The sequence below is a fragment of the Microbispora amethystogenes genome (assembly GCF_016863015.1).
In the GTDB taxonomy this organism is placed as follows: Bacteria; Actinomycetota; Actinomycetes; order Streptosporangiales; family Streptosporangiaceae; genus Microbispora; species Microbispora amethystogenes.
This window is the reverse complement of the sequence record NZ_BOOB01000047.1, coordinates 1-56,834: the sequence shown is the minus strand read 5'-3', so window position 1 is coordinate 56,834 and position 56,834 is coordinate 1. Positions and strand designations below refer to the sequence as shown.

At 70.4% G+C, this 56,834-nt stretch carries 53 protein-coding genes (1 of these 53 running past the window's edge); 21 read left to right on the top strand and 32 right to left on the bottom strand.

The annotated features are described in order from the left end of the window. The 6 genes from Mam01_RS28745 to Mam01_RS28720 all read right to left on the bottom strand — a co-directional run. Positions 1-1,434: the 5' portion of a beta-galactosidase gene (locus Mam01_RS28745; protein WP_239101700.1), read on the bottom strand. 600 nt of this gene lie to the left of the window's left edge; 1,434 of the gene's 2,034 nt are visible here — the first part of the coding sequence; it begins with the start codon at positions 1,432-1,434; its stop codon lies off the left edge, out of view. 88 nt (positions 1,435-1,522) lie between these two features. Continuing rightward, the gene (locus Mam01_RS28740) at positions 1,523-2,953 is read right to left on the bottom strand and encodes a cellulase family glycosylhydrolase (protein ID WP_204288342.1); all 1,431 of its coding nucleotides are present in this window, start codon (positions 2,951-2,953) and stop codon (positions 1,523-1,525) included. A gap of 146 nt (positions 2,954-3,099) precedes the next feature. Continuing rightward, positions 3,100-3,957, bottom strand: a complete 858-nt coding sequence (locus Mam01_RS28735) for an ABC transporter ATP-binding protein (RefSeq protein WP_204288341.1) — start codon at positions 3,955-3,957, stop codon at positions 3,100-3,102. Further along, entirely contained in the window at positions 3,954-5,717 is a 1,764-nt protein-coding gene (locus tag Mam01_RS28730; protein ID WP_204288340.1) for a dipeptide/oligopeptide/nickel ABC transporter permease/ATP-binding protein, read from the bottom strand. Before Mam01_RS28730 ends, Mam01_RS28735 begins: the two co-directional genes overlap by 4 nt. Further along, complete coding sequence (locus Mam01_RS28725) at positions 5,714-6,709, bottom strand: ABC transporter permease (protein WP_204288339.1); 996 nt, start codon at positions 6,707-6,709, stop codon at positions 5,714-5,716. Before Mam01_RS28725 ends, Mam01_RS28730 begins: the two co-directional genes overlap by 4 nt. A 4-nt stretch (positions 6,710-6,713) precedes the next feature. After that, a complete protein-coding gene (locus Mam01_RS28720) occupies positions 6,714-8,423 on the bottom strand; it encodes an ABC transporter substrate-binding protein (protein ID WP_204288338.1) in 1,710 nt (569 codons plus the stop codon). Positions 8,424-8,602: 179 nt separating this feature from the next. Here Mam01_RS28720 and Mam01_RS28715 point away from each other — a divergent pair, with 179 nt between their 5' ends. The 4 genes from Mam01_RS28715 (at position 8,603) to Mam01_RS28700 (ending at position 15,352) form a co-directional block, all read left to right on the top strand. Beyond that, on the top strand, positions 8,603-9,892 hold the full coding sequence (locus Mam01_RS28715; protein WP_204288337.1) for an ROK family transcriptional regulator: 1,290 nt from the start codon (positions 8,603-8,605) through the stop codon (positions 9,890-9,892). Positions 9,893-9,955: 63 nt separating this feature from the next. Further along, positions 9,956-12,403, top strand: coding sequence for a glycoside hydrolase family 2 protein (locus Mam01_RS28710; RefSeq protein WP_204288336.1), 2,448 nt, complete (start codon positions 9,956-9,958; stop codon positions 12,401-12,403). Continuing rightward, positions 12,400-13,239 (top strand): LacI family DNA-binding transcriptional regulator, encoded by an 840-nt coding sequence (locus Mam01_RS28705; protein WP_204288335.1) that lies wholly within the window; start codon positions 12,400-12,402, stop codon positions 13,237-13,239. The genes Mam01_RS28710 and Mam01_RS28705 overlap by 4 nt, the downstream gene beginning before the upstream one ends. Before the next feature lie 58 nt (positions 13,240-13,297). Then, positions 13,298-15,352, top strand: a complete 2,055-nt coding sequence (locus Mam01_RS28700) for an alpha-galactosidase (RefSeq protein WP_239101699.1) — start codon at positions 13,298-13,300, stop codon at positions 15,350-15,352. Positions 15,353-15,446: 94 nt separating this feature from the next. On the opposite strand, the gene Mam01_RS28695 is transcribed toward Mam01_RS28700, so the two are convergent. The 7 genes from Mam01_RS28695 to Mam01_RS28665 all read right to left on the bottom strand — a co-directional run bounded on the left by Mam01_RS28695 (position 15,447) and on the right by Mam01_RS28665 (position 23,457). Next, positions 15,447-16,598: a glutathione-independent formaldehyde dehydrogenase gene (locus Mam01_RS28695; protein WP_204288333.1), complete on the bottom strand. Its 1,152-nt coding sequence runs from the start codon at positions 16,596-16,598 to the stop codon at positions 15,447-15,449. Between the two features lie 61 nt (positions 16,599-16,659). Next, positions 16,660-19,278 carry an ATP-dependent chaperone ClpB gene (gene clpB, locus Mam01_RS28690; protein WP_204288332.1) on the bottom strand — a complete coding sequence of 873 codons (2,619 nt, stop codon included), beginning with the start codon at positions 19,276-19,278 and terminating at the stop codon, positions 16,660-16,662. Continuing rightward, positions 19,269-19,580, bottom strand: a complete 312-nt coding sequence (locus Mam01_RS28685; protein ID WP_204288331.1) for a chaperone modulator CbpM — start codon at positions 19,578-19,580, stop codon at positions 19,269-19,271. The genes clpB and Mam01_RS28685 overlap by 10 nt, the downstream gene beginning before the upstream one ends. Next, positions 19,577-20,566, bottom strand: a complete 990-nt coding sequence (locus tag Mam01_RS28680) for a DnaJ C-terminal domain-containing protein (RefSeq protein WP_204288330.1) — start codon at positions 20,564-20,566, stop codon at positions 19,577-19,579. Before Mam01_RS28680 ends, Mam01_RS28685 begins: the two co-directional genes overlap by 4 nt. Then, positions 20,566-21,060, bottom strand: coding sequence for a nucleotide exchange factor GrpE (locus tag Mam01_RS28675; RefSeq protein WP_204288329.1), 495 nt, complete (start codon positions 21,058-21,060; stop codon positions 20,566-20,568). Before Mam01_RS28675 ends, Mam01_RS28680 begins: the two co-directional genes overlap by 1 nt. Before the next feature lie 8 nt (positions 21,061-21,068). Further along, a complete protein-coding gene (gene dnaK, locus Mam01_RS28670; RefSeq protein ID WP_204288328.1) occupies positions 21,069-22,967 on the bottom strand; it encodes a molecular chaperone DnaK in 1,899 nt (632 codons plus the stop codon). Positions 22,968-22,989: 22 nt separating this feature from the next. Beyond that, on the bottom strand, positions 22,990-23,457 hold the full coding sequence (locus Mam01_RS28665) for a general stress protein (RefSeq protein WP_204288324.1): 468 nt from the start codon (positions 23,455-23,457) through the stop codon (positions 22,990-22,992). A gap of 1,083 nt (positions 23,458-24,540) precedes the next feature. Between Mam01_RS28665 and Mam01_RS28660 the strand changes: the two genes are divergently transcribed. The 3 genes from Mam01_RS28660 to Mam01_RS28650 all read left to right on the top strand — a co-directional run bounded on the left by Mam01_RS28660 (position 24,541) and on the right by Mam01_RS28650 (position 28,835). Next, positions 24,541-27,489, top strand: coding sequence for an immunoglobulin-like domain-containing protein (locus tag Mam01_RS28660; RefSeq protein ID WP_204288322.1), 2,949 nt, complete (start codon positions 24,541-24,543; stop codon positions 27,487-27,489). Positions 27,490-27,734: 245 nt separating this feature from the next. After that, complete coding sequence (locus Mam01_RS28655; RefSeq protein ID WP_204288320.1) at positions 27,735-28,622, top strand: methyltransferase domain-containing protein; 888 nt, start codon at positions 27,735-27,737, stop codon at positions 28,620-28,622. 69 nt (positions 28,623-28,691) lie between these two features. Beyond that, entirely contained in the window at positions 28,692-28,835 is a 144-nt protein-coding gene (locus Mam01_RS28650) for a hypothetical protein (RefSeq protein WP_204288318.1), read from the top strand. A gap of 35 nt (positions 28,836-28,870) precedes the next feature. On the opposite strand, the gene Mam01_RS28645 is transcribed toward Mam01_RS28650, so the two are convergent. The 3 genes from Mam01_RS28645 to Mam01_RS28635 all read right to left on the bottom strand — a co-directional run bounded on the left by Mam01_RS28645 (position 28,871) and on the right by Mam01_RS28635 (position 30,877). Beyond that, positions 28,871-29,494 carry a copper resistance CopC family protein gene (locus Mam01_RS28645; protein ID WP_204288316.1) on the bottom strand — a complete coding sequence of 208 codons (624 nt, stop codon included), beginning with the start codon at positions 29,492-29,494 and terminating at the stop codon, positions 28,871-28,873. Next, positions 29,491-30,081 (bottom strand): copper resistance CopC family protein, encoded by a 591-nt coding sequence (locus Mam01_RS28640; RefSeq protein ID WP_204288315.1) that lies wholly within the window; start codon positions 30,079-30,081, stop codon positions 29,491-29,493. The genes Mam01_RS28645 and Mam01_RS28640 overlap by 4 nt, the downstream gene beginning before the upstream one ends. Positions 30,082-30,307: 226 nt before the next feature. Beyond that, the gene (locus tag Mam01_RS28635; protein ID WP_204288313.1) at positions 30,308-30,877 is read right to left on the bottom strand and encodes an MFS transporter; all 570 of its coding nucleotides are present in this window, start codon (positions 30,875-30,877) and stop codon (positions 30,308-30,310) included. 256 nt (positions 30,878-31,133) lie between these two features. Between Mam01_RS28635 and Mam01_RS28630 the strand changes: the two genes are divergently transcribed. From Mam01_RS28630 to Mam01_RS28620, 3 genes are all read left to right on the top strand, one after another. Then, a complete protein-coding gene (locus Mam01_RS28630) occupies positions 31,134-31,706 on the top strand; it encodes an MFS transporter (protein WP_204288311.1) in 573 nt (190 codons plus the stop codon). 140 nt (positions 31,707-31,846) lie between these two features. Then, a complete protein-coding gene (locus Mam01_RS28625) occupies positions 31,847-32,401 on the top strand; it encodes a copper chaperone PCu(A)C (protein WP_204288309.1) in 555 nt (184 codons plus the stop codon). Then, on the top strand, positions 32,398-33,654 hold the full coding sequence (locus Mam01_RS28620; protein ID WP_204288307.1) for a Dyp-type peroxidase: 1,257 nt from the start codon (positions 32,398-32,400) through the stop codon (positions 33,652-33,654). The genes Mam01_RS28625 and Mam01_RS28620 overlap by 4 nt, the downstream gene beginning before the upstream one ends. A gap of 85 nt (positions 33,655-33,739) precedes the next feature. On the opposite strand, the gene Mam01_RS28615 is transcribed toward Mam01_RS28620, so the two are convergent. The 7 genes from Mam01_RS28615 to Mam01_RS28585 form a co-directional block, all read right to left on the bottom strand. After that, positions 33,740-34,216, bottom strand: a complete 477-nt coding sequence (locus Mam01_RS28615) for a flavin reductase family protein (RefSeq protein ID WP_204288305.1) — start codon at positions 34,214-34,216, stop codon at positions 33,740-33,742. Further along, positions 34,213-35,436 (bottom strand): styrene monooxygenase/indole monooxygenase family protein, encoded by a 1,224-nt coding sequence (locus Mam01_RS28610; RefSeq protein ID WP_204288303.1) that lies wholly within the window; start codon positions 35,434-35,436, stop codon positions 34,213-34,215. The genes Mam01_RS28615 and Mam01_RS28610 overlap by 4 nt, the downstream gene beginning before the upstream one ends. A gap of 110 nt (positions 35,437-35,546) precedes the next feature. Next, entirely contained in the window at positions 35,547-36,521 is a 975-nt protein-coding gene (locus Mam01_RS28605) for an AraC family transcriptional regulator (RefSeq protein WP_204288301.1), read from the bottom strand. A gap of 147 nt (positions 36,522-36,668) precedes the next feature. Next, the gene (locus Mam01_RS28600) at positions 36,669-37,709 is read right to left on the bottom strand and encodes an ABC transporter ATP-binding protein (protein WP_204288299.1); all 1,041 of its coding nucleotides are present in this window, start codon (positions 37,707-37,709) and stop codon (positions 36,669-36,671) included. After that, on the bottom strand, positions 37,706-38,545 hold the full coding sequence (locus Mam01_RS28595; protein WP_204288297.1) for an ABC transporter permease: 840 nt from the start codon (positions 38,543-38,545) through the stop codon (positions 37,706-37,708). Before Mam01_RS28595 ends, Mam01_RS28600 begins: the two co-directional genes overlap by 4 nt. A gap of 5 nt (positions 38,546-38,550) precedes the next feature. After that, positions 38,551-39,342 (bottom strand): molybdate ABC transporter substrate-binding protein, encoded by a 792-nt coding sequence (modA, locus tag Mam01_RS28590; RefSeq protein ID WP_239101704.1) that lies wholly within the window; start codon positions 39,340-39,342, stop codon positions 38,551-38,553. A gap of 20 nt (positions 39,343-39,362) precedes the next feature. After that, positions 39,363-39,776: a TOBE domain-containing protein gene (locus tag Mam01_RS28585; protein ID WP_204288287.1), complete on the bottom strand. Its 414-nt coding sequence runs from the start codon at positions 39,774-39,776 to the stop codon at positions 39,363-39,365. A 246-nt stretch (positions 39,777-40,022) separates the two neighbouring features. On the opposite strand from Mam01_RS28585, the gene Mam01_RS28580 reads away from it, so the two are divergent. From Mam01_RS28580 to Mam01_RS28570, 3 genes are read left to right on the top strand one after another with little or no spacing between them, the layout of a single operon-like run. Beyond that, on the top strand, positions 40,023-40,844 hold the full coding sequence (locus Mam01_RS28580) for a CPBP family intramembrane glutamic endopeptidase (protein WP_204288285.1): 822 nt from the start codon (positions 40,023-40,025) through the stop codon (positions 40,842-40,844). Further along, complete coding sequence (locus Mam01_RS28575) at positions 40,841-41,992, top strand: sensor histidine kinase (protein ID WP_204288283.1); 1,152 nt, start codon at positions 40,841-40,843, stop codon at positions 41,990-41,992. Before Mam01_RS28580 ends, Mam01_RS28575 begins: the two co-directional genes overlap by 4 nt. Next, entirely contained in the window at positions 41,989-42,648 is a 660-nt protein-coding gene (locus tag Mam01_RS28570) for a response regulator (RefSeq protein WP_204288281.1), read from the top strand. Before Mam01_RS28575 ends, Mam01_RS28570 begins: the two co-directional genes overlap by 4 nt. A gap of 54 nt (positions 42,649-42,702) precedes the next feature. Here Mam01_RS28570 and Mam01_RS28565 read toward each other — a convergent pair whose 3' ends face one another. From Mam01_RS28565 to Mam01_RS28555, 3 genes are all read right to left on the bottom strand, one after another. Continuing rightward, positions 42,703-43,032, bottom strand: a complete 330-nt coding sequence (locus Mam01_RS28565; RefSeq protein WP_204288280.1) for a hypothetical protein — start codon at positions 43,030-43,032, stop codon at positions 42,703-42,705. Next, positions 42,957-43,451: a DUF4118 domain-containing protein gene (locus Mam01_RS28560; protein ID WP_204288278.1), complete on the bottom strand. Its 495-nt coding sequence runs from the start codon at positions 43,449-43,451 to the stop codon at positions 42,957-42,959. The genes Mam01_RS28565 and Mam01_RS28560 overlap by 76 nt, the downstream gene beginning before the upstream one ends. A 258-nt stretch (positions 43,452-43,709) precedes the next feature. After that, a complete protein-coding gene (locus Mam01_RS28555; RefSeq protein ID WP_204288275.1) occupies positions 43,710-44,762 on the bottom strand; it encodes an NAD(P)-dependent alcohol dehydrogenase in 1,053 nt (350 codons plus the stop codon). A 92-nt stretch (positions 44,763-44,854) separates the two neighbouring features. Here Mam01_RS28555 and Mam01_RS28550 point away from each other — a divergent pair, with 92 nt between their 5' ends. The 8 genes from Mam01_RS28550 (at position 44,855) to Mam01_RS28515 (ending at position 49,906) form a co-directional block, all read left to right on the top strand. Continuing rightward, the gene (locus Mam01_RS28550; RefSeq protein WP_204288274.1) at positions 44,855-45,433 is read left to right on the top strand and encodes a TetR/AcrR family transcriptional regulator; all 579 of its coding nucleotides are present in this window, start codon (positions 44,855-44,857) and stop codon (positions 45,431-45,433) included. Next, positions 45,430-45,630 carry a hypothetical protein gene (locus Mam01_RS28545; protein ID WP_204288272.1) on the top strand — a complete coding sequence of 67 codons (201 nt, stop codon included), beginning with the start codon at positions 45,430-45,432 and terminating at the stop codon, positions 45,628-45,630. The genes Mam01_RS28550 and Mam01_RS28545 overlap by 4 nt, the downstream gene beginning before the upstream one ends. Before the next feature lie 83 nt (positions 45,631-45,713). Beyond that, complete coding sequence (locus Mam01_RS28540; RefSeq protein ID WP_150933614.1) at positions 45,714-46,247, top strand: toxin-antitoxin system HicB family antitoxin; 534 nt, start codon at positions 45,714-45,716, stop codon at positions 46,245-46,247. Continuing rightward, positions 46,247-47,188 (top strand): DUF4097 family beta strand repeat-containing protein, encoded by a 942-nt coding sequence (locus Mam01_RS28535; protein WP_204288270.1) that lies wholly within the window; start codon positions 46,247-46,249, stop codon positions 47,186-47,188. The genes Mam01_RS28540 and Mam01_RS28535 overlap by 1 nt, the downstream gene beginning before the upstream one ends. Before the next feature lie 16 nt (positions 47,189-47,204). Beyond that, entirely contained in the window at positions 47,205-48,167 is a 963-nt protein-coding gene (locus Mam01_RS28530; RefSeq protein WP_204288268.1) for an ATP-binding cassette domain-containing protein, read from the top strand. After that, positions 48,167-48,970 (top strand): ABC transporter permease, encoded by an 804-nt coding sequence (locus Mam01_RS28525; protein ID WP_204288392.1) that lies wholly within the window; start codon positions 48,167-48,169, stop codon positions 48,968-48,970. The genes Mam01_RS28530 and Mam01_RS28525 overlap by 1 nt, the downstream gene beginning before the upstream one ends. 8 nt (positions 48,971-48,978) lie before the next feature. Next, on the top strand, positions 48,979-49,497 hold the full coding sequence (locus Mam01_RS28520) for a DUF1707 SHOCT-like domain-containing protein (protein WP_239101698.1): 519 nt from the start codon (positions 48,979-48,981) through the stop codon (positions 49,495-49,497). 55 nt (positions 49,498-49,552) lie between these two features. Further along, positions 49,553-49,906, top strand: a complete 354-nt coding sequence (locus Mam01_RS28515) for a VOC family protein (RefSeq protein WP_204288260.1) — start codon at positions 49,553-49,555, stop codon at positions 49,904-49,906. A gap of 75 nt (positions 49,907-49,981) precedes the next feature. Here Mam01_RS28515 and Mam01_RS28510 read toward each other — a convergent pair whose 3' ends face one another. The 6 genes from Mam01_RS28510 to Mam01_RS28485 all read right to left on the bottom strand — a co-directional run bounded on the left by Mam01_RS28510 (position 49,982) and on the right by Mam01_RS28485 (position 56,708). Continuing rightward, positions 49,982-51,739: a glycosyl hydrolase gene (locus Mam01_RS28510; RefSeq protein WP_204288258.1), complete on the bottom strand. Its 1,758-nt coding sequence runs from the start codon at positions 51,737-51,739 to the stop codon at positions 49,982-49,984. 392 nt (positions 51,740-52,131) lie between these two features. Continuing rightward, positions 52,132-54,513: a glycoside hydrolase family 65 protein gene (locus Mam01_RS28505; protein ID WP_204288256.1), complete on the bottom strand. Its 2,382-nt coding sequence runs from the start codon at positions 54,511-54,513 to the stop codon at positions 52,132-52,134. A gap of 167 nt (positions 54,514-54,680) precedes the next feature. Beyond that, positions 54,681-54,944, bottom strand: coding sequence for a hypothetical protein (locus tag Mam01_RS28500; protein ID WP_204288254.1), 264 nt, complete (start codon positions 54,942-54,944; stop codon positions 54,681-54,683). 82 nt (positions 54,945-55,026) lie between these two features. Beyond that, on the bottom strand, positions 55,027-55,401 hold the full coding sequence (locus Mam01_RS28495) for a CBS domain-containing protein (RefSeq protein ID WP_150933620.1): 375 nt from the start codon (positions 55,399-55,401) through the stop codon (positions 55,027-55,029). Between the two features lie 55 nt (positions 55,402-55,456). Beyond that, a complete protein-coding gene (locus Mam01_RS28490; protein WP_204288252.1) occupies positions 55,457-56,263 on the bottom strand; it encodes an HPF/RaiA family ribosome-associated protein in 807 nt (268 codons plus the stop codon). Positions 56,264-56,288: 25 nt separating this feature from the next. Then, complete coding sequence (locus Mam01_RS28485) at positions 56,289-56,708, bottom strand: CBS domain-containing protein (RefSeq protein WP_204288250.1); 420 nt, start codon at positions 56,706-56,708, stop codon at positions 56,289-56,291. Positions 56,709-56,834: the final 126 nt, after the last annotated feature.

Genomic DNA, 56,834 nt, shown 5'->3' with positions numbered 1-56,834 from the left:
GAACTCGGTGACGGCTGCGACGCCCTCGTCGCCGATCAGGTACGCGTTGGGGATGATCAGGACCTTGTACGGCGCCAGGTCACTTCCGGGAGACACGACGTCGATGGTGTGGTGGTGTTCCCAAAGCGGCCGATGATGGCGCAGCACGCTTTCGCCATAGTCGAAGTCGTCACGGGGCAGCCATCCGGTGTCCTCCAGCCCCCACCGGCCATCCCAGTCGAACAGGATCGCGACGTCGGCGCAGCGCATGGTCGTACCCGCCACCGGGGCGAGGAGACTCAGCTCGTGTCCCAGGCCGGTGATCTCCCGGAAGGTCCGCGAGTCCGGCCCGGAGTGAGGAACCATCGCGGAGTGGAAGCGCTCCACCCCGCCCCGGGCGGCCCGCCATTGGAAGAACATCACCGAGTCGGATCCACGTGCCAGCGCCTGCAGCGAGCCGAGCCGCATCCGCCCGGGTTCCTTGGCCAGGTTGACGTCTCTCCAGTTGACGGCGCTCGCGGCCTGCTCCATGACCATCCACGGCTGACCGTTCTTCAGCGAGCGGAACATGTCGTAGTGGAATGCGGTCGATATGTGCGATCCCGGGTCGCCGGGGTCGGGGTAGACGTCGAGGGCGGCGACGTCCTGTTCCGGCGCCCACCTCCAGTAGTCCGCGTGCGGGTAGAAGGACATCAGGTTGGTCATGATCGGGATGTCGTCGCGGAAGGAGCGGAGGATGTCACGCTCGGCGAGGTAGCACTCGAGCAGAGAGTCGGAGGTGAAGCGCCGGAAGTCGAGGCGGCGAGCGGGGTTCATCCAGACGCCCATGACATTGGCCACCTCGATCTGGTTCCAGTCCGTGTAGACCTGGCCCCAGAAGCGGGTGGTCCAGGCGGCGTTGAGGGTGTCGAGGTCGCCGTACCTGCGCTGGAGCCAGCGGCGGAAGCCCTCGGCGGCGGCCTGGCTGTACGACGTGGGGCCGTATTCGTTGTTGACATGCCACATCGCGAGAGCCGGGTGGAATGAGTAGCGCTCGGCGAGCCGGGTGACGATGTTCGCGGCGTACTCACGGTAGACAGGGGAGGCGTGGTCGAAGTGCTGACGGCTGCCCAGGCCGAGGGGCCGGCCGTCCTCCATGATGGGGAGAACCTCCGGGTGCAGTTGGGTGAGCCAGGCGGGCGGCACGGCGGTGGGGGTGGCCAGGTTGACGCTGACGCCGCCCTCGTGCAGGAGGTCCATGACCTCGTCGAGCCAGCCGAACTCGTACTCCCCGGGCGCTGGTTCGATCGCGACCCAGGCGAAGATCCCCAGCGAGACCAGGTTCACTCCGGCCTCACGCATCAGCCGGACGTCCTCCCGCCAGGTGGCGCGGTCCCACTGCTCAGGGTTGTAGTCGCCTCCGTAGGCCAGGCCGCCCAGGCGGCTCCTGAAGGCGTGCATACGAGGGTTGGTCATGTGACGCTCCTTGGCGAGCCGTTACGAGCCCAGCCACCGCGGTCCGGTGGCTGGGCCCGGCACTGTCACCTGCGGTCAGGACAGGTGATCATGCGTACGGGTTCTGGGTGAGCAGGTGCGCCTTGTAGCCCTCGCCGATGCCGGGCTCGGGCGTGCCGGCGTAGTCCTTGATGAGCACCGCGCCCGTGCTGCAGCCCCACGGGCTCCAGGTCCAGGCGAGGTACGACACGCCGTTCTTGTCCGCCCACTTCGTGAGCTGGTCCATGTAGTCGTAGCCGCAGTTGTCCGCGCCGAACTCACCGGTCACCACGGGGACCTTCGCGGCGAGCGGAGCGACCTGGCTGTCCCAGCAGGACGCCGTGGCGCAGGCGTTGAAGCTGTAGGAGTGCCAGGATGCGGCGATGTTGTTCAGCGGGTCGTTCGGCTTGTACGCCAGCCACTCCCGCATGTCGTTGGCCCACTCCAGGCCGCCCACCATGAGGACGTTGGTCGCGCCGGTCGCCCGGACCGCGTCGACGAGGTCCTGCATGCCGGCCACCTCATAGGGAATGCCGGTGCAGGTGCCGCCGTCACGCAGGCACTGCCAGCCCAAGGTCTTGTTCCAGTCGCTGCCGACCTCCGGGTACGGCTCGTTGAACAGATCGAAGACCACCGCGTTGTCGCCCTTGAAGGTCTTCGCGACGCCGGTCCAGAACTGGGGAGCGTACTGCGCGTCCGGCATCGGCTTCTGGCACGTCGCGGTGGCGTCCTTGCAGTGCCAGTCCGGTCCGTTGCTGTAGGCGCCCGAGGTCCAGTGCAGGTCGAGGATCGGCGTGATGCCGTTGGCGACCAGCAGGTCCGCGTACTTCTTGACCTCCTGCTGGTAGGCGGCGCCGCTGGGCGAGCCGTTGAGGCCGAGCCAGCACTCCTCGTTGAGCGGGATGCGGACGGCGTGGATGTTCCAGCTCTTCATCGCGTCGACCGACGCCTGGTCCACCGGGCCGGAGTCCCACATCCCCTTGCCCTGGACGCAGGCGAACTCGCCGCTGGAGCGGGAGACGCCCAGCAGCCGGTACGGCTTCCCGGCCGCCGTCACGATCTTGTTGCCGGAGACGTGCAGCTGCGGTGCGGGGCCACCGGGATCAGGGCTGGGGCTCGCGCTGGGACTTGCGCTGGGACTTGCGCTGGGACTTGAGCTGGGACTTGCGCTGGGGCTCGCGCTGGGGCTGGGGGACTGGCCGGTGCACGCGACACCATTGACCTTGAACGCGGTGGGAACCGGGTTGCTCCCGCTCCACTTGCCGATGAAGCCGATCGACACCGAGGCGCCGGTGGCCACATTGGCGTTCCAGCTCAGGCTCTTGGCGGTGACGTGGGTGCCGGACTGCGACCAGTCGGCGCTCCAGCCGTTGTTCACACCCTGACCGGCATTGGGGAAGTCGAACTCCAGCGTCCAGCTGGTCAGCGGGTCGCCCAGATTGGTGATCGAGACGTCACCCTGGAAGCCGCCCGACCACTCACCTGCGACCTTGTATTTCACTGAGCAGCCACTGGCGGCGGCTGAGGCCGGTGCATTCACGAGCGCGGCGCCCGCGGCCACGAGGCCGACGGCCGCCGTCACTAACGCGACGCGGTGTTTCATTGGGCTTTCCTCTTTCTCCTTTGCGGATCCGGAGATCTGCCGCCTCACGACTGGATCCGATGGTCGTAGGCGGGAGCCTCGCCGGCGGCCACGACGGCCGCCGCATCGATGTCGAACGAACGGCCGCGCGCCTCCGGGTCCGGCGAGGCGGCGGCCAGGAGCCGGGTGTAGGGGTGCCGCGGGGCGAGGATGACCTCGTCGGCCGGGCCGCGCTCCACGACCCGGCCTCGGTAGAGCACGAGGATGTCGTCGGAGAAGTGCCGTGCGGTGGCCAGGTCGTGGGTGATGTAGAGAACGGCGAGGTTCTCCTCGCGCTGCAGGCGCGCCAGCAGGTTCAGCACGCCCAGCCGGATGGAGACGTCCAGCATCGACACGGGCTCGTCGGCCACGACCACCTTCGCCCCCGGCGCGAGCGCGCGGGCGATGGCGACCCGCTGCCGCTGGCCGCCGGACAGCTCGTGTGGGCGGCGGTGGACGATGTCGCGTGCCGGTAGGTTGACCCGTTCCAGCAGGTCGCCGGCCTTCTTCCGGGCCTCGGCACCGGTACGGGCCCGCCCGTGCAGCAGCAGCGGGCGGATCAGATGGTGCTCGACGGTGTGGAAGGGGTTCAGTGAGGAGAACGGGTCCTGGAACACCATCTGCACGTGGTCGCGGTACGCCCGATCGGGCACCCGGCCGCCGTCGTCATCCTGCACGACGACCTGTCCGGCGGTGGGCCGTTCCAGCCGGGCGATGATCCTGGCGATCGTGGACTTGCCCGAACCCGACTCCCCGACCAGGGCGACCGTACGGCCGGGCGTGAGCGTGAACGAGACGTGGTCCACCGCCCGCAGCCGCCGTCCGCGCAGACCGGTCCGGATGCGGAAGTCCTTGACGAGGTCCTTCACGTCGAGCGTGGTCACCGCGCACCTCCGGTGGCCTCACCGGTGCGGACGAACGCGCCGCGCTCACCCGTGAGGCTGGGAAACGATCCGAGCAGGCGCCGGGTGTAGGGATGGCGGGGCCGGGCGAGGACTTCCTCAGCCGCCGCGCACTCGACGATCTCCCCGCCCAGCATCACGGCGATGCGGTCGCTCACCTCAAGGAGAAGGGGAAGGTCGTGGGTGATGAGCACGATCCCGAATCCCAGCTCGTCGCGCAGGCGCAGGATCTCGCGGAGGATGCCTCGTTGCACCACCACGTCGAGGGCGCTGGTCGGCTCGTCCATGATCATGACCTGCGGGTCGAGCAGCATGGCCATTGCGATCATGACGCGCTGTCGCATGCCTCCGGACAGCTCGTGGGGGTAGGAGCGCAGCCGCGCGGGGTCCACGCCCACCAGCTCCAACGCCCTGGCGCAGCGCGCCCGGCGGTCGTGCCGCGAGAGCCGGGGGCGGTGCGTGGTGAGCACGTCCTCCAGTTGCGCCCGGATCGTCATGACAGGGTTCAGCGAGTTCATCGCTCCCTGGAACACCACCGACATCTGCGACCACCGGAAGGCCCGCAGCTCGCCGGACGGCAGGGCGAGCACGTCCGTGTCCCCGCCGTCCCGGTGATGGAATGTGACCGATCCGGCGGTGACCTCCGCCGGCGGCCGGTGCAGGCGGTTGATCGCGTACGCGAGCGTCGTCTTCCCGCTGCCCGACTCGCCGGCCAGGCCCAGGATCTCGCCCCGCCGCACCTCCAGCGACACGTCCTTGACCGCCTGCACCGTGTTTCCGTAGGTCACCGACAGGTTCCGCACACTCACGACGACGTCCTGCGAGGGCCGCCCGACCGGCGCCGGCTCGCGCCGCGGGTGCCGGATCCGGCGTGGTACGGCGCGCAGCCTGGGGTTGATGATCTCGTCGATGCTGAAGTTGACCAGCGCGAGGCCGCATCCGAACAGCGCGATGATCAGGCCCGGCGGCGCGAACCACCACCACGCGCCGCGTTGGAGCGCGAAGCCGTTCTGGGCGTAGTAGAGCATCGTGCCGAGGGTGGAGGAGTTCGAAGCGCCGAGCCCGAGGAACGACAGACCGGCCTCTGACAGGATCGCCGCGATCACCGAGAACACGAACTGGGAGGCCAGCAGCGGCAGGAGGTTCGGCAGGATCTCGACGGTGATGATCCGCCATGCCGGCTCCCCCGCCACGCGGGCGGCCAGGACGTACTCCCGGTTGCGCAACGTCAGCGTCTGCGCGCGAAGCACCCGGGCCGACCCGGCCCAGCCGGTGATCGCGAGCACCACCGCGATGGTCCACGCCCCTCGCTGCTCGGGCGGCACGAACGCGGAGATGACGATGACCAGTGGGAGACCGGGTATCACCAGCATCACGTTGGAGAACAGGGAGAACGCCTCGTCCACCACGCCGCCGACGTAGCTGCCCACGATGCCGAACAGCGCCGACAGGACCGTGGCCATCACGCCGACGAGCACGCCGATGTACAGCGATCCCCTGGTCGCGTACGCGATCTGGGCCAGCACGTCCTGGCCCATCTGCGTGGTGCCGAGGACGTGGCCTCCGCCGGGCGACGTCAGTCCGATGTCGTTGATCGCGTCCGGATCGCCGAGGAGGAGCGGGCCGGCGACGCCGAACAGGGTGATCGCGGTGATCAGGGCGAGCCCGGTGACCAGTTTGGGCGACAACCGGGGCAGCGCGGCGCGCCGGGGCGCCGGGGAATCCGGACCGAGATCGGTCATGCGTTCGCTCCCGCGCGGGTTCGGGGGTCGATAACGCTGTAGAGCAGGTCGACCACCAGATTGGCGCCGAGCACCGCCACGGTCGTGACCAGGAAGATGCCCTGCATGAGCGCGTAGTCGTTGTTCTGCACGGCCTCAAGCAGCTTGGAGCCGATGCCGGGGTAGGAGAACACCTGTTCGGTGACGATGGAGCCGGCCACCACGAACCCGAGGGAGATGGCGAACCCGGCGATCGACGGCAGTGCCGCGTTGCGTGCGGCGTACCAGATCATCACGCGCCTGTCCGGCAGCCCCTTCGCGGTGGCGGTGAGCACATAGTCCTCGGACAACGTGGACACCATCATGTTGCGTAGGCCCAGCAGCCAGCCGCCCACCGAAGAGATCACGATCGTCAGCGCGGGCAGGATGCCGTGGTGGACGGCCGAGCCGAGGAAGTCGAGGTTCCATCCGGGGGTGAAGTCGACGTCGTAGCCGCCGATGAGCGGGAACCAGCCCAGCGCGGACCCGAAGACGGCGACGAGGACGAGCGCCAGCCAGAAGTAGGGCACCGCCGCCAGCACCGTGGTCGCGGGCACCAGCGAGTCGAGCCAGGTGCCCCGCCGCCATCCCGCCACCATTCCCAGCCCGGCGCCGACCAGGACCGACAGCACCGTCGCGATGCCCACCAGCACGACCGTCCAGGGCAGGGAGGTCGCGATGACCTCCGAGACGGGCACCGGGTAGGCGCTGACCGAGATGCCGAAGTCGCCGTGCAGCATGTTGCCGAGATAGGACAGATACTGCTTGGCCAACGGCTCGCCCGTGTCGGTGCCGAGCAGCAGTTCGTAGGCTCTGCGAGCCTCGGGGTTCACCGAGCCGCCCCGCTGCTGCAGCTTCGCCATCAGGATGCTCACGGGGTCGCCCGGCATCATCCGGGGGATGAAGAAGTTCAGTGTGACCGCCGCCCACAAGGCGGCCAGGTAGAAACCGAACTTGCGGACGTAGTACCGCATCGGCTCACTTGCCCGTGGGCCTGAGCCGCAGATAGATCTCCGAGGCGTCCGGAGCCTGCCAGGCCGCCGGGAAGGCGTACAGGTCCTCCTTGGTCGGCCAGCCGGTGAACTTCCTGGCGTTGTAGATGTTGATCGTCCCCTGGGTGAGCAGCGGGACATAGGGCATCGACTGCTCGATGCGGGTCTGGATCGTGTCGAAGTACGGCTGCCGCGCCGCGGTGTCCGATACGTTGATCTTCTTCAGTGCGGCGATGGCCTTGTCCACGTCGGGATCGGAGAAGCGGCTGACGTTCGCGCCGGGCGTCCCGCCGACCTTGTCGGTGGTGTCGGTGCTGTAGAAGTAGCTGTAGACGTAGAACGGGTCGGCGGCCGGTCCCTGGAACAACGAGTCGAGCATCAGCTCGAAGTCGCCACGCCCCCGCGCGTCGGCCCATTCGTTGTACGACAGCTGTTGCGCGGTCACCTTGATGCCGGCCTTCGCCAGCTGCTGGCTCAGTGTGTAGGCCGCGGTGATGTAGTCGGTCCACCCGGCGACCGTCTTGAGTGTCAGCTTGACGGGCTTGCCGTCCTTGACGTAGATCCCGTCGGCGCCCTTGGCGTAGCCCGCGCTCTCCAGGATCTGCTGCGCCCTCGCCGCGTCCGGTCGCATCGGCGCGACCTTGTTCTGCAGCCGGCCGGAGATGACCGCCTGGTCCCGCTGCAGCAGGGCCATGCTCGGCGAGATCTCGGCGCTGGTGTTCTCGAATGCCAGCGCGTTCAGCTGGGTCCGGTTGACGGCATAGTAGATCGCCTGGCGGACGGCCGGGTCGGTCTGCGGGCCCTTGCACCCCAGGTCGGCGTTGGCGCAGGTGTCCAGCACCATCTGGTTCACCGGAGTGGTGATCAGCTTGTACCCGGGATAGCTCTGCTCCACGTTCGCGATGTCCGGCACCGGTCCGGTCTGCCAGTCGATCTGGCCGGCCTTGAGCGCGGTGGCGCCGGACTGGTTGCCTGACAACGAGGGGAAACGGATCTTCTTCACGGCGGGCTCGCCACCCCAGTGGTTCGGGTTCGCCTTCAACGTGAACGCCTGGGGCTTGAGCTCGTCCACCACGTAGGGCCCGGTGCCGACGGGCTCGCGCAGCTGCTCCTTCGTGGGGTCGGGAATGTCCTTCCACTTGTGCTCGGGCACGATCCAGATCCGGCCGAGCACCTGCGGGCCGTCCACGAAGGCCGGCTCGTCGAATTTGATCACCACGTGGGTGGCGTCGGTGGCGGTCGCCCTGCCCTGGTAGCCCGTGCCGTTCATGGCCTTGTGCTCCGTGATCATTTTCAGCGTGAACACGACGTCGTCGGCGGTGAACGGCCGGCCGTCGGACCACTTGACGCCGCTGCGCAGCGAGATCGACAGCTCCGTGCCGTCGTCGTTCCAGGAGAAGCTCTCGCCGAGCCGGGGCCTGGGTGCGCCCTCGCTGCGCACGGTGTTGTAGAAGAACAACGGCTCGAAGATCGTTCCCCCGCCGCCGAGGGCCCCCGGCAGGTACGGGTTGAAGATGGGCTGGATGTCACCTGACCCGCCGGTGTACACGACCAGAGGCTCGGAGGAGGCCGCCGATCCGTCGGCCCCGGACGTCGCTCCGGCCGCCTGTCCCGGCGAGCCTCCGGACGATGAGCATCCGGCGACCAGTGTCAACGCAGCGAGTCCGGCCGCCGCGCGGGATGTCTTGATGGACATAGCGGGAAAGTCCTCTCGAACGATGCTGAGCATTGTTAATTCGCTGACTTAAGTAAGTCAACGGGTCGTGAAAATTTCAGGGCCGGCCGCTCCGGCGTAGTGTGCGGCTCTATGGGGTCGCGAAGCGGGCTTGTACGCTCACCGCAGGCCGACGGGATTCAGGCCAAGGCGGGGTGGCAGTGAGCACAGGAGCAAGGGCGAAGCCGCACGCGAGCAGCAAGGCCGCCGTCCTGGACGCGATCAGGGCCGCGGGCACGATCAGCCGCGTCGGGCTGGTCGCCGCCACCGGCTTCACCGGGCCCACGATCTCCGCGCTGGTCCGCCGGCTCATCGAGGAGGGCCTGGTGGTGGAGACCGGCCGCGCGGAGTCGACGGGTGGCAAGCGGCGGATCCTGCTCCAGCTCAACCACACCGCCCGCTACGCGGTGGGCGTCCATCTCGACCACGGCGCCATGACGTACGTCCTGACCGATCTCGCCGGAACCGTGGTGGCCCGCATCGTGCGGCGCGGCGCCGGCGCGGAGGAGCCGGACACCGTCGTGTCGCGGACGGCCGAGGAGATCTCCAGGCTGATCGAGAGCATCGGCGTGCGGCGCGGACGCGTGCTCGGCGTCGGCCTGGTCTCTCCCGGCCCGCGCAGCTCCGCTCCCGGGGTGGGCCTCGCGCCGCCGACCATGCGGCACTGGGAGGGGTTCCCGCTGGGCGAAGCGCTGGAGCGTGCGACGGGCCTGCCGGTGGTGCTCGACAACGACGCCACCGCCGCGGCGCTGGGTGAGCACTGGTCGGGCGGCTTCGGCGGCGCCACATCGGCAGCGGTCGTCTATCTCGGTACGGGGATCGGCGCCGGCCTGGTCATCAACGGCATCACCTACCGCGGCCCCAACGGTAACGCGGGCGAATTCGGGCACATCTGCGTCGACATGGACGGCCCTGAGTGCTGGTGCGGAGCCCAGGGCTGCGCGGAGGTGATGGCCGGCACCGCCGCGGTGGTGACGGCCGTGCAGGCGGACGCCGCGCTGGCCGAGGCCGTCGGCCTGGGGGCCCGTGGGAGGCACGGCTCGACCGCCGCCGACTTCGCCGCGATCAGCCGGGCGGCCTCCAGGGGCCAGCCGGGTGCCCTGGCGCTGCTCGAGAGGTCGGCCCGCTACATCGCGGCGGCGGCCCGTAGCCTGGCCAACATCATGGACCTCGAAGTCCTCGTGCTGACCGGGCCGGGCTTCGCGATCGCGGGCTCGGTCTACCTCCCCGTCGTCCAGCAGGAGCTCCAGCGGACGGCCTTCTCGCGCGCCGCGCAGCCTGTGGACGTACGGCTCTCACGCTCGGCCGCCACCGCCTCCGCCGTCGGCGCCGCCGCGCTGGTGCTGGAGTCGGAACTGGTGCCCCTCAGCCAGGCCGCCCGCCTGCCGGAGAGGCTGGACGCCGAGCCCGTCGCGCTTCCCTATTCCCTCGTCGCGTCGGAGGTTGACTAACTTCGATAGTTTAAGTAAGCAAGTAGCGCAGACGGCTACTCGGCACCCGAGGGAAGAGGGCACATGATCCGCGAGATGTTGCACGACCGGTGGCGTCTGCGGGTGGTCGGAGGACCCGTCCCGGAGGCGGTCGCCGACTGCGACATCCCGGCGCGGGTGCCGGGCAGCTCTCACCTGGATCTCATGGCGGCGGGTCTTGTTCCGGACCCGTACCTGGACCGGAACGAAGCGGAACTGGTGTGGACGCACCGCGCCGACTGGAGGTACACGACGACCTTCCAGACGTCGGCCGCGCGACCCGGCGAGCGAGTGGACCTGGTGTTCGACGGCGTCGACACGGTCGCGACGGTGCACCTCAACGGACGGCTTCTCGGTCATACCGCGAACATGCATCGCGGATACCGCTTCGACGTGGGTGCGATCCTGCAGGACGGCGCGAACGAACTCGTGGTGACGATCCGCTCCGCCCTGAACCACGCCGAGGAGGTGGAGGAGAAACTGGGCTCGCGCATGCGCGCCTACCCTCATCCCTACAACGCCGTCCGCAAGATGGCCTGTTCGTTCGGCTGGGACTGGGGCCCCGACCTGCAGACAGCCGGCATCTGGAAGCCGGTGCGGCTGGAGCGTTGGGACAGCGCCCGGCTCTCCCGCGTACGCCCGCTGGTGACCGTGGACGCCGACGACACCGGCCGCGTCGAGGTACACGTGGACCTCGACCGCGTCCGCGACGGCCGCTACAGCATCAGGGCCGATGTGGGAGGCCGTTCCGAACTCGTGCCCGTGTCCGGAGGCGCGGCGACGGTCACCGTGCTGGTGCCGCAGGTGAGCCTGTGGTGGCCGGTCGGCTACGGTGACCAGCCGTTGTACGACCTGACGGTCACGCTGCTGGAGGACGACCAGCCGGTGGACGTCGCCCGGCGACGTGTCGGCTTCCGCACGATCGCCCTTGACACCGAACCCGACTCGACAGGCAGCCCGTTCACCTTCGTCGTCAACGGCAGGCCCGTCTTCGCCAAGGGCGCCAACTGGATTCCCGACGACCACTTCCTCACCCGAGTCGATCGTGAGCGGATCGCCCGGAGAGTCGACCAGGCCGTGGCCGCGAACATGAACATGCTGCGGGTCTGGGGCGGCGGCGTCTATGAGAGCGACGACTTCTACGACGTCTGCGACGAGCGGGGGGTGCTCGTGTGGCAGGACTTCCCCTTCGCCTGCGCCTTCTATGCCGAGGAGGAGCCGCTGTGGAGCGAGGTCGAGGCCGAGGCGCGGGAGAACGTCACCCGCCTGGTCTCCCGCCCCTCGCTGGCACTGTGGAACGGCAACAACGAGAACCTGGAGGCTTTCGCGGAGTGGCCCGGCTGGCGCGACACACTTCAGGGACGCACCTGGGGACTCGGCTACTACACCGAACTGCTGCCGAGGATCGTGGCGGAGCTCGACCCCACCCGGCCCTACACGCCCGGTAGCCCCTACAGCCCCGGCGACTCACGGCCGAACGACGACGACCACGGCACCCGGCACGAATGGGCCGTCTGGAACAAGGTCGACTACACCCACTACCGCGACCACATCCCGCGCTTCTGCGCCGAGTTCGGCTTCCAGGCACCGCCTACCTGGCGCACCCTGACCAGGTGGATCCATGACGAGCCGATGACGCCGAGCTCACCGGGGTTTCTGCTCCATCAGAAGGCCGAGAACGGCGACGTCAAGCTCGACCGGGGGATGGAGCCGCACCTTTCCGTGCCCGCCGCCTTCGAGGACTGGCACTGGGCGGCGCAGCTCAACCAGGCCCGCGCCGTCGCGTTCGGCGTCGAGCACTTCCGCTCCTGGTGGCCGCGTACGGCCGGGGCACTGGTGTGGCAGCTCAACGACTGCTGGCCGGTCACATCCTGGGCGGCGGTGGACGGCGACGGACGGCCCAAGCCCCTCTACTACGCCCTCAAGCACGCCTTCGCACCCCGGTTGCTCACCGTTCAGCCGAGGGACGGCCGGGCGGTTCTGATCGCCGTCAACGACCACGACGAGGCGTGGACGGGGACGGTTGCCGCGGTCCGGCAGACGCTCGCCGGCAACGTGCTGGCCGACGCCGACCTGACCCTCGTCGTGCCGCCCCGGTCGGTGGGTGCCGTCGAACTGCCCGGTGACCTGCTCGATCCCGCCGACGCGAAGCGGGAGGTGGTGGTGATGAGCGTCGGTGACGTCCGCATCTGTCACGTGTTCGCGGAGGATCGGGACCTGGCGTACGAGCCCGCGCCGCTTATCACGGCCGTCAGGAGGCTGCCCGGCGGCTACGAGGTCGAGGTGCGAGCCGTCTCCTTCACCCGTGACATCGCTCTGCTGGCCGACAAGGTCGCCGCCGACGCCCTGGTGGACGACATGCTGGTCTCACTGCCTGCCGGACAGTCGCACACCTTCCTCGTGCGGACCTCCGAGGTGCTGGACGACCCGTCCGCCCTGACCGCTCCCGGCGTGCTGTGCAGTGCCAACACCTTGACGGCGGTCGCGACGTGAGCGCGGGCACCCCTGTCGGCCTGGTGCTCGCCAGGCCACCACGCCTGCTGGGTGCGGAACCGTTCTTCCTGGAGTTCATCGCGGGTATCGAAGAGCTGCTCGCCGAGCACGACCGTTCCGTGCTGTTGCATGTCGTCAACACCCACGAGGCAGAGATCGCCGCGTACCGCCGGTGGGCGGACAACCGCATGGTCGACGCCGTGGTGCTGGTGAATCGTACGGTCGAGGACGTCAGACCCGCGGTCCTTCGCGAGATCGGGCTGCCGGCCGTGGTGGCGGGCGAGCCGGAAGGAGACACCCCGGCCGTCCGCACGGACGACGTCGGCGCGGTGCGGGAAGCGGTCGCCCACCTCAGCAGGCTCGGGCACCGTCGCATCGCCCGGGTCAGCGGTCCCACCGCCTTGATCCACACACGGATCCGCACCGAAGCGCTGTTCGACAGCATGAGGTCGGCCAGCATCGAGCCGGTCGTGCTGGAGGGGGACTACTCGGAGGAGTCGGGGGCGAAACTCACCGCCATGTTGCTGGAGCGGCCCGACCCTCCCACAGCGATCATCTACGACAACGACCTCATGGGGGTCGCGGGCCTGGGCGCCGCCAAGGATCTGGGTTGTGATGTTCCCGGCGACCTCAGTCTGATCGCCTGGGACGACTCCAGCCTGTGTCGCCTGGCATCGCCTCCGCTCACCACCATGAGTCTCGACGTGCACTTCTTCGGACAGTCGGTCGCCGCGTCTCTGCTGGAACTCGTCGAGGGAGGCCCGGTCGCGGAACGCCGGTGCCCGACCGCCACGCTCATCCCCCGAGGGACCACCGCACCGGCGAGCACCGCATGAGGAGCGCGTCACCCCACCCACCCGCCGGCCTACCCGGCACCCCTGGCTTGGAGCTTTGGTGATCGCTTTGTCCGCGGACGGCGTCGGCGTCGTCCTCGACCTCGCCGGCCCGCGCCCGCCGCGGGTGTCGCACTGGGGTGTCTGCCCGGGACCGCTCACCGGGCTTCCGCCGGTGCCCGGCCAGGATGTGGTGCCCAGCCAAGGCGACGGCTGGTTCGGCCGGCCGGTGCTGTCCGGGCGTCACGACAGCGGTTGGCGTCCGTCCCGTTTCACGCTGGCCGAGGCCGTCACCGTGAACGGAAGCCGTGTCGAGGCGCGTGCCGAGGACCCCGACTGTGGCCTGGGCCTGACGACTGAGATCGAGCTGACGCCTCAGGGTGTGCTACGGATGCGGCACACGCTCGTCAACACCGCCGCCTCGCCGTACACGCTGGACCGCCTGGCCTGCCTGATGCCGCTGCCCGCGCAGGCCGGCGAGGTGCTCGACTTCGCCGGCCGCTGGGCCAGGGAGCGGTCCCCGCAGCGGGCGCCGCTGCGCCAGGGCGCCTGGTCACGGGAGAACCGCCGTGGCCGGACCTGGTTCGACGCCGGCCCGCTCGTCGTCGGCACTCCGGGGTTCGGGTTCCGGACCGGCGAAGTGTGGGGGGTGCACATCGCCTGGAGCGGCAACCACGTCCAGTACGTCGAGCGGCTCCCGGAGGGGGACACCGTGCTCGCCGCCGGCGAGCTGCTCGAACCCGGCGAGGTACGGCTCGGCCAGGGGGAGTCGTACAGCACGCCGTGGGTGTACTTCGCGGCCTCCGACGCCGGTCTGGACGGGTTGAGCCGACGGTTCCACGCCATGCTGCGCGCCCGGGCGACCCATCCGGGATCGGCGCGACCGGTGACGATGAACACCTGGGAGGCGGTCTACTTCGACCACCGCGAGGACCGCCTGCTCGCGCTCGCCGACGCCGCGGCGGAGGTGGGTGCCGAGCGGTTCGTCGTCGACGACGGCTGGTTCCGGCACCGCAGGAGCGACGACGCGGGCCTGGGCGACTGGTACGTGGACGAGACCGTCTGGCCCGGCGGCCTGCACAAACTGGTCGGGCGGGTGCGCGAGCACGGCATGCAGTTCGGGCTGTGGTTCGAACCCGAGATGGCCAACCTCGACTCCGATCTGGTTCGTGCCCATCCGGACTGGCTGCTGGCCGACCCGCAGCGGTGGCCGCTACCCCGGCGCAGCCAGCACACTCTGGACCTGGCACATCCCGAGGTGTACGCCTACCTGCTGGAACGGATCAGCAGCATGGTGGCCGAGTACGGCATCGACTACATCAAGTGGGATCACAACCGCGACCTGGCCGAGCCCGTGCACGAAGGCGTGCCCGGTACTCATGCGCAGACCGAGGCCGTCTACCGGCTGCTGGACGACCTGCGCGCCCGGTTCCCCGCCCTGGAAATCGAGTCGTGCTCCTCCGGTGGCGCCCGGGCCGATCTCGGCATTCTGGAGCGCACCGACCGTGTCTGGGGTTCGGACAACATCGACCCCGTCGAACGCCAGCACATCCAGCGGTGGACCAGCCTGCTGCTGCCGTACGAGCTGATCGGCTCACACGTCGGCTCGTCCCCCTCCCACATCACCGGGCGCGTCACCACGCTCGGTTTCCGGGCTGCCACCGCTTTGTTCGGACATGCCGGGATCGAGGCCGACATCACCGCATGGGCCCCCGCCGAGCGGGCCGCGCTGGCCGAATGGATCGCCCTGTACAAGGAACTGCGCCCACTGCTGCACACCGGCGAGGTGGTGCGGGCCGACCACCCCGACCCCGCCGCATGGGTCCACGGCATCGTGGCCCTCGACCGGAGCCGGGCCGTGTACTCCTATGTGCAGCTGGAGACCGGCGTCGCGGAGCGGACAGCGCCGATGCGACTGCCCGGGCTCGACCCCGACGCCGAGTACGTCGTCGAGGTCATCCCCGGTGAGGTGTCCGGACCGCTCGACCGTCATCCCGACTGGGCGTCGAGCCAGGTGCGGCTCACCGGCCGCGCCCTCGCCGCCATCGGCCTGCCCGCCCCACGGTTCGCCGACAGACCAGGCACCGCCTTCCTGTTTCTCTGCCGCCGGGTCTGAGCGGCGGGGACCACAGCCGCACGTCGAAGACGAAGCGCGTCCTCCTCATTGTCAGAGCGGTCCGACCGGGAGGCCCGCGGCCGCCACGGGAGGGTCAGCCGGTGCCGGCGGGATGCAGGACGACCTTGGTCCAGCCGGGATCCCTCCGGTCGAAGTGCTCGTAGCCGCCGGGCGCGTCGTCCAGATCCAGCTCGTGTGAGACGACCCACGACGGCCGGGCCTTCCCCTCGTGGATGAGGGTGCAGAGCTGCCGGTTGTAGTTCTTGACGTTGCACTGGCCGTTGCCCATGGTCTGGCCCTTGAACCAGAACATCCCGTAGTCGAAGGCGATCTCGCCCTGCTTGTAGAGGTCGTCGGGGCTGCCGGGATCCGTGGGGATGAACACGCCCACGACCCCGATCGTCCCGGCGAACCTCACCGACTTGACGAGGTTGTTCAGCGTCATGTTGGGATGCTCATGCCCCTGCGGGTCGTGTGCCTGGTAGCCCACGCACTCGCAGCCCCGGTCGGCGCCCCTGCCGTGCGTGAGCTCCATGATCCGGTCGACCGGCGACGTCTTGGAGTCGTCGATCGGGATCGCCCCGATCTCCTCGGCCTTGGCCAGCCGGTCCGGGTGGCGGTCCACGGCCATCACCATGCCCGCGCTCTTGAACGTCGCGGAGTAGGCGGCCATCAGGCCGACCGGCCCCGCCCCGTAGATCACGACCGAGTCGCCGGCCTGCACACAGGCGAGCTGGGTCGCATGCCAGCCGGTGGGCCAGATGTCGGCCAGCATGACGTAGTCGCTCTGCCTCTCCCGCGCGTCGTCCGGCAGGACCAGGCAGTTGAAGTCACCGAACGGCACGCGCAGCAGCTCGGCCTGGCCGCCGTTGTACGGGCCCATGTCCGCGAAGCCGTAAGCGGCCCCGTCCACCCCGGGCTCCGGGTTGGTGGTGAGGCAGAAGGCGGTCAGGCCTCTCTCGCAGTTGGCGCAGAAGCCGCACGCGACGTTGAACGGCACGCAGACCATGTCGCCGACGCGGACGCGTACCACTCCCGGCCCCACCTCGACCACCTCGCCGAGGTTCTCGTGGCCGAGGACACGGCCCGGCTCCAGGTCGGTCCGGCCTTCGTACATGTGCAGGTCCGACCCGCAGATGTTGGTCGTGGTGACACGGACCAGGACATCGGTGGGCATCTCTGTCCGCGCGTCCGGCACGTTCCTGACGCCGACCTGCCGGGGTCCCTCGTATACGACTGCCTTCATGATGTCCTCGCTTCTGGAAGAACTCGCGCCGCCTCGACTCCACGACCTTCGGCGGCATCGGTCAGCCCTCCGGGTTCTCGTACGTGACCACGATCTCGCCGCCGGACAGTTCCACCCGGATGGTCGCGCCGTCGCGGACGTCGCCGGCGATCAGAGCCCGCGCGACCCGGGTCTCCACCTCGCGGGCGATGTAACGCCGCAGCGGGCGGGCTCCGTAGATCGGGTCGAACCCGCGCTCGGCGATGTGGCGGACCGCCTCCGGGGTGATCTCGAGCGTCATCCTGCGCTCGGCGAGCCGCGCTCTGATGTCGTCGAACATCAGCGTGACGATCTGCTCGATCTCGGCCTCGGTGAGCGGCTTGAACAGCACGATGTCGTCGATGCGGTTGAGGAACTCGGGACGGAAGCGGGCGCGCAGCTCCGCCATGACCATCTCGCGCACCTCCGGGTCGATCTCGCCCGACGGCGCCGCCTTCTCGCTGAGGTAGTGCGAGCCGATGTTGGACGTCATGATGATCACGGTGTTGCGGAAGTCGACCGTGCGCCCCTGGGCGTCGGTGAGCCGCCCGTCGTCCAGCACCTGCAGCAGGGTGTTGAACACGTCCGTGTGCGCCTTCTCGATCTCGTCGAAGAGCACCACGGAGTAGGGCTTGCGCCGCACGGCCTCGGTGAGCTGGCCGCCCTCCTCGTAGCCGACGTACCCGGGCGGGGCGCCGACGAGGCGGCTGACGGTGTGGCGTTCCTGGTATTCGCTCATGTCGACGCGGACGATGTTCTCCTCGGTGTCGAACAACGCCTCGGCCAGCGTCTTGGCCAGCTCGGTCTTGCCGACTCCGGTCGGCCCGAGGAAGATGAACGACCCGATCGGGCGGCGGGGGTCCTTGATGCCCGAGCGCGCCCGGATGATGGCGTCGGCGACCGCCCGCACGGCCTCGTCCTGGCCGATCACCCGCTGCTGGAGGATCTCGTCGAGCCGTAGCAGCTTCTCCCGCTCGCCCTCCTGCAGTCGGCTGATCGGGATGCCGGTCCACCGCGACACGATGTCGGCGATCTCCTCCTCGGTCACCACCTGGCGCAGCAGCCGGTGCCCGCCCTGCTTGCTCTCCAGTTGTTCCTCCGCGGCACGCAGCCTGCGCTCCAGTTCGGGAAGCCTGCCGTGTCGCAGCTCGGCCGCGCGGTTCAGGTCGTACATGCGCTCGGCCTGCTCGGCCTCCCGGCGTACGCTCTCGATCTCCTCGCGCAGCTGCTGCACCTTGCGCAGGGCGTGCCGCTCGGCCTCCCACTGGGCCCGCATGGCGTCGGCCTCGGCCCGCAGGTCGGCCAGCTCCCTGCGCAGCGCCTCCAGGCGCTCCCGGCTCGCCGGGTCGTCCTCCTTGGCGAGTGCCGCCTCCTCGATCTCCAGCCGCGTCACCCGGCGGGTCAGCTCGTCCAGCTCGGAGGGCATCGAGTCGATCTCCGTACGGAGCATGGCGCACGCCTCGTCGACGAGGTCGATCGCCTTGTCGGGGAGGAAGCGATCGGAGATGTAGCGGTGGCTCAGCACGACCGCGGCGACGATCGCGCCGTCCTGGATCTTCACGCCGTGGAAGACCTCGAGCCGCTCGCGCAGCCCGCGCAGAATGGAGATGGAGTCCTCGACCGACGGCTCGTCGACGAAGACGGGCTGGAAGCGGCGCTCCAGCGCGGCGTCCTTCTCGATGTGCTTGCGATACTCCGCCACGGTCGTCGCGCCGATCATGTGCAGCTCGCCGCGGGCCAGCATCGGCTTGAGCATGTTGCCGGCGTCCATCGCCCCCTCGGCGGCGCCCGCGCCGACCACCGTGTGCACCTCGTCGACGAACAGCAGGATGCGCCCCTCGGACGCCGTCACCTCCGTGAGCACGGCCTTCAGGCGCTCCTCGAACTCGCCGCGGTACTTCGCCCCGGCGACCAGCGCGCCCATGTCCAGGCTGAAGATCGTCTTGTCCTTCAGGCCCTCCGGCACGTCGCCGCGCGCGATGCGCTGCGCGAGGCCCTCCACGATCGCCGTCTTGCCCACGCCCGGGTCGCCGATCAGGACCGGGTTGTTCTTGCTCTTGCGGGACAGGATCTGGACGACCCGGCGGATCTCGCCGTCCCGCCCGATGACCGGGTCGAGCTTGTCCGCGCGCGCCGCGGTGACGAGGTCGCGCCCGTACTTCTCCAGCGCCTCGTACGCGACCTCCGGATTGGCGGAGGTCACCCGCTGGTTCCCGCGTGTCTGCGTCAGGACCTGCAGGAAGCGCTCACGGGTCAGCCCGTGTCCCTTGAGCAGCCGGCCCGCCGCGCTGTCGACGCCCTCGTCCAGCAGCGCCATCAGCAGGTGCTCGACCGACACGTACTCGTCCTTCAGCCGGCCGGCCTCCCGCTCGGCGGCGTCGAGCAGCCGCGACAGGCGTTGGGTGACGTAGACCTGGCCGGGGGCGGCGCCGGGACCGGTGGTGCGGGGCCGCCGCTCCAGCTCGTGCTCCAGTTCGAGCCGGAGCTTGTCCGGGTCGGCGCCGGCGGTGGACAGCAGGCGCGGGATAAGCCCGTCGGGCTGCCGGACCAGCGCCAGCAGCAGGTGCTCCCCGTCGACCTCGGTGTGTCCGAAGCGGATCGCCGCGGTCTGGGCGTCGTGCAGGGCCTCCTGCGACTTCTGCGTCAGGCGGTTCAGGTCCACGATCTGTCTCCGGTCCTTCTCGTACGGGTACGCAGAGCCGCTTCCAGCTCCGCGATGCGGTCCAGGAGGTCCGTCACGAGGCCGAGGGAGGCGTAGTTGACGGCGAGCCCCGCGTGCAGGCGCTGAAGGCGGCCCGCGGCGACAACCTGGGCGGGCGGGAAGCACAGGCCGCCCGAGGAGTCCCTCCAGGCGTCGATCAGCCCCAGCGCCACCAGGCGGCGCACCAGTTCGGGGTGCAGTCCCGTAGCCCGGGAGAAGGACTCCAGGTCCAGGTGGGCGAGCCGGATGAGCGGATACGTCATGACGGGCTCCTCGGGTTGAACGCCGAGATCCTGGCCAGTTGCTCGTACAGACGGCGCTCCTCGTCGCCGAGCGTGGGCGGCACCATGATCTGGACCTCGGCCAGCAGGTCTCCGGGCCGGCCGCGCGGGTTCGGCATGCCCTGTCCGCGCAGACGCAGGCGGCGCCCGGACGACGTGCCCGGCGGCACCTTGACCTTCGCCTCCCCGCCGGGCGTGTCGACCGCGACGGTCGCCCCCAGCGCGGCCTCCGACGGCGTCAGCGGGAGGCGGACGTGGATGTCGCGCCCCTCCAGGCGGTAGCGGGGGTGGTCGGCGATCCGCGCGATCAGGTAGAGGTCGCCCGCCCTGGCGCCGTCGCCGCCCGCGCCGCCCTGGCCCGCGAGCCGGATCCGCCGGCCGTCGGTCACGCCGGGGGGAATGTTCACCTGGAGGGTCCGCCCGCCGTCCGGGCCGGGGATCGTGATGGTCCGCCGGCCGCCGCGGTAGGCCTCCTCGACCGTGAGCGGCAGCTCGGCCTCCTGGTCGGCGCCGGGCACCGGGCCCCAGCCGCGGCCGGTCGCGCCGCGCCTGCGCCTGCCGAAGACGCCGCCGAGCAGATCTTCGAGGTCGACGCCCTCGAAGCCCTCGCCGGTGGTGAAGTGGATCTCCTCCCCGCCCGGTCCGCGCGCCCAGCCGGGCCCCGGCCCCGCCCAGCCCGGCCCCGCGCCGGCTCCCGCTCCGGCGCGGGCGCGGGCGTACGTCGCCGGGTCGACGCCTTCGGGTACGCGGCGGAAGTCCGGCCCGAACGCGTCGTACCGCCGCCGCGTCCCGGGGTCCGACAGCACCTCGTACGCCTCTGAGACCTCTTTGAAGCGGTCCTCGGCGTCGGGGGACTTGTTGACGTCGGGATGGTAGGTGCGGGCCAGCTTCCGGTAGGCCCGCTGGATGTCGTCCTGGTCCGCCGTTCTCGGCACGCCCAGGATCTCGTAGAAGTCGCGATCCGCCATCACTCGTCGGCTTTCGTGGAGACGACGACGGAGGCCGGGCGTAGTTGCAGCGCGCCGTCGCCGTAGCCGGGCCGTACGACCTCGACGACGGTGCCGGGGTCGGCGTCCGGGACGGCGACCGTGCTGACCGCCTCGTGCCTGGCGGGGTCGAACCGCGTACCCACGTCGTCCCTGCGCGGGAAGCCGAGGCGTGCGAGCACGCCGACCGCTTGGTCGCGGACGGCCCGGACCCCCTCGATCACCGCGTCGGCGTCGGCGTCCGCGTGCTTGAGCGCGAGTTCGAGGTTGTCGATCACCGGCAGCCACTCCGCCGCGACGCGCGTGCGCTCGTCGATCCGCTGCCGGGCCAAGTCGCGCGCGGCACGCTTGCGGAGGTTGTCGACCTCGGCGACGGCCCGCAGCCACCGGTCCTCCAGCTCGGCGAGCTTCTCCGCAACGGATTCCTCGACGGCCTGCCGGGGCTCCGGAGGTGGTGTCTCATTCCGCTCGGTCATGTCACGGGCTATTCGGAGCTGGTGAACTCGGCGTCGATGACGTCCTCGTCCGAGGGGCCGGCGGCGGCCTGGCCGGGCCCGGTCTGAGCCGGCCCCTGGGTCTGGGCCTGGGCGGCGGACGCCGCCACGCCGAGGCCGTGGTAGACCTGCTGCAGCTCCGCGGTCAGGCCGCGCAGCCGGTCGACGGGCACCTCCTCCTTGATCGCCTGACGCGCTTCCATGATCAGCTGCTCGGCCCGCGCCTTCTCGTGCACCGGGACGGCCTCGCCCAGCTCCGACAGCCGGCGTTCCACCTGGTGGGCGACCGAGTCCAGCTCGTTGCGCGCGTCGATCGTGGCGCGAAGCCGCGCGTCCTCGGTGCGGTGCCGCTCCGCGTCGGCGACCATCCGGTCGATCTCGCTCTTGTCCAGGTTGGAGCTCTCGCTGATCGTGATCCGCTGCTCGGCACCGGTGTCCTTGTCCTTGGCGGAGACGTTCAGGATGCCGTTGGCGTCGATGTCGGTGGTGACCTCGATCTGCGGCACCCCGCGCGGCGCGGGCCGGATGTTCTCCAGCCGGAACCGGCCGAGCACCCGGTTGTCGGCGGCCCGCTCGCGCTCGCCCTGCAGGATGACCACGTCCACGGCCGACTGGTTGTCGTCCGCCGTGCTGAACGTCTCCGTGCGACGGGCCGGGATCGTGGTGTTCCTGTCAATGACCTTCGTCATCACGCCGCCGAGCGTCTCGACGCCGAGCGACAGGGGAGTGACGTCGAGCAGCACGACGTCCTTCAGCTCGCCCTTGATGATGGCGGCCTGGACGGCCGCGCCGACGGACACGACCTCGTCCGGGTTGACCGTCATGTTCGGTTCCTTGCCCGTCAGCCGCCGCACGAGTTGCTGCACGGCCGGCGTGCGGGTGGAGCCGCCGACGAGGATCACCTCGTCGAGGTCGTTCGTCGTGAGTTTCGCGTCGGCCATGGCCTGCTCCACCGGGCCACGGCAGCGTTCGAGCAGGTCGTGGGTGATCTGCTCGAAGGTCGAGCGCATGAGTGTCGTGTTCAGGTGCTTGGGGCCGGTCGCGTCGGCCGTGATGAACGGCAGGCTGACCTGTGTCTGGGTGACCGCCGACAGCTCCACCTTGGCCTTCTCCGCGGCCTCGAACAGCCGCTGGAGGGCCTGCGGATCGCGCCGCAGGTCGATGCCCTGCTGCTGGTGGAACTCGTCGGCCAGGTGGTCGACGATGCGCCGGTCGAAGTCGTCGCCGCCCAGGTGAGTGTCGCCCGAGGTGGCGCGGACCTCGATGACGCCCTCGCCGATGTCGAGGACGCTGACGTCGAACGTGCCCCCGCCCAGGTCGAACACGAGAACGGTCTCGTTGCCCTTCTTGTCCAGTCCGTACGCCAGGGCCGCCGCCGTCGGCTCGTTGATGATCCGCAGGACCTCCAGGCCGGCGATCTTGCCGGCGTCCTTGGTGGCCTGCCGCTGCGCGTCGTTGAAGTAGGCGGGCACCGTGATGACGGCCTCGTTGACCTTCTCCCCCAGGAACTTCCCGGCGTCCGAGGTCAGTTTGCGCAGCACGAAGGCGGAGATCTCCTCCGGCGCGTACAGCTTGTCGCGCACCTTGAACCGCACGGCGCCGTCCGGGCCCGGCACGACGTCGAACGAGACCGCCTTGATCTCGCTCTGCACCTCGTCGAACTTGCGCCCGATGAAGCGCTTGGCCGAATAGATCGTGCCCTTCGGGTTGAGGATCGCCTGGCGTCTGGCCATCTGGCCCACCAGCACCTCGCCCTGATCCGTGAAGGCCACCACCGAGGGAGTCGTGCGCGACCCCTCGGCGTTCGGGACGACCGTCGGATGCGCGTCCTCGGTGGTCGCGATGACCGAGTTCGTCGTGCCGAGGTCGATGCCCACCGCCTTGGCCATGTCCTCATCCCCTTCCTGGCGCTCACCTGAGCGCAGCGGCCTCACGAGCGTCGGTGAGCACTCGCCGGGCCTCGTCGGCGAATCCGGGGTCCACGAGGATGTCGTAGTGGTCGGCGACGACCGCGGGCATCGAGGCGAACGCCCGGTGCTGCACCACGTGACTGATCGCACCCCAGACGAGGCCGAAGATCAGCCCGAGTACGATCGAGGAGCTGATGGCCCATCCGGCCCACGGGCTGAAGATCGCGAATATCAGGCCGATGAGAAGACCGATCCAGCCGCCGGTACCCGCGCCGGTGACGAGCGCCCTGCCGAGGCCCCATCGCCCGAGCACTTTCTCCTCCCACCGCAGATCGCAGCCCACGATGGTGACGTGCGCGATCGGGAAGTCGTGGCGGGCCAGGACGTCCACCGCGTGCTGGGCCGCGTCGTAGCTGTCGTAGGTGGCCAGCACCACCTTGTTGGACCCTGCTGTTCTCGGAACGCTCACGGGACAACCCCCTCGGCTGTTCCAGCTTTTGAAGACAACTCGCTCCGCCCCCGATGCGCATCGGCCGAAGCGGGAGAACCGGAATCCACGCCACCTTCGACACTGGTGGTGTCGGGTTCTACCAGCGAGAACAATTCCTGTGACGCGAGTCCCTCGTCGGCTTGTGGAACACCCGACGGGACTTCGTCGCCCATGCCAGGATCCCGCCTGCCGTTCCCTCGCACCACCCTTCCTGCCCCTCAACTGCCTCGCATGAGCAGTGGCAGGTTCCCCAGCGGAGCGCCAGGTGCGAAGCAACTCCGTGCCCGGCGACCACAGTCGCAGGGGAACCGGCCGGGTTGTGGCCGCGGATATTCCCAAACCTGATGAGCCACTGTTTTCTCTGGTCAGAAGGCTGTTTGGTTGTGGGAAGGGCAGTGCGGCGTGATCGTCGTCTGCCGGCTGCTGCGTCGGGTCGGCGGGATCTCGGACGACCTCGCCGGATCAACATCAAGGACGAGTACGACCAGAGCCTAGCGCCACGCCAGGAACAGCGTGCGGGTCGACGGTCAAGACCCACAACGGATCCGTGTGGGTCGAACCCTCTCCCAGTGGCGGGGCACGCTTCGTCGTTCAGCTCCCCCTCGCCCCCTCCCCGGTGTCGACGGCCTGACTGGATGACCTCGACAAGAACCCATGGGACACGGAAACCCTGGTCGCTTCGGCACCTGCTGAGTGCTGACGAGGACGAGGTCGTTATCGAGGTCGTGCGCGGCTTTCATCGGTCGACTGACAAAGTTTACTCATGTTAGCGCTATCTTTCGCTGGGGCTGGAGGTTAGTGTCTGCATTCAAGACCCGGACACCCGTGACATATAGCCCCCTTCCCCCCAGCTCACCCCACCCCCCGCATCTCACAGCGAGGTGAACCTTTGTCTGTGCTGCCCCCGTCTCGTCGGAACGCTCAACGAGGCCTGACCACGCCGGGCCTCGCCGGCACGCTGACCACCCTTTCCGGCTTCGCCTCTTCCGCGGATGCGGTCGGCCCCGCCACGAACGGGGCCGTGCCCCACGGGTTCACGGCGACCGGATCAAGGAGGAACAATTGAGATCGCGACAGCAAAGGCCACGCCACAGGCTGAGTAGCAAGGGCAGGGGTGTCGCGGGCCTGGCCCTGGGTGCGCTTCTCTCGGTCTCGTTCGCAGCGACGCCCTCGCAGGCTGCCGAGGAGCAGCTCAACGAGGGCCTGGTGCACCACTTCGCCCTCGACGAGACCGGTGGGACGACGCTGGTCAACTCGGGTAGCGCGGGCTCGGCGGCGAACGCCACGCTCGTGAATCCGGGCAAGGCGACCTTGACCGGCGATGGAGTCAGGTTCAACCCCGACTCCTATGAGAACGCCCTCGACGGTGCGTACGTGAGGCTGCCGAGCAACATCACCGCCGGCATGTCGAACCTCACCGTCGACTATGACGTGTGGATCGACCCGGCGAACGTCGGCGAGCACCAGATGTGGGGCTTCGGCGCGAAGTCCGGCTCGTGCGACGCCGACACCGGCGCCCAGGGCTCCATCTTCGCGTCGAACACCCAGCGGTTCCGCGTCGCGGTGGGTTCGGCGAACCTCCAGCAGACCCGGGTCCGCATGCCCGAGGGAGCGTGGACGCACGTCACCTACACCCAGTCGCTGAACGCGAACGGCACGAGCTGGACCGGCACGCTCTACCTCGACGGCGTGCAGCACGCGACGTCGACGAACCTGACCACACCGCCGTCGGTGAACGCCGCGGGGACCAACTGCAACTTCCTCGCTCGCTCGCAGACGTCGGGGCACTACTCGTTCCGCGGAACGATCCGGGACTTCCGGGTCTACGACCGGGCCGTGAGTGTCGACGAGACACTCGCCCTGGCGAAAGAGACCGTCTCCACCGGCGTTCACGCCGATGCCGCCGCCATCGACCTCGGCCTGACCAGTGCGATCGTACGCGACATCGTTCTGCCCAAGGTGGGCTCCGTAGCGGGCTCGACCATCACGTGGACGAGTTCGGACCCGTCGGTCGTCGCGGTCTACACGCCGCCGGCCGTCCCCAGCGCACGCAAGGTCGCGGTGACCGGCAGGATCACCCGGCCCGCGAAGGGGCAGCCCGACGCGACGGCCACGCTCACGGCGACTGTCCGCAAGGGCGCCCAGGAGGTCACCACACGGGAGATCCCCGTTGTGGTGAAGGCCGAGTTCGACGACGCGCAGGCGGTCGACCGTGACACGTTCGACCTGACCCTGCACGCCACCGACGCCGTGCGCGGAAACATCGACCTCCCTGCCACCGGCGGGTTCGGATCCACGATCACCTGGAAATCGACCACCGACGCCGTCACCCCGACGGGTAAGGTGACCCGCCCGGCCTTCGGCCATGCGGATGTCGACGCCGTCCTGACGGCGACCATCACCAAGGGTTCGGCCTCGAAGACGAAGTCGTTCCCGGTGACCATCACCGCCAAGCCCCGTTCCGAGGAGTACGAGCGGTACTTCCTGGGATACTTCAAGGGCGAGAACCTCGCCGACGGCGAGCAGATCATGTTCGCGACGTCCAACGGGAACACCGCTCTGGACTGGACCGGTCTGACCGGAGGCCGGCCGTCGCTCATCTCCCAGCTGGGCGACCAGGGCCTTCGGGACCCGCACATCGTCCGCTCACCCGACGGCGACACGTTCTACATGATCGCCACCGACCTGAACTGGTACGACCAGGGCGGATACGCCATCAACGACACCCAGTACATCGAGGTGTTCGAGTCGCACGACCTGGTGAACTGGACTCCTCAGCGGCACGTGAAGGTCGCGCCCGACAACGCGGGCAACGCCTTCGCGCCCGAGTCGCTGTGGGTCGAGGAGATAGGCGCCTACGCCGTGTTCTGGGCGCAGTCGATGTGGAACGACCCCGTGAACCGCACCGGTCAGGGGAACGCGCAGATGTGGTACACCACGACGCGCGACTTCCAGACGTTCTCCGCTCCCAAGGTCTGGCAGAACCCGGCCCCGCTGTCGCGGATCGACACGACCGCGATCCGGGTCGGTGACCACTACTACCGCGTGACCAAGAACGAGGCCGGCAACCAGGGCTCGGACATCTTCTCGGAGAAGCACACCGACTTCCTGGACAGCAACATCAACAACTGGACGTTGCTGGCTCCGGCTCTGGGACGCACGACGTGGGTCGCCAACCAGGGGTACGAGGGGCCGATCATCTTCAAGGCCAACCCTGGTGACACCTCCTGCCCCGGCCAGTTCTACCTCTGGGGTGACCGGTACACGAACGGCGGTGGATACCAGGCCGCGTGCCACGAGAACATCGAGGCTCCGACCTGGAACGCCAAGGCGATCACGATGACCAACGCGGGCGTCGTCCGTCCACGTCACGGCACCGTGATCCCGCTCACCCTCCGCGAGTGGAACGACATCCGCAAGATCCCGAACAGCGACGTCGCGACCACCACCGAGGTGGCTGTCGAGCCGTACGCGAGCGGAGCCCAGACGACCACGGCCACCGCCACGGTCAAGGCGGCCGACGGGTTCGAGACCGGCGGTCAGGTGCGGTTCAGCGTCGGCTCGTGGTCGAAGCTCGCCCACCTGGAGGACGGCGCGGCCACGGTCACGCTGCCGGCGGGTCTGCCCGCGGGCACCCGGACGGTCAAGGCCGATTACCTCGGCTTCGACTACCTGAAGGCGTCGGAAGGCACGGCGTCGTTCACGGTGCCGGGCGCTCCGGAGCTCGCGCTGACCGTGACCGCCACCGCCCGCTGCGTGGGCACCACGGCGTACGTGGCCGTGACCGCGGTCAACGACGCCGCCGTGCCGGTGAACGTGACGCTGACCACCCCCTACGGTTCGAAGGCCGTGGCCGACGTTGCCCAAGGCAAGCAGGCCTACCAGTCCTTCAACACCAGGGCCGGCCAGATCGCCACGGGCACGGCGACCGTGACGGCGACCGCGACGATCGATGGCCGGCAGGTCACCTCGACCTACAACCCCTCCTACACCGCCATCAAGTGCGCCTGACCCGACCGGCCACGGCGCATTCCGGCTACTGAACCGGGGCCGGCGAGATCAACCTCGCCGGCCCGCCACGAGCGGCCGGGCGGGCCGGCGAGAGCATCCTCGTCGGCCCGCCCAGTCGCCGCCGGGTTCCCCGGGACGTCACGGTGCAGAACCGTCCTGTCGGACGTGCGGGGTCCGTCAGCTGTGTGACATATCCCTCTCCCGTCGTCGTGGCGCCGGCGGTCTGGGGAGATGACCATGTAGTGATGACTTCCTCGCCCCGCCCGCCGCACATCGGTGACCCCCCGGATCCGACCGGCGGGACTCCCGCGCTCGGCGGAGAGCCCGCCCGCGGGTACCTGCTGGACAACGCGCGCACCGAGGCGGGCGAGCGATTCGTCTGGCTGGCCGAGCTGTTCGACGGTGTGACGCGGGGGCACTTCGATCGGCTGGGGGTCGGGGCCGGCTCGCGCTGCTGGGAGGTAGGGGCCGGCGGCCGCAGTGTCCCGGAGGCGCTCGCGGCGGCCGTCGGTCCGACCGGATACGTGCTGGCCACGGACATCGACCCGTCGTGGCTGGAGGCAGGCGGCGGGTACGAGGTGCGTCGGCACGACGTCGCCGCTGATCCGCCCCCGGAGCCGGGGACGTTCGATCTGGTGCACGCCCGGCTCGTGCTGGTCCATGTGCCCGACCGGGCTCGGGCGCTGGCCACGATGGCGGCGGCGCTGCGGCCCGGCGGCTGGCTGCTGGTCGAGGACGCCGACACCGCTCTGCAGCCACTGGCATGCCTGGACGACAGCGGCCCGGCGCAGCGGCGGGCCAACCGGCTGCGCGACGCGGTCCGGGAGCTGCTGGCGCGTCGCGGCGCGGACCTGCGCTACGGACGGACGCTGCCGCGGGCACTGCGCGAAGCCGGCCTGGTCGATGTCGCCGCGTCGGGCTCCTTCCCGGTCGGCGGGCCGGCCTGTGACCGGCTGGAGGCGGCGACCATCCGGCACGTGCGCGGCGAGCTGCTCGCGGCCGGTCTGGCCGACGACGCCGAGATCGACGCGCACCTGGCCGCCATCCAGGCGGGCGAACTCGACCTGACACTCGCGCCGCTGATCTCGGCCTGGGGACGCCGTCCGGCCGAGTACCCGCCGGCCCTCGGTTAGGCGCTGGTCCAGGGTTGTCCGACCTGGATACCCGCCGTTGTGATCCGGATGGACCGGAGGCTGAGATGAATGACCTGGCCGGAGCCCGCCATGCGGATGCGCCCGTCGGTCTCCGCCCTGTGGGACCTTTCCGGCCCGTCCAGGCCGGTCCGGCTGGCCGCATTGAAGGGATACACGCGGGAGATCGCCTCTGTGGCTCTCGGCGCCGATTGACGCGTCGCCCTGATGCCCGCCGAAGCCGAGGCGGCTCAGGGCGAGGTGCCCCTATCGGCGGGTTTCCTCCTCCGCCACATCAGTAGTGCCCCGGTTCCGACGAGTACCGGTCCTGCCAGAGCTGCCCAGGTCCAGCCGGGGAGGCCGCCCTGCTCGTCCGTCCCGCCGGTCGCGCTCACGGGCGTACGCGACGGCGCCGGGCTGGACACGGGGATGCTGGACACGGGGATGCTGGACGCTGGGATGCTGGACGCTGGGATGCTGGATGCCGAGGCGCTCGGCAGCGGAGCCGTCGACGACCGCACGGTGAACGGGATCTCTCCTTCGATGGGGCTGCCATCGGCGGCGACGACGCGCCAGGCGACGGTGTAGCTCCCGGAGGGAAGCGGCTCGGCGACGTCCACGGTCACCTTGGACCCGCGGGTCCGAGGGGTGCCGGACGGAAGGCGCTGCCCGGCCGCGTCGTGCAGGAGCACCACGGGATAACGCACGTTGCTGTTGAACTCCAACTCGACGAGGTCGAGGCTGGAGACCACGGCGTTGCTGACGGGTGTGCTCGATCGCAGGGTGTCGTGTGCCAGCGCCGGTGCGGCGATCACTCCCAGGACGGCGCACAGAACGCCGAGGAGCAGAAACGCTCTGGCCGTTTTCCCTGTCACTCGCCCTCACCGTTCTCGTGACCCGATGGGCGGTCCTCCGAGTTACCTGTGGCCGTCGATGGTCTTCTGCCCCGCGCCACCAGGACGGCGGCCGCTCCGAGAACCGCGACCGTGACCACGGCCGCCCAGATCCAGCCCGGTGTGCCGGTCGCCTGATCCGGGCGGTCCGCTCCGGCCGCCGGGGTGGCGGCCGGCGCCGTACCTCCGGCCGACGCCACCGAAGACGACCGGACGACGAACGGTATCTCCCCTTGGATGGGGTGGCCGTCGGAGGAGACGACCCGCCAGGCGATGGTGTAGCCGCCCGGGGGAAGCGGACCTGCGACCGCTTCCGTCACCGTGGAGTCGGTGACGCGTGGAGTTCCCGACTCGAAGCGGCGTCCGGTCGCGTCGTGCAGGACGACCACGGGAAAGCTGACATGCGCGCTGAACTCCAGCTCGATCTCGTCGAGCCCGGAGACGACGGCGTTCGCGGCGGGTGTGCTCTTCTTCAGGCTGTCGTGCGCGGACGCGGGTGTGGCGAGAACCACCGCGAAGAGGCACGAGACGCCGAACAGGAAGACCGCTCTGAGCGAGGGACGCTTCACGACAGGCTCCAGGCGTACGGGGAGGCCGTGGCCCGGCGTGTGACGGCGGACAGCGGTGTCACAGGAGATCTCCAGTCATCGTGTGTGAATACCTGCGGGCGCGCGGGCCGTACGGGACCGGCATGAGCGGTCCGCGGGACGCCGGGGCGAGCCGCTTCCGCGGGCAGGCGTGACGTCCGAGCGGGCAGGCCGCGCGAGGGAACCCCTCAGAAGGGCTCGGAGAGAATCACAGGAACACGAGAACCGGCGGTCCGCGCCGGATGACGGCGTGCCGCAGGACAGCCCCGCGCCGGGGCTCGCGGTCGAGGTCGTACGACGCGAACCGGGGGCGTGGGCGTAGGCGGGCGAAGAGGTGGAACACCGCGAGCACGGTCCGGAGCCAGCGGATCGCTCCGGTGCCGATCCTGCGCAGGATCGACCACAGCGCCGCCTCGCCCCGAGACAGCCACCACCCCGTGACCACCGCCGCGGTGACATGCGCGGTGAGCATCCCGGCGCCCACCCCCAGCCGGTGCGCGTGCGCCACGGCCGCTGTCTCCACCGACGGCGAGAGGGACGCGAGGAGTTCGTGCAGGAAGGCCTGGGCCGACAGGAGCAGGCCGATGACGACCCCTGGCGACCGCTCCCGGCCCGCCATCGCCGTGGCGGTGGTCATGACGACCGCTCCGCCCACGAGAAGGGCGGAAAGAGTCGGGGCGGCCCCGCCGGCGAACCCGTGCGCGCCTACGGCGAGGAGCACGCAGACGACCGTGAAGGCGGCCGACCGCGCGAGTCGCAGGGGCAGTGCGGCGCGCATGATGAAAACGACTATCGCACAAAGGCTGGTCAGCCCCAATACCACGCCGTCCGCTCGTTCGAGACGGGCTCGGGCCGGTGCGCGAGGGGGAACACCGGTGCCGGACGAGAGGGCGGGCGCCGTGGTTCTCCGTTCTCGCCGTGGTTCTCCGTTCTCATGGACCGCTCGCGCTCTTCCGAGATATTCGACCTAATTATTACGATTTGCGCCGCGTGGTCTGGGGGGCGGAGAGGCGGTGTGCGATGATTGCGGCGCCATGAGAGCCACCCTGCCCTTCCGTGCCGTACGGGCCGCCGCGTTCGCCGCGGTCTCGGTGGCGCTCGGGGTCGGGGCGCATGCTGTCGGCGGCGGGTCGGTCTCCGCGCCCGCCGTTCTCGTGGCTCTGCTCATCGCCTTCCTGCCCGCGCACGCCCTCGCCCGGCGTGAGCGGTCGCTGGCCGTGATCCTGCCGGCCCTGGCGGCCTCGCAGGCGGCGCTCCACCTGCTGTTCTCGTTCGCGCACACCCTGGAGCCGGTCGCCGCCGGCTCCGCGATGAGCGGGGGGCATGTCCACTCCGGGCTGGTGCCCGGCCTGGGCATGCTGATCATGCACGGCTGGGCGGTCGCGCTGACGGCGGCGTGGCTGGCGCGTGGCGAGGCCCTGCTCTGGGCGCTGCTGCGCCGGCTGGCCGTCCGGCTGCGCATCGTGCTCGCCGTCTCCCCGGACCCGGCGTACGGCGCGGTCGTCGTCCCGGTGATCGAGCGCCGGGTGGTCGCGCGGTCGGTCGTGCTCGCCCATTCGGTGGGCCGGCGCGGCCCTCCTGGCACCGTTCGCACTGTTCCCGCCTGACCGTCACCTGGTCGGCGGGCTCTCTCTGATGTGACCGGCACCCCCGTAGTGGCGGGGTGCGTCCGGCGTGCGCTCGCGTACGCCGAAATCGTTCAGTGCAGCGGTACCAGTACCGGCTCAGCCGGGGTGAAGGGATCTTCATGTTCTCCCGTGTCATGCTCGTCGTTCTCAGCCTGGGCGCAGTGACGGCCACGGCGGCCTGCGGCTCCGAGGAGCCGTCCACCTCCGCGGTGGCGGCCTCGTCGTCGGCGGTGGCGGTGGCGGCCTCTCCGTCGTCCGCCCCAGCCGCGCTCAGCATCACCGACCCGTGGGTCAAGACCGCCAAGAAGGGGATGACCGCCGCCTTCGGCACGCTGGTCAACAACTCCGATACGGACGTCACCGTCATCGCCGGCAGCACTCCCGTGGCACCCATGGTGGAGTTGCACGAGGTCGTGGAGTCCAAGGGGAAGATGGTGATGCGGCCGAAGAAGGGTGGTTTCGTGGTCCCCGCCCACGGCACCCACGTCCTGCAGCCCGGCGGCGACCACATCATGGTCATGGACGTGCCCGCGGAGATCAAGCCAGGGTCCGAAGTGCCGTTCACGCTGGAGCTGCAGGGGGGCGGCACCTACACGTTCACGGCTCTGGGCAAGGACTTCGCCGGCGCCAAGGAGAACTACCAGCCGGGCGCCGACATGGGCGGCATGGGATGAGTGAGCGGCATGACGAGGCGGAGCGTCTCCGCCGCCCGCGGCTGAGCCGCAGGGCGCTGCTGTCGGGCGGCGCCGTGGTGGCCGCCGCCGCGACGAGCGGGGCCGTCGTGGCGCGGGCGGGCGCCGACGACACGCGTACGGCGGACAGCACCGCCGGCCCGGACGCGAACTCGCCCCGGGCGACGGCGGTGGAGCCGTTCTACGGAGCCCACCAGGCCGGTGTCGCGACGACTCCGCAGGCGCACGCCGCGTTCGTGGCGTTCGACCTGCGGGCGGGCTCGGACCGGGAGAGCGTGGCGCGGCTGATGCGCGTGCTCACCGACGACGCCCGGCGCCTCACCCAGGGGCAGCCCGCTCTCGCCGACACCGAGCCCCATCTGGCCGTGCTGCCCGCCCGGCTGACCGTCACCTTCGGCTTCGGACCGGGTCTGTTCGCGGCCACCAGGACGTCCGACCGGCGGCCGGAGTCCGTCGCTCCCCTTCCCGCGTTCGGCATCGACCGGCTGAAGGAGCGGTGGACGGGCGGCGACCTGCTCGTCCAGATCTGCGCGGACGACCCGCTCACCGTCACCCACGCGGTGCGGGTGATCGTCAAGGACGCCCGGTCGTTCGCGAAGGTCCGCTGGACCCAGCGCGGCTTCCGGCGGGCCGCGCACTCCCAGCAGCCCCACACCACCCAGCGCAACGTGATGGGACAGCTCGACGGGACCGTCAACCCCGTCGCCGGCACACCCGACTTCGATCGGGCGGTCTGGTTCGCCGGGGAGCAGGAGTGGCTGCGCGGCGGGACCACCCTGGTCCTGCGGCGTATCCGCGCGGAGATGGAGACCTGGGACGCCGCCGACACCGTCGCCAAGGAGTTCACGATCGGCCGGCGCCTGACCGACGGCGCCCCGCTCACCGGCACGCGCGAGCACGACGAACCGGACCTCGCGCGCCTCACCCCCGCCGGACTGCCGGTCATCTCCGAGTACGCCCACATCCGCCGGGCGCACGTGGCCGACCCGGGCGCGCGCATCCTCCGTCGTGTCTACAACTACGACGAGGGCGTCTCCTCCGACGGCACCGCCGACACCGGGCTGTTGTTCGCCTCCTACCAGGCCGACATCGCCCGGCAGTTCATCCCGATTCAGCAGCGGCTGGCCGAGGCGGACCTGCTGAACGAGTGGACGACGCCGATCGGCTCCGCCGTCTTCGCCGTCCCTCCCGGCTGCGACCCCAAGGGGTGGATCGGAGAAACCCTGTTGTCCTGACACAGGTTGTCCTGACACAGGGCCGAGCCGAGGCTCGGCCCTGTGGTGAGCAGGCGCGGCCGATGAGCCGTCCGGCCGTGCCTGCTCACCATGCCGGGGAGGAGGCGAACTCGCGGTAGCGGCCGGAGTGGAAGAGCAGCGGCTCACCTCCCGACCGCTGGTGGTGCTCCACCTCACCGACGAAGATGTGGTGGTCGCCGCCGGCGTGAACGGTCACCGTACGGCAGGAGAAGGTGGCCAGGGTCCCGGCGAGCATGGGCAGCCCGGTGGGGGTGGCCTGCACGTCCACGCCGGCGAACTTGTCCGGCGCCGGCGTCGAGAACCGCCGCGAGAGCTCGTCCTGACCGGCGGCCAGGATGTTGACCGCGAAACGCCCCGCGCGCAGGAAGACGGGCGCGCTGGGAGCGCGGTCCGACAGGCACCACAGCACCAGCGGCGGATCGAGCGAGACCGAGCTGAAGGAGTTCACCGTCACCCCTGCCCGCTCCCCGCCCGCGGTCGCGGTGGTGACCACCGCGACCCCCGTGGCGAACTGCCCCAGCGCCTCGCGTAGCGATCTCATGACGCGACCCGGTCGAGGTAGGCCTGCGCCTTGTCGGCGTCCATGAACCACTCGGCGTAGTCGGCGGGGTCGTCGAAGCCGTTGACGAAGCGGGAGGCGATCTCCGGCACCTGGCCGGCGGCGCCCAGGATCGCCAGGTGGTGCGGTTCGGCCGGGGCCAGCAGCGCGTTGGTCCAGCGGGTGACGTGCTGGGCCTGCGCCCAGAAGCGGTCGAAGGTCTCCCGCATCCAGACCGCGTCGAAGGGCTGCTCGCCGCGCTCCAGGATGGCCTGGAGGTAGGTGGCGGCACACTTGGCGGCGTTGTTGCTGCCCTGCCCGGTGATCGGGTCGTTGAGCACCACCACGTCGGCGACCCCGAGCACCGGTGCGCCTGACGGCAGGACGGCGACCGGGTGGCGCACGGTGGGGGCGAAGCGCCCGGTCAGCGTCCCGTTGGCGTCGGTGAGCTCGATCTCGGAGCAGCGTTCCGCCTCCCAGGGGAAGAAGCTCTCCAGGATCCGGCGGCTGCGCGCCAGGTGCTCGGCGGGGCCGCGTACGTCGCCCCAGCAGTCCATCGGCCCGCCCGGGACGCCCTCGAACACCATGATGTCGCACGGGCCGCTGTGCGTCAGAGCGGGGAAGACGAAGTACTCGCCGACGCCGGGCAGCAGGTTGAAGCAGACCGCGGAGTGCTCGGGCCGGGGGGCGAGACCGTGGACGTAGGTGACCGCCAGCGCCCGCTGCGGGGTGCTGTACGTCGAGCGGGCCGCGTCCCGCTCGAACAGCGAGGCGATCTCCCCCTTCCCCGCGGCGACCAGGATCAGGTCGTACTGGGCCGCGTAGGTCTCCAGATCCTCCGGAGTGGCGTCGTGGATGACGAACTTGCCGCCGAGCCGTTCGACCTCGTCCAGCCAGGCCGGCATCTTCACCCGCTGGTCGACCGAGAGGGCGGGGGTCCTCAGCCGGGCCGACCAGCCGAGGGCCTTGCCACCCGCGGGGCTCGGGACGGATAACTCGATGCCCTCGATGGGCGGGCAGACGTCCGCCCACCAGTCCAGGCCGAGCGCGCGCTCATGTGCCCGGGCGGTGCCGAACATGCACTGGCCCGACATCACCCGGCCGTCGCGGATCGACTCCGGGGTGCGGTTGGAGATCACGGTGACGTCGTAGCCGTTCCGCAGCAGGCCGATGGCCAGGTGCAGACCCGCCTGACCGGCACCGACGACGAGGATTCTGCGCATGAGGGTGTTTCCTTTCGCTGAAAGTTGCGGTTTCAGCGAAATTACGGCCGAAGCGGCCCGGTGATCCATCCGCTCAGCGCGGGTTCCGTCCATCTGGCGCGGGATCCGCCTCAGCCGCGTCTCAGGGTCTCCGACGGGTGCCGGCCGTACCTCTGGCGATAGAGCGCGGCGAACCGGCCCTGGTGGAGGAAGCCCCAGCGGGCGGCGACGCTCGTGACGGTGTGACGGGCCGGATCCCCGGCGCTTAGCTCCTCGTGCACCTTGGTCAGCCGTACCTCCCTGAGCTGCGCCATCGGCGTGCGGCCCAGGTGGACGCGGAAGCCCTCCTGGAGAGAGCGGCCGCTGACCGCCACGGCCCGCGCGACGTCCTCGGTGGTGATCGGAAGGTGGGCGTGCTGCTCGATGAACTCCAGCGCCCGGCGCACCACCTTGGGAAGCACGGGCGGCCGGGGCGCCGTCAGCCGTTCCCGGTAGTTGGAGGGCTGCATGGTGAGCAGGGAGGTGAGCAGCGCGTTCTCCAGGTGGGCGGCGGCCAGCGGTTGCGCGGTCAGCCCGTCGTCGTGCTCGGCCTCACGGACGATCAGGTCGGCCATCGCCCGCCAGGCGCGCGCCCATCCGGCGGTCAGGTCCACGCCCAGGTCGAAGACGACCGGCCGGTCGAGCGGCTCGCCGAGCATCTGCTCAAGCGAACGCTCGACCGCCGTCCGCTCGAACTTGACGATCAGCGTGGGGGTGCCGGCCGCCCACCGCATGTCGAGATGCTGCGTCGGCGAGGGGAGGGTGGCCGTCGTCGGGGTCGAGACGATCTCCTGGCTCCCGCTGCGGATCAGGCTGCGCCCGGTCAGCGGGATCAGCACCAGGAAGAAGGTGCCGAGATCGCCGGGTTCGATGTGGACGTCGGCCCCGTAGTCGAGGTAACTGATCCGGACCGAGCCGAGCTGGGCGGAGTTGAACCGGGCCGACAGCAGGGAGGCCGCGCCGGCCAGGTCCAGCCGATGAGGGCAGAAGATCCTCGCCACCTCGTCACGGATCTCGTCGAGGTCGGTGCTGGCGAAGACCGGTCTGTTGCCGAGCAGCACTTCCATCGATCTCCCCCACTCCGATGATCTGTCACTCGGATAATCGCGGGAAGCTTCCCGGCGTTCCATGGGAAGGGACGCGTTCCTGGCGTTGCCGTCACCCACTCGCCGATGTGCCGGCCCCCGCGGTCGTGGCGGGCGTCCGGGATCTGCTCATGCCGGGTACGCGTGGGTCTCGGTGGCCTTGACCGAGGCCCAGATCCGTTCGCCCGGGCTCAGATCGAGGTCGGCCAGGGCGGCGGGGGTGATGTCGGCGAAGGCGCTGATCGGGCCGTCGAGATGGACGCGGACGTTGTCGCCGTGCCGTTCGATGCCGTCGATCCCGGCCTGCCAGAGGTTGCGGGGGCTGCCGTCGGGGCGGGTGCGGTAGAGGGCCACGGCGGTCGGTGAGAAGGCCACGAAGGCGGGCCCGTCGAGCTGTTCTGCGGTGTGCAGCAGCAGTTCGCCGACCTTCGCCCTGGCGCCGTCGCCGAGCCCGCGGTAGAGGTTGAGCCCGACGAGACGGGCGACGTAGTCGGTGCGCGGGCGGCGGGCGACCTCGGCGGGGGCGCCCTGCTGGACGACGGCGCCGGCCTCGACGACGATCAACCGGTCGGCCAGCACCATCGCGTCGAGCGGGTCGTGGGTGACCAGCACGGTGGCGCCGTCGAAGTCGCCCAGGTGGCGGCGCAGCTGGGAGCGGATCTCCAGCCGGGTGTGCGCGTCCAGCGCGGCCAGCGGCTCGTCCAGCAGCATCAGCCGTGGCCGTACGGCCAGCGCCCGGGCGAGGGCGACGCGCTGTGCCTGCCCGCCGGAGAGCTCACGAGGTTTGGCGGCCGCCCGGTCGGCCAGGCCGACGCGCTCCAGCAGGGCGGCGGCGGTGCGGCGCGCCTCGGCCTTGGCGACGCCCTGGCAGCGCGGCCCGAACGCGACGTTGTCGAGCGCGGACAGGTGCGGGAAGAGCAGGTAGTCCTGGAAGACCATGCCGATCGGGCGGCGCTCGGGGGCCAGGGTGTGCAGCGGCCGGCCGTCCAGGGTGATGTGCCCGCCGGACAGGGGAGTCAGCCCGGCCAGGGCACGCAGCGCGGTGGTCTTGCCCGCGCCGTTCGGCCCGAGCAGCGCGACGACCTCGCCCGGTGCGACGTCGAGCGTGATGTCCAGGGTGAAGGCGGGCCGGTGGACGACCAGGGCCGATCGCAGACCGTCCAGGCTCACGGGCTGTTCACCCACCGATCGCGCAGGCCGGCCAGGATGACCACGGAGACGGTCAGCAGGACCAGGCTGAGCACGACGGCCGCCTCCGGCTCCGTCTCCAGCGCCAGGTAGACCGCGAGCGGCATCGTCCGGGTGGTGCCGGGGAAGTTGCCGGCGAAGGTGATGGTGGCGCCGAACTCTCCGAGCGCCCGCGCCCAGCACAGCACCGCTCCGGCCACGACGCCCGGCATGACGAGCGGCAGGGTGACCCGCCGGAAGACGGTCCAGCGGGAGGCGCCCAGCGTGGCGGCGGCCTCCTCGAACCGCCGGTCCGCGCCGCGCAGCGCCCCCTCCACGCTGATCACCAGGAACGGCATGGCCACGAACGCCTCGGCGACGACCACTCCGACCGTCGTGAAGGGAAGCGTGATCCCGAAGGCGGACTCCAGCCACTGCCCGGCCAGCCCGCGCCGCCCCAGCACCAGCAGCAGCGCCACGCCTCCCACGACCGGCGGCAGCACCAGCGGCACGGTCACCAGAGCCCGTGCCAGCCGCCGGCCCGGGAACTCCACCCGGGCCAGCAGCCAGGCCAGCGGAACCCCCAGCAGCACGCAGACGACAGTGGCGGCGGTGGCGCACAGCAGCGACAGTCGTAACGCCTCCAGCATCTGCGGCTCGGCGAGTCGCTGGAGCAGCGTGGACCACGGCGCCCGGACCAGCAGCCCGGCCAGCGGCAGCACCAGGAAGGCCAGCCCCGCCACCGCCGGGAGCACCAGCATCCACGGCAGACGGCCTGAGACTTCACGACCGGCGGCCGCGCCGGCGCCGGACGTGTCTGAGTCGTACGAGGAGCTCATCGGGGTCAGGGTGACTGGAAGCCGGCCTTGGTCAGCACGTCCCTGCCCTGCGGGGACAGCACGAGATCGACGAACTGCTTGGCGAGGTCACCGGCGGGAGCCTTCGACAGGGTCGCGATCGGATAGTCGTTGATCGCTTTGTCCGCCTCGGGGAAGTCGATGCCCTGCACCCTGCCCGTCGCGGCGATCACGTCGGTCGTGTAGACGAGGGCGGCGTCCACCTCGCCGAGCTCGACCTTGGTCAGCGTGGCCTTGACGTCCTGCTCCAGGGTGACCGGGGTGACCTTCAGCCCGGCCGCCTCCAGCGCCTTGACGGCCGCCGCCCCGCACGGCACCTGCTCGGCGCAGAGCGCCACCTTCACCTTGGGATCGGTCAGGTCCTTCAGCTCGTCCACCTTGGCCGGGTTGTCCTTCGGCACGGCGATCTCCAGCTTGTTACGCACGAAGGTGGCCGGCCCGCTCGCCAGCGACGCGTCGGTGACGGTCTTCATCGTGGCCGGACTGGCCGCGGCGAACACGTCGGCCGGAGCTCCCTGCACGATCTGCTGGGCCAGCGTCGCGCTGGAACCGAAGTTGAACTTCACCGTGGTGCCCGGGTGGGCGGCCTCGAAAGTCCTGCCGAGCTCGGTGAAGGTCCCGGTCAGCGACGCGGCCGCGAAGACGTTCACCTCCTTCGCCCCGGCGGCGGCCGATGCCGGAGACGCGGCCGGTTCGGCCGAGCCGCAACCGGACAGCCCGGCGATCACCAGCGCGACGGGCGCGGCGACCGCCCATCGCGAAAGGCGCCTGAACACCAGCCTGAACACCACGGAGCTCCTCATGGGGAAGTGGCCACGCGCTCGTGGCCGGGGATCTCGACGACGACGTTGGTGGACTTGATCACGGCGACCGCCACCACCCCTGCCTCCAGGCCCAGCTCGTCGGCGGCCTGCCGGCTCATCAGCGACACCACCCGGAACGGCCCGGCGGCGATCTCCACCTGAGCCATCACCGCGTCCCTGATGACCTCGGTGACGATCCCCCGGAAACGGTTACGCGCCGAGGACCGCGTGCCGTCACCGGTCGTCTCGACCTGCGATCGGGCGAAGGCGGCCAGATCGGCCCCGCTGATCTGCCGGTGGCCGTGCTCGTCCCGTACGGCGGCCAGCCGGCCCGCGTCCACCCACCGGCGCACGGTGTCGGAGCTCACCCCGAGCAACGCGGCGGCCTCGCTGATCCGGAACGTCGTCACAGACCCTCACCTTACCCTTCGCATATTCCAACCTGAAGACCTAGTGATCGTCGCAACAGCGACAGAATCGACGTCTTTCTCCTGGCATTCCCGAGAGCCGTGAGTCATGCGCCGCGTGCGCCTGTCCCCCGTGCGAGCTACCCGCGAGTGTCCACTGCGCGGGGACGATTCCCGGCCGTCGAATCCCTAGCGTTTCCGGCGTAGCGGCGGCGCCCCGTCGCTGAGCCCCCACGTGAGGAAGTCGTCATGCGGTTCTTGAAACAGTTCGTGCCCGTCGCGTTGGTCGCCTTCGTCGGCGGCGGGATCGTGGGCGCGGTGCAGGGGAGCCCGCTCCTGACCCTGGTTCTCGGTGTCGCGACGGCCGCGCTCGCGGTGTTCGTGTACGCCCGGGTGGTGCGGTGGTCCGAGCGCCGCGCGCCGGTGGAGGTGGCCAGGGAAGGCGCCGTCCCTGCCGTCGGCCGGGGGCTGCTGATCGGAGTCGGGATGTTCGCCGCCGTCATCGTGAACCTCGCCTTCCTGGGGTACTACCGGGTCGACGGCCTCGGCTCGGTGACGGGCGCGGCCGGGCTGTTCGGCTTCATGGCCGCCGCGGCCGTGACGGAGGAGCTGCTGTTTCGCGGCATCCTGTTCCGGATCGTCGAGGAACGGACCGGCACGTGGATCGCGCTGGTGCTGACCGGCCTGGTGTTCGGCCTGATGCACCTGGCCAACGAGCACGCCAACCTGTGGGGCGCGATCGCCATCGCGATCGAGGCCGGCGGCATGCTCGCCGCCGCCTACGCCGCGACCCGCACCCTGTGGCTGCCGATCGGCCTGCACTTCGGCTGGAACTTCGCCGCGGCCGGCGTCTTCAGCACCGAGGTCTCCGGCAACGGCGCGACGCAGGGGCTGCTGCACAACGTGACGTCGGGCCCCGCCCTGCTCACGGGCGGCGAGTTCGGGCCGGAGGCGAGTCCGTACGCGGTGGTGTTCGGCCTGCTGCTGACGGTCGCGTTCATGTGGCTGGCCCGCCGGCGCGGCAACGTGATCCCGCTCCGGCGCCGCGCGACCGCTACGCTCCCCCGGTGATCGATTCACGGCGGGTCACGGATCTGTGGCGGCGGTGCGACGTCGTGGTCCGCGATCTGCCGTTCGGGCTGCTGCTGGCCGTCGCCTCGCTCCTGCCGGCGCTGCACGGCAAGGGAACGCAGGTCGGCGACCTGCCGATCCGTCCCTTCGACGCACTGGCGTTCGTGGTGATCGCCATGGAGTGCCTTCCGCTCGCCGTGCGCCGGCGGTGGCCGGCCGTGTGCCTGGCCCTGGTGTCGCTCGGCTTCGTCCTGGACCAGATCCGCGCCTACCACGTGCTCGCGAGCAACGCGATGCCCGTCGTGCTCATCAGCACGGGCATCCATCTGGAACGTCACCGGCGCGTCGCCGTGGTCCTCCTCTCCGCGGCGTACGTGCCGCTGGCCTTCGCGCTCGCGCGGATCGGCGCGACCGAGAAGGCGGAAGGTTACGCGGTGTTCTACCTGGCGCTGGCCCTCGCGTGGGGCATCGGGGCCTGGCAGCGCTCCGCCCGGGCCGCCGAGGAGGAACGCCGCCGCCACGTCGCCGAGACCACCCGTGCCGCGGAGCGCACCCGGATCGCCCGCGAGCTGCACGACGTCGTGACCCACCATGTGACGGCGATGGTCGTGCAGGCCGAGGCCGCGCGTTACCTGACCGCGGCGCCCGATCGCCTCGACGCGGCCCTGAGCGCGGTCACCGACACCGGCCGGCGGGCCATCTCCGACCTGCGGCACCTGCTCGATCTGCTCAATCCCGACCACACCGACGTCAGGATGCCGTCCATCGGCGAGCTCCGCACGCTCGTCGAGCAGACGCGCCAGGCCGGGCAGCCGGTGGAGTTCACCGAGGACGGCAGGCGGGCGGAACCGGCCGGCAGCGCCGAGTATGTCGCCTACAGAGTCGTGCAGGAGTCCCTGACGAACGCCCTCAAGTACGCCCAGGGCAGCCCCACGGCGGTCCACGTGCGCTATGGCGAGAAGGAGATTGTCGTGGAGGTGAGCACCGGAGCTTCCGCCTCCCGGGACGAGTCGCCCGGCGGAAGCGGGCGGGGCCTGGCCGGGCTCCGGGAGCGGGTCGACGCCCTGGGCGGCGAGTTCAGCGCCGGCCGGCGCGCGGACGGCGGCTTCGTCGTACGGGCGCGAATCCCGGCGGGAAGTCCGTCGTGACCGCGCCGGTCCGGGTCCTGGTCTGCGACGACCAGGCGCTGATCCGCACCGGGTTCGCCACGATCATCGACGCCCAGCCCGACCTGGAGGTGGTGGGCGAGTGCGGCGACGGGCGCGCCGCGGTCGACCTCGCCCGCCGGGTGAGCCCGGACATCGTGGTGATGGACGTGCGGATGCCGGTGCTCGACGGCATCGAGGCGACCCGCCTGCTCGCCGGCGCCGGGGTGGCGGACCCCGTCAAGGTGCTCGTGGTGACGACGTTCAACCTGGACGAGTACGTCTACGAGGCGCTGCGCGCGGGGGCGAGCGGCTTCCTGCTCAAGGACGCCCCACCGGCGCAGCTCCTGCACGGCATCCGTACCGTCGCGGCCGGTGCCGCGCTGCTGGCTCCCGAGGTGACGCGGCAGCTCGTCGGCAGATACGCGGCGCGCATCCGTCCCGCCCCGGGCACACCGGACGACGTCGCGCTGACGCCGCGTGAGCTGGAGGTCCTGCGCCTCATCGCGGACGGCCTGTCCAACAGCGAGATCGCCGCGGCACTGGTGATCAGCCAGGAGACGGTCAAGACGTACGTGTCACGCATCCTCACCAAGCTCGACCTGCGTGACCGCGTGCAGGCCGTGGTCTACGCCTACCGCAGAGGCCTGGTGACATGAGAAGGCGCCGAGCCGATCCGGAACGTCACCGAGGCGCGCCGTCTGAGCAGGCGGTCATGCCCCCGCGTCGCTCGCGGCGGTGGCCAACGCCGACCCCGCCTGATCGGCCAAGGTGACCGCGACCAGACGCGCCTGCAACGGCGGGATCGTCCCAGGGGTGGGGTCGAGCATGAACCGGCCGTAGAAGCGGCCGTTGCCGAACGTGCGCAGCTCGACTTCCGTATCGGGCAGGCCCAGGTGGTCGGCGTCCCAGCGTCTGTGGCTCCAGGTCACACTGCCGTCTTGCTCCAGCCTGGGCGGGTGGCCGATCAACGTGCCGTACTCGAAACGGCAGCCGCGCAGGTGCAGCACCTCGGTGAGCTGGGCCGTGACGTGATCGACCACTGTTCCCGGCGCGCCTTGACGCTCTGTGCCAGCGTGGCGGTGTCGTGGATGCGGGCCAGATAGTCGGCGTCGGTGATGGCCACCACCTGCAGCCGCCGGGCGCGGGCGGCCAACTGTGAGACCGCCAGGCCCACGACGAGTAGCAACAGCGCGATCTGCACATCGGCAGGCCTGGTGATGGTGAAGCGCTGGTAGGGCCGGGTGAAGAAGAAGTTGAACCACACCGCGGCCCAGATCGCCGCCAGCGCGCCGGCCAGGCGGTTGCCCAGGGCGGCGACCGCCACCACGATCACGACCAGGATGAGCGCGACGCTGGTATTGGGCACGCTGTCGCGAAAGGGCACCAGCACTCCCGTGATGGCGAGCGGCGCCACCAGCGCCACCAGAAACGCGACGCGACTTGCGTCGAGATGCGTCACGCAGCCACCCATCGCTGCAGCACCTCCCGCCCTTCCGCGTTGACGCAGGTTGTTCACGCAGGTCAACCCCTACACCTACCCGTCCTGCGTGGTGGTCCACGCATCGGCCCCGTTCGGTGCAACGGCCGGTCGGTGCAGAGGGCCGCGCTGTCGCCACGCCCCGGATCGCGGCGATTCGTCGACGTCGCGTCAGCTCTCCGCGGCACGGCGTCGGGATTCCGTAGCTCGGTCGCCGCGACGCTCTGAGGTGTCCACGCTTCATGAGTCGGCGGGCTGGTCGAGGTCGGACAGGTCGAGTACGAAGCGGTAGCGGACGTCGCCGCGGCTGAGGCGGTCGAGTGCCTCCTGGACGCGCGCCGAGGGCAGCACCTCGACGTCGGCCGTGATGGCGTGGCCGGCGCAGAAGTCCAGCAGCTCGGCGGTGTGGCGGCGGCCGCCGGTGCCCGAGGAGGTCAGCTTCTTGCGGCCCTGGACCAGGTCGAGGATCCGGACCGCCTGCTCCAGGGGGTAGCCGAGCAGAGCGAGGGTGCCGTCCAGGGCCGCCATGCGCAGCAGCGGGGACAGGTCGTGCGCGGCCGGGATGGTGTCCAGGATGAGGTCGAACCTGCCGCGTGCCCGCTGGGTCCGCAGGTCGTCGCTGATCATAAGGGTTTCGACCGCTCCGAGCTTGTGGGCGTCGCCGGCTTTGGCGGGTGTGCGACTGAGGACGGTGACCTCGGCGCCCAGCTCGGCGGCCAGCTTCACCCCCAGGTGCCCCAGCCCGCCGAGGCCGGCCACGGCGACCCGGCTCCCGGGCCCGATCCCGGCCGTGCGCAGGGGCTCCCAGACGGTGACCCCGGCGCACATCAGCGGGGCGGCGGCGGCCGGGTCGAGCCCGTCCGGCAGGTGGTAGGCGAACTGGTCGCGCACCACGTACTCGCGGCTGTAGCCGCCCTGGGTCCTGGTGCCGTCGACGCGGTCGGTCCCGCCGTAGGTGGTGACGGGGCCCTCGTAGCAGAAGTTCTCCTGTCCGATCCGGCACATCTCGCAGACCCCGCACGAGTCGACGACGGTCCCGACCGCGACCCGGTCGCCCACCGAGAACGCGGTCACCGCGGCGCCGACGGCGGTGAGCGTGCCGGTGAACTCGTGGCCGGGGACCAGAGCGCCCTCGCCGAGAAGGCCGCCGATCCGGTGCAGATCGCTGTGGCACACGCCGCAGTAGTCGACGCGGACCGCAAGGTCGTCGTCGCGCAGGTCGCGGCGCTCGATGCGGACGCGCCGCAGCGCGGTGGTGCCCTCAGTGCTCACCCAGCCGGTGGTGGTACGCATGAATCCTCCAAACAGACTGTTCGGTCTGTTTTCACCGTAGGTCACACTTGATCGAGAAGCAAACCAACTAGTCTGTCTGTTAAAATGAGGTCATGCCCGAGCCGCCGACCACACCGAAGGGTGCCGCGACCAGGCGCCGGATTCTGGACGCGGCCGCCCAGGAGTTCGCGCAGCGAGGCATCGCCGGAGCCAGGATCGACCGCATCACCGCCACCGCGCGCACCAACAAAGCCCAGGTGTACGGCTACTTCGGCAGTAAGGACGGCTTGTTCGACGCGGTGATCGCCGACCATGCCGACCGGCTCATGAGCGCTGTCGCCTTCGATGCCGAGGACCTGCCCGGCTGGGCCGTGGGAATGTACGACGAGAACCTGCGCCATCCCGAACTGGTCCGCCTCATGGCCTGGCTGCGGCTGGAACGACGCCCGGCAGGACGCCTCACCGACACCCCCGACGACGAACCGAAACTCACCGCCATCGCCGCCGCCCAGGCCGCCGGACGGCTCCGCCAGGGCGACCCACTCGACCTGATCGCCCTGGTCATCGCCATGGCCTGTGCCTGGTCCCCGGCCAGCGGCTTCTACACCGCCACCGCGGATGAGCCCTCCACCGGCCATGACCGCCGCCGGGCCCTCCTACGCGAGTGCGTCGCCCGCGCCATCGCCCCTTGACCGAGCAGCCACCCGACGTCCGGGACGGGCAGGCGCCGTCGGAAGTGACAAGCCCTGATAGCCGACGTGGCCGTGCCGCCGGCCTCGCCGTCGTGATCACCGCCCTTTTCGGCTCCGATCGCTTCAGCGAGCGCGCTTTCCGCCTGCTGCGCCGGCTCGCCGACCGGCCCGAGCCCACGAAGCGCGACCGTGGGTAGACGACGCCAATGACGTCTCTATGGCATCGCGCATACGAATCCCGAGGCTTGCTATGGCGTCATTGTGGTGTCATGCTGACGTCATGGACCTTGCGCCTTATGTCGATCAGCTCCGGCGGGAGCTCGCGATGGTCGCCGCGGCGGGTGGTGACGACGTTCGCGCACTGGCCGAGCGCCTCGCCGCGACGCTCGAATCGGCCACCCGGCTCGCGCTGCTGGAGGCACTGTCGGCCGCCGCCGACGAGATCACCCAGGACCTCGCACCGGGCTCGGTCGAGGTGCGGCTGCGCGGGCGCGATCCCGGTTTCGTCGTGACGCCGGCACCGCAGAGCGCCCGTTCGTACGAGGGAGAGGGCGAGACCGGACAGGCGGAGAGACAGCCCGCTCCGCCGCCGTTCTCGGACGCCGACGAGGGCGGGACGTCCCGGATCTCACTCCGGGTCCCCGAGCACCTCAAGCCGCGCATCGAGGAGGCGGCCACACGTGAGGGGCTGTCGGTCAACGCCTGGCTGGTCCGCGCCGTCGCCGCCGCGCTCGACCCCGGCAGCGCCGACCGCCGCTCCGGACGGCGCCAGGCGCGGCAGACCGGCAGCGGCTACACCGGCTGGGTGCGCTGATGACCGGCGACAAGGAGGCCGGGGTGCGGGCCTTCGACACCCCGCGGCCCATCCTCGCCGTCCTCGACCTCGCGACCGCCACCGTCCGGATCAACGCGGGCGACCGCACCGACACCGTCGTCGACGTCCGCCCGAGCGACGAACACAACGATGCAGACGTGCAGGCCGCCCGGCACATCCAGGTGGACTACGCCGACGGCAGGCTCGTGGTGCGGGCCGACAAGGAGTACGCGGGCTCCGCCTCCGGCCGGGGACTCTCCCTCGGCAGGCTCGTCGAGTCGCCCGCCACCTGGGCGCGCTCACTGCTGCTCGGCCCGGGTTCGGCCGACGTGACGATCGACCTGCCGGCCGGCTCCCGGCTCGACGCCAGGACGGCGGGAACCGTCCGGTGCCGGGGGCCGCTGGGCGAGGTGACGATCAGCACCTCCTACGGCGACATCCGGATCGAACAGGCCGCTCGGATGCGGGTGAGGAGCACTCACGGCGACATCTCGGTCACCCGCGCGTCCGGGCACGCCGAGGTCACCACGACCCACGGCGGCATCCACATCGGGGAGATCGACGGCACCGCCGCGGTCAGGACCTCCCACGGCGCCGTCCGCGTCCGCGAGGTGACCGGCGAACTGCGGCTGAACAGCGCCCACGGGGACATCACCGTCGACCGCGCCCTGGCGGGCGTCGCGGCCAAGACCGCGTACGCCAGTGTGCGGATCGGCGAGGTGGTGTCCGGCTCGGTCGTCATGGAGACGACCGGCGGCGGTCTGGATCTCGGGATCCGGGAGGGCACCGCCGCCTGGCTGGACGTGACCTCCACGTACGGCACCGTGGACGTCTCCCTCGACCCCGGCGACGACCCCGGCGACGACCCAAAGCGGGCAGGCCGGATCGTCGAGGTGCGGACCCACACCACCTACGGCGACGTCGTCATCCACCGTTCCTGAAACCAGGGAGATTCCCATGCCAGACGCGATCGTGGCCGAGGGCTTGGTCAAGAGATACGGCGACGTCGTCGCCCTCGACGGGATGGGGCTGACCGTTCCCGAGGGATCGGTGTTCGGGCTGCTCGGCCCGAACGGCGCCGGCAAGACCACCACGGTGCGCATCCTCACCACACTGCTCAGGCCGGACGCGGGCCACGCCACGGTGGCCGGGTTCGACGTCGTCCGTGACGCCGACCGGCTGCGGGCGCACATCGGCGTCTCCGGCCAGTACGCCGCCGTGGACGACCACCTGACCGGCGCCGAGAACCTGGAGATGGTCGGCCGCCTCCACCACCTGGGCACCAGGCGCAGCAGGGAGCGCGCCCGCGAACTGCTGGACCGCTTCGACCTGACCGGCGCGGCCGACCGTCCCGTGCGCGGATACTCCGGCGGCATGCGACGCAGGCTCGACCTGGCCGGCGCGCTGGTCGCCGGACCGCCCGTGCTGTTCCTCGACGAGCCCACCACCGGCCTGGACCCCCGGGCCAGGATCGGACTGTGGAAGGTCATCGCCGAGCTCGTCGCGGGAGGCACGACGGTGCTGCTCACCACGCAGTACCTGGAGGAGGCCGACCGGCTCGCCGACCGCATCGCGGTGGTCGACCACGGGCGCGTGATCGCGCTCGGCACGGCCGACGAGCTCAAGGACCAGGTCGGCGGTGACCGGATCCAGCTGTCGGTGACGAGCACGGCGAGTCTGGAGAGCGCCGCCAGGACACTGGCGCCGCTGGCCGCTGGGGACATGCGGATCGACGCCGCGGCCCTGCGGCTGACGATCCCGGTGGCCGGCGGCGCGGCCGCGCTGACCGAGGCGCTCGGCCGCCTGGCCGCCGAGCGGATCACCGTACGCGATGCCGGTCTGCGCCGGCCGACCCTGGACGACGTGTTCCTGAGCCTCACGGGACAGCGGGCCGACGAGAAGACCGAGGAGATCGCGTGATGAACACCCTGCGGCTGGCCGTCGCCGACGGCGTGACGATCACCAAGCGGAACGCCCTGAAGATCCGGAGGGCCCCCGACCTGCTGGGCGGCGTGGTCATGCTCCCGATCGTGTTCGTGCTGCTGTTCACCTACGTTTTCGGCAGCATGATCAGCCTGCCCGGCATGTCGTACGCGGAGTACATGCTTCCCGGCATCTTCGTCATGACGATCACCACGAGCGCGCAGATCACCGGCTACACCCTCACCCAGGACCTGCAGAAGGGCATCTTCGACCGGTTCCGCACCCTGCCGATGTCGCCCTCGGCGGTGCTGACCGGCCAGACCCTCAGCGATCTGATCATGAACGTGACCAGCATCGTCACGATGACCCTCGTCGGGCTGCTCGTCGGATGGCGCGTCCACACCTCGCCACTCGAAGCGCTCCTCGGCTTCCTGATGCTGCTGCTGTTCGCGTACGCCTTCTCGTGGGTGACGGCCACGGTCGCGCTGGCCCTGCGCACGCCCGAGGTCTTCAACAACGTCGCCACCCTCGTGTCGTTGCCGCTGGTCTTCCTGTCGAACGCCTTCGTCGACAGCGCCCGGCTGCCCGGGCCGTTGAGGCCGATCGCCGAGTGGAACCCGGTGTCCACGCTCGTCCAGGCCGCCCGCGAACTGTTCGGCAACACCAGCCCGGCCGTCCCTGCGCCCGCCGCCTGGCCGCTGCGGCACGCGGTGCCGGTGTCACTGCTGTGGTCGGTCCTGCTCCTGGCCGTGTTCGTGCCGCTGGCCACGCGGCTGTACAAGAGAGCCGTCAGCCGATGAGCCACGCGATGGGACACGTCCCCGAGCGGGAGCGGGACAGGGCCGTGGAGCTGGTCCAGCAGGCGTACGCGGACGGCCGGCTCGGCCCGGCCGAGCTGGAGCGGCGGCTCGAACTGGCGCTCACCGCCACCGCCTCCGGTGAGCTGGAGCCGGTCGTCGCCGACCTGGCGGACGAAGCCGAAGACGAAGTGGTGCGCATCGCCGCCACCGGCGGGCTCGTCAAGCGGACGGGCGACTGGCACGTCCCGCGCCGGCTGCGCATCGACTCCGAGTACGGCAGAGTGCGGCTCGACCTGTCCCGGGCCCACATCCCGCACCCGCGGATCGACATCGAGCTCCGGCTCGCGTACGGCGGCGCCACGATCATCCTGCCCGCCGGCGCGAGCGCGAACGCCGACGGGGTGCGCCTCGGCTGGGGCAGGGTGACATCCAAGGCGCCGGGCCGCCGGAGTCCGGGCAGGCTGCACGTCCGGATCACCGGCGACCTCCCGTACGGCAGCATCACCATCCGCGCCGCGCGGAGGTGACGCGACCGGGGCGAGGGGCGTGGCGAATGATCGCGATCCTGGCAGGATGAGCGGCATGGAACGTGTGCTTGGAATCGGCGGATACTTCCTGCGCGCCGCCGACCCGGCGGCCCTGGGCGCGTGGTACCGCGAGTGCCTGGGCCTGGACGCCGACGAGAACGGCGTGTGGCGTCAGGAGGCCGGGATGACGGTGTTCGCGACCTTCGAGTCCGGGACCGACTACTTCGGCTCCCGGGCCCAGGGGACGATGCTCAACTTCCGGGTCCGCGACCTGGACGCGATGCTCGCCCAACTGCGCGCCAAGGGAGCGGACGTGGCCAAGGAGACCGAGGACATGGAGGGCGTCGGCCGGTTCGGCTGGGTCACCGATCCCGAGGGCAACCGCATCGAGCTGTGGCAGCCCAGCTGACGGTGTCTCCACGCGGGGCCGCCCGCCGCTCCGGGAGCCGGGAGCCGGGCGGCGGGTGGCGCCTGCCGGGTGGCTCTACCACCTGGTCATGTCGGGGAGCTGGTCGATCGAGATGGTCCTGGGGTTCGCCATCGCCGTCTTCCACAGGCCCTGGACGTCCTTGCCGCTGCCGGCCCAGTCGCGTGAGGCCCATACGACGAAGTAGGGCCAGGCGGGATCGGACGAGGGGTTGAGCGGGCTGAACGTCTCGGCGACGCCGAGCGTCTTGCCGTTCCCGATGGCCTTGAGGGTGCTGTAGTCGCCGGAGCTCTGGAAGTAGTCCGAGGTGACGAGGTCGACGTAGGAGTCGCCCGGATACCAGGACGACATCGGGGTGCTCTGGCCGCTCGCCATGCCGTTGAAGACCCACACCACGTTGTGGACGCCGGCGAGCTGGGCCCGCTGGTAGATCAGCCGCCAGAGCTGCTTGTAGGCGTCGGCGCCCTTCTTGGTCCACCACATGTAGTTGTTGTTGCTCTCGTGCAGCGGACGGAACAGGACGGGGATGCCGGCGTCGCCCAGCTTCTTCAGCTCGCGGACGACCAGGTCGATGTCCTGGTACAGCTTGGACGACAGGTTGCCCAGATCCGGCACGAAGTCACAGTCGGCCGCGTAGTTCCCCCCGCGCGGGCAGTACCAGTGCCACTGGAAGGCCACGATGCCGTGGTGCGAGTTGTACCAGTCGACGACGCTCTGGGTCTGCACGCCGCCCCGGGTGTACTCCATGAAGTCGAAGGCCACGATGGCGGGATAGCGGCCGGTCAGCGACTTGACCTTGTCGGCGTCCGGGGCGTCGGTCTGGCCGCTCACGTACGCGTGCGTTCTCAGGTAGCACAGGAGGTTCCTGGCCTTGGAGTTCGCGCCCGGGTCGGCGGGAGACTGCCCGCAGGCCGTGCCGGTCGGACTCGGCGACGGGCTCGGCGCGATGCTGTAAACCTCGAACTCGTAGAGCGAGTAACCCCAGCTCGTGCCTCGGGCGGTGCCGGACATGCGGACGTAGCGGCCGCTGCCGGAGACGGTCAGCTCGTCGTTCCCGCCGTCGCCGCTGGTGGTGCTGTAGACGGAGGTCCAGGTGACGCCGTCGTCGGAGGTCTGGACGCGGTAGCTCCTCCCGTACGCGGCCTCCCAGCGCAGGGTCACGTGGCTGATGACGTAGCTCGCGCCGAGGTCGACCTGGATCCACTGCGGGTCGCCGTACGCGCTGGACCAGCGGGTGCCGGGGTCGCCGTCCACGGCCGCCGCGGCGGTCAGGGCACCGCTCTCGTTCGACGAGGAGGCGGCCGGCCTGTTCAGCGCCAGATTGCCCGGCCGGACCGTCGGGGAAGCGGTGGGAGTCTGGCTGGGAGTGGGACTTGACGGGGGTGACGAGTCGCCGCACGTCTCACCGTTCAGGGCGAAGACCGTGGGGACGGGGTTGGAACCGCTGTATCCGAGGTTGAAGCCGAAGCCCGCCGAGCCGCCGCCCGCGGGGATGGCGGCGTTGTAGGAGACGTTGGTCGCCGAGACGTCCACGCCGGACCGCTTGTATGTGGCGCCCCACATGTCGGCGATCGTCTGGCTGCCGGCCAAGGTCCAGGTCAGGGTCCAACCGTCGACGGCGGTGGCGCCGGTGTTGACGATCGTCACCTCGACGGTGGCGCCGGAGCCCCAGTCGTTGGTGATTTGGTAACGCACCTGGCAGGGCGATGCCGCGCCGTACACGGGCAGGATCGCCGGCGCGGTCGACAGCAGGGCCGCGAGCGCGGCCACCAAACCGGCCAGGCGTAACCCGGCCGGTCGTCCACGGTCGTTCATGGTCTCTCCTCCGTTGGGGAAGCGGGTTTTCCGGAGCTTTTCCGCGCCTGCGTGGTCCGGCAGGCGTGAAGGACATGCAGATGATGAGAATTAACCGGTTAAGAAGTCAACGCCCGAGTTGTATCCCTGCTCCGAATTGGTAGGGCGACCCGCCTCTTTCCGGCGTCCGGCATCCGAAAGTTTCGACGGCTCCGGGTCGTTTTGTGGCCCAGGTCGACCGGGGGTGCGAATCCTGAGTACGTCGCTCTGCCGAAAAGTTTTTACAACGAACGGAAACATTCCGGATGCCTGTGGTGTCCCGGGGCCATGAACGTTTCATTCACGCGAACCGGATGGATCCGGAGATCGATCATTATCCGGTTCAGTGCCAGCGTGCTGCTTTCGGCCTCCGGTCACCCGTCGTGCCTGCGTTCCGGCAGGGGGAACGTACGGCTGTCGCCGCGCCGGAGCCGGGCGTGCTGGCCGTGCACGAAGAGGTCCAGGGCGGTGGGGCCGTCGTCGGCCCGGGCGATCCGTACGCGGGCCGGGTCGGCGTCGACGTCGAGTTCCGCGCCTCGGTAGCGGAGGCACAGTGACAGCGTGGTGAGCTGTTCGGGGAGCACCGGGTTCAGGTGCAGGCCGTCTGGCCGGGCCTCCAGGTCGAGGTAGCAGCGCTGGACCAGGTCCAGCGTGCCGGCCATGGCGCCGAGGTGGACGCCCTCGGCGGTGGTCCCTCCCTGGACGTCGGTGATGTCACCCGTCAGCGTCTCGGTGAAGAACCGCCACGAGCCGGTGCGGTCCGATCGCGCCAGCACCCAGGCGTGCACCACGGCGCTCAGCGTCGAACCGTGGCAGGTGCGGGCGAGGTAGTGGCGGATGGTGCGGCGGGTCAGGCCCGGCGCCGCCGCATAGCCCAGCCGGTCGAGGATCTCCCGCACCTCCCGGGCCGTGAGCAGGTAGAACAGCATGAGCACGTCGGCCTGCTTCGACGCCCGGTAGCGGTCGGGGCTGTCGCCGGCGGCCTCCAGCGCCCGGTCCAGCCGGCGCACGCCCCGGTAACGATCCCAGTCCAGCTCCGCCAGGTGCTCGTATCCGGTGAACTGGCTGATGACGCCGTCGTGGAAGTCCACCCGCATCCGCCGGGTGATGTCCTCCCACCGCTCGGTCTCCACGTCCGTCAGGCCGAGTCGGCGGCGCAGGTCCTCCCGCGCGCGTCGCGGCATCAGGTCGAGCGCCTGACGGGCGCGCAGCAGCAGCCACACCGTCATGATGTTGGTGTACGCGTTGTTGTCCAGGCCCGGGGACGCCGCGCCGGGACAGCTGTCGTGATACTCGTCCGGGCCCATCACGCCATGGATCTCGTAGCGGCCCGACCCGGGGTGGAGCCGCGCCAGCGAGGCGAAGAAGCGGGCGATCTCGACCAGGAGACGCGCGCCCGTCCCGGCGAGGAACTCCATGTCCCCGGTGATCGCGTAGTGCTGCCAGGCGTTGTAGGCGATGGCCAGCCCGACGTGCCGCTGAAGGTGGGTGTGGTCGGGCGTCCACCGGCCGGATCGGGGGTTGAGGTGGAACCGCTGGGTCTCGTCGCGTCCGTCGCTGCCGCTCTGCCAGGGGAACATCGCCCCTCGCAGACCGGCGGCGCGGGCGGCGGCCCGGGCCTCCGGCAGCCGCCGCAGGCGGTAGCGCAGCGCCCCGCGGGCGATCTCGGGGAACCGCAGGGTCAGCCAGGGCAGCACGAACAGTTCGTCCCAGAACACGTGTCCCCGGTACGCCTCGCCGTGCAGGCCGCGCGCGGGCACGCCCGCGTCGAGGTCGGCGGTGTGCGGCGACAGGGTCTGCAGCACGTGGAAGGTGTTCAGGCGGATGTCCCGCTGGGTGCGCGGGCCCGTCACCTCCAGCCGGGCCCGTTCCCACAGGTCACGCCAGGCGATCTCGTGCTGTTCCAGAAGTTCGCCGAAGCCGGGCGCGAGCCCGGCCCGCCGCAGCGCGGCCGAGGTCGCGTCGGCGACCGCGAGGTCGCGCGACGTGGTGAGCGCGACCGTCTTGACGACCGTGACGGGGTGGTCCCGGTCCAGCGGCAGCACGCGTGTCTCCATGACGTGGTCGTCGTGCCGCTCGGTCTCCGCCCCGCCCCCGCCGCTGGAGGAGACGTCGATCCGTGCGGCCAGCACGACCTCGATGCCGGAGGAGCGGGTTCGCGCGCGGAGCCACGTCAGGGGCTCCCGGATTCCGGTCGCGTGCTCTGTCAGGTGGTCGCCCCGCAGGTCCCGGTACCGCGCCACTCCCGAGTTGGCCACCCGGCCGTCGAGCCCGGAGCGTACGCGGAGAGGCCCCGACCAGTTCTCGGCCGTGAAGGTCGTCTCCAGAGCGGCCAGGTAGGGGTCGGCCATGGAGACCAGGCGGCGTTGCCGTACGGACGTGACGCGGCCCTCGGCGTCCCGGAACCGGATCAACCGGTGCAGGACGGCGTGGCGCATGTCCAGGTCCTGCCGATACCGGAGCAGGTCCGCCGTGCCGGGCGAGAACCACGGGCAGCCGGGCGTCGCGAAGGTCAGCGGCAGCCAGTTCGGCAGGTTGACCATGTCCTCGTTGGTCAGCCGATGGCCCGCGATGTCCGACGTGAGCCGGTCGTAGCATCCGGCGACGTACGTCCCCGGGTAGTGGACGGCGCCGGCCTCGGCCTCGGGTGCCGCGCCTCGCGTGGCGAACCGGCCGTTGCCCAGCGTGCACAGCGCCTCGCGCAGTCCTTCGTGATCGGGATCGAACCCCTCGTAAGTCAGCGACCACGGATTCACCGCAGCTCCTCCCGGCGCGCCCGCTCCGGCGGCGCGGGCACGTCGTTCCGCTCACGCGGCGCTCCGATCGCCGGATCCGCGAGGGCCCCGACCGGCCGATCACCAGCGAACGCCGGATTCCGTCCGACGCGGTGCGGACGTACGTGGCCGCGTTACGTCCCAGCCGCTCACTCGGTCCGGGAAGGCTCGTCGATCAAGCCGAGAGTGTCCTGCTCGCCCCGGTGCAGGATCACCCTGTTGATCGCCGCGACCATCTCCTGCCTGGTGTAGGCGCCCTCCGGGATCTCGTTCAGGTGCGCGAGCATGTCGGCGGTCAGGTGCAGACGCGCCGACGCCTGCGCGTAGACATCCCGGACCGCGGCCGTTTCGCGTCCGCGGTACACCTCGTCGAGCACCTGCCGCATCTCGTCCTGGAAAACGTGACCGGACATCTCGCGTTCCACCCCCTGGTTCCTGGCTCCGTACCCACGGACCGGTGTGATCCCACTTCCCCGGAAGACCAGGCGGCGATGGTCAGGGCGTGAGCGTCTCCAGGGCGAGAAGGTCGCGCATCGACACCATGCCGATCAGGCGCCCGTCCTGGTCCACCGGAATGTGGCGGATGCCGTAGTCGAGCATGCGGCGGGCCACCTCACGCGTGTCCTCGTCCAAGGTCGCGGTCTTGATGTCCGACGACGCGCACATCCCCGCGCTCAGGGCGGCGGGATCGGCGGATGTGGCGAGCGCCGTCACAAGGTCCCGTTCTGTGATCACTCCCGTGACCCGGTCCGCTTCGAGTACGGCGAGCGCGCCGATGTTCTTCTCCGTCATCCGGCGCGCCACCTCGGGCAGCTTCGCGGTCACCGGGCACCCGAACACCAGGGGACGGTAAACGTTGGCGATACGCATGGTCCTCCCCTCCTCACCAGCACATCCAGCCAACCACACCGCCGTGGGACGCCGGTCAGCCGCTGGGCGTGATGAGTCCGTAGTGGCCGTCGTAGCGGTGATAGACGACGTTGCCTCGGCCGGTCCGCCTGTCGGCGAAGAACACGAAGGGCAGACCGCTCGCCTCCAGCCGGGCGGTGGCCTCCTCAAGGGTGTGAACCGGCGCGGATGTGCTGCTGACGGTGAGCGGCACGGACACCGGGCCCAGCCGATCGGGACGGGGCGACACCTGCGCCAGCCGGTATCCCTCTCCACTGCGGTAGACGACGCTGTCCTGACCGGTGTCCACCTCCCGGAACAGGTGGAAGTCGTAATCGAGCTGTTCCATGTCGAAGGCGGCCTCGTCAGGCGTCGCCCAGGCGAGCTCGTACGCCTTGTGCCGTACGACCTGCCGCTCCCCCGGGGGCCGGGGGAAGTAGGGCAGCGGGCGGCGAGGCGGGCTCGAACGCCGCCACTCCTGGTCGGCGTCCAGAGGATGTCGCCCGCGCAGGTCCTCCCAGTCCCGGGCCGTACGGCGCAGCCGGATCCGGAGCCTGTCCTCCAGGAGGCGGATGGCCTGGTGCATGTGTTCGCCGACCGCCTGGGCCCGTACGAGCCGCCCGTTGACGTCGAGGTTGGCCTGCGCGACGCACGGGCGGGCGACGGCCGGGTCGGCCGAGACGCCGAGCTTCACCCGGGCGTAGAGCACCGGTTCGTGCGCGAGCGCGGTCAGGGCCGCGACGGTCTCGCGAGCCTCGCCGACCGAGCCGGCCGGGACCGACCCCCGGGTCTCTACCTGTATCTCGGAGGGATCGAGCGCGCTCACCGGAGAACGGCGGTTCATACCGGATCACCTCCGCGGTCGGCGGTCAGTCCAGCGCGTACACGCGGTGGACGAACTCCGCGAGCTTGCTGTCCGGCAACTCCTTGGCCAGATCCGCCTCGCTGATGATGCCGACCAGGCGATGACCCGCGACCACGGGCAGGCGCTTGATGTGGTGCTCCTCCATCGCGAACAGCGCCTCCTCCAGGCTGGCTTCGGCATCGACCCACACCAGGCCACGCGCCAGTTCGCCGGCGGTCGTCCGGTCGATGTCCTTGCCGTGCGCGCAGCACATGACCACGATGTCGCGGTCGGTGATGATCCCCTTGAGCCGGTCGTCGTCCCCGCAGATGGGCAGCGCACCGACCCCCAGGTCTGCCATCATCTGCGTGGCGGTGCGCAGCGTTTCGTGTTCACCGATGCACTGAACGCCTTCGTGCATCACATCCCGGGCCTTCTTGCCCATGTCCGTTACGCTCATCGGTGCCCCCGAGACACGTTCGATGACTCGCGTCCCTTATACCCAGTCTGGCCCTGAGCATTGACGCGCTCCCCGGCCTGAAGGCCGGGGATTCAGCCCGTGCCGCGTCAT

Excerpts from the sequence above, each read along its gene's own strand:
- Mam01_RS28730 (WP_204288340.1), bottom strand. The coding sequence starts at position 5,717 with ATGACCGATCTCGGTCCGGATTCCCCGGCGCCCCGGCGCGCCGCGCTG.
- Mam01_RS28725 (WP_204288339.1), bottom strand. The coding sequence starts at position 6,709 with ATGCGGTACTACGTCCGCAAGTTCGGTTTCTACCTGGCCGCCTTGTGG.
- Mam01_RS28720 (WP_204288338.1), bottom strand. The coding sequence starts at position 8,423 with ATGTCCATCAAGACATCCCGCGCGGCGGCCGGACTCGCTGCGTTGACA.
- Mam01_RS28710 (WP_204288336.1), top strand. The coding sequence starts at position 9,956 with ATGATCCGCGAGATGTTGCACGACCGGTGGCGTCTGCGGGTGGTCGGA.
- Mam01_RS28695 (WP_204288333.1), bottom strand. The coding sequence starts at position 16,598 with ATGAAGGCAGTCGTATACGAGGGACCCCGGCAGGTCGGCGTCAGGAAC.
- Mam01_RS28685 (WP_204288331.1), bottom strand. The coding sequence starts at position 19,580 with ATGACGTATCCGCTCATCCGGCTCGCCCACCTGGACCTGGAGTCCTTC.
- Mam01_RS28680 (WP_204288330.1), bottom strand. The coding sequence starts at position 20,566 with ATGGCGGATCGCGACTTCTACGAGATCCTGGGCGTGCCGAGAACGGCG.
- Mam01_RS28675 (WP_204288329.1), bottom strand. The coding sequence starts at position 21,060 with ATGACCGAGCGGAATGAGACACCACCTCCGGAGCCCCGGCAGGCCGTC.
- dnaK (WP_204288328.1), bottom strand. The coding sequence starts at position 22,967 with ATGGCCAAGGCGGTGGGCATCGACCTCGGCACGACGAACTCGGTCATC.
- Mam01_RS28655 (WP_204288320.1), top strand. The coding sequence starts at position 27,735 with ATGACTTCCTCGCCCCGCCCGCCGCACATCGGTGACCCCCCGGATCCG.
- Mam01_RS28650 (WP_204288318.1), top strand. The coding sequence starts at position 28,692 with ATGACCTGGCCGGAGCCCGCCATGCGGATGCGCCCGTCGGTCTCCGCC.
- Mam01_RS28635 (WP_204288313.1), bottom strand. The coding sequence starts at position 30,877 with ATGCGCGCCGCACTGCCCCTGCGACTCGCGCGGTCGGCCGCCTTCACG.
- Mam01_RS28630 (WP_204288311.1), top strand. The coding sequence starts at position 31,134 with ATGAGAGCCACCCTGCCCTTCCGTGCCGTACGGGCCGCCGCGTTCGCC.
- Mam01_RS28625 (WP_204288309.1), top strand. The coding sequence starts at position 31,847 with ATGTTCTCCCGTGTCATGCTCGTCGTTCTCAGCCTGGGCGCAGTGACG.
- Mam01_RS28620 (WP_204288307.1), top strand. The coding sequence starts at position 32,398 with ATGAGTGAGCGGCATGACGAGGCGGAGCGTCTCCGCCGCCCGCGGCTG.
- Mam01_RS28615 (WP_204288305.1), bottom strand. The coding sequence starts at position 34,216 with ATGAGATCGCTACGCGAGGCGCTGGGGCAGTTCGCCACGGGGGTCGCG.
- Mam01_RS28610 (WP_204288303.1), bottom strand. The coding sequence starts at position 35,436 with ATGCGCAGAATCCTCGTCGTCGGTGCCGGTCAGGCGGGTCTGCACCTG.
- Mam01_RS28605 (WP_204288301.1), bottom strand. The coding sequence starts at position 36,521 with ATGGAAGTGCTGCTCGGCAACAGACCGGTCTTCGCCAGCACCGACCTC.
- Mam01_RS28595 (WP_204288297.1), bottom strand. The coding sequence starts at position 38,545 with ATGAGCTCCTCGTACGACTCAGACACGTCCGGCGCCGGCGCGGCCGCC.
- Mam01_RS28580 (WP_204288285.1), top strand. The coding sequence starts at position 40,023 with ATGCGGTTCTTGAAACAGTTCGTGCCCGTCGCGTTGGTCGCCTTCGTC.
- Mam01_RS28555 (WP_204288275.1), bottom strand. The coding sequence starts at position 44,762 with ATGCGTACCACCACCGGCTGGGTGAGCACTGAGGGCACCACCGCGCTG.
- Mam01_RS28550 (WP_204288274.1), top strand. The coding sequence starts at position 44,855 with ATGCCCGAGCCGCCGACCACACCGAAGGGTGCCGCGACCAGGCGCCGG.
- Mam01_RS28540 (WP_150933614.1), top strand. The coding sequence starts at position 45,714 with ATGGACCTTGCGCCTTATGTCGATCAGCTCCGGCGGGAGCTCGCGATG.
- Mam01_RS28535 (WP_204288270.1), top strand. The coding sequence starts at position 46,247 with ATGACCGGCGACAAGGAGGCCGGGGTGCGGGCCTTCGACACCCCGCGG.
- Mam01_RS28530 (WP_204288268.1), top strand. The coding sequence starts at position 47,205 with ATGCCAGACGCGATCGTGGCCGAGGGCTTGGTCAAGAGATACGGCGAC.
- Mam01_RS28525 (WP_204288392.1), top strand. The coding sequence starts at position 48,167 with ATGAACACCCTGCGGCTGGCCGTCGCCGACGGCGTGACGATCACCAAG.
- Mam01_RS28520 (WP_239101698.1), top strand. The coding sequence starts at position 48,979 with ATGGGACACGTCCCCGAGCGGGAGCGGGACAGGGCCGTGGAGCTGGTC.
- Mam01_RS28515 (WP_204288260.1), top strand. The coding sequence starts at position 49,553 with ATGGAACGTGTGCTTGGAATCGGCGGATACTTCCTGCGCGCCGCCGAC.
- Mam01_RS28510 (WP_204288258.1), bottom strand. The coding sequence starts at position 51,739 with ATGAACGACCGTGGACGACCGGCCGGGTTACGCCTGGCCGGTTTGGTG.
- Mam01_RS28500 (WP_204288254.1), bottom strand. The coding sequence starts at position 54,944 with ATGTCCGGTCACGTTTTCCAGGACGAGATGCGGCAGGTGCTCGACGAG.
- Mam01_RS28495 (WP_150933620.1), bottom strand. The coding sequence starts at position 55,401 with ATGCGTATCGCCAACGTTTACCGTCCCCTGGTGTTCGGGTGCCCGGTG.
- Mam01_RS28490 (WP_204288252.1), bottom strand. The coding sequence starts at position 56,263 with ATGAACCGCCGTTCTCCGGTGAGCGCGCTCGATCCCTCCGAGATACAG.
- Mam01_RS28485 (WP_204288250.1), bottom strand. The coding sequence starts at position 56,708 with ATGGGCAAGAAGGCCCGGGATGTGATGCACGAAGGCGTTCAGTGCATC.